Annotated in this window: 61 protein-coding genes and 1 pseudogene (1 of these 62 cut by a window edge); 17 read left to right on the top strand and 45 right to left on the bottom strand. The window is 54.0% G+C overall.

Features of this window, described 5'->3' with window-relative positions; all coding sequences use genetic code 11:
• Positions 1-894, bottom strand: partial view of a pilus assembly protein PilM gene (locus LRR79_RS02010; RefSeq protein ID WP_231758760.1) — the 5' portion only. 183 nt of this gene lie to the left of the window's left edge; 894 of the gene's 1,077 nt are visible here — the first part of the coding sequence; its start codon is at positions 892-894; its stop codon lies off the left edge, out of view.
• Between the two features lie 155 nt (positions 895-1,049).
• On the opposite strand from LRR79_RS02010, the gene LRR79_RS02015 reads away from it, so the two are divergent.
• The gene (locus tag LRR79_RS02015; RefSeq protein ID WP_231758761.1) at positions 1,050-3,740 is read left to right on the top strand and encodes a penicillin-binding protein 1A; all 2,691 of its coding nucleotides are present in this window, start codon (positions 1,050-1,052) and stop codon (positions 3,738-3,740) included.
• Positions 3,741-3,835: 95 nt separating this feature from the next.
• Here the strand turns inward: LRR79_RS02015 and LRR79_RS02020 are convergent, their stop codons facing one another.
• From LRR79_RS02020 to pilG, 6 genes are all read right to left on the bottom strand, one after another.
• Positions 3,836-4,327: a chemotaxis protein CheW gene (locus tag LRR79_RS02020; RefSeq protein WP_231758762.1), complete on the bottom strand. Its 492-nt coding sequence runs from the start codon at positions 4,325-4,327 to the stop codon at positions 3,836-3,838.
• 55 nt (positions 4,328-4,382) lie between these two features.
• The gene (locus tag LRR79_RS02025) at positions 4,383-10,856 is read right to left on the bottom strand and encodes a hybrid sensor histidine kinase/response regulator (protein ID WP_231758763.1); all 6,474 of its coding nucleotides are present in this window, start codon (positions 10,854-10,856) and stop codon (positions 4,383-4,385) included.
• A gap of 161 nt (positions 10,857-11,017) precedes the next feature.
• A complete protein-coding gene (locus LRR79_RS02030) occupies positions 11,018-13,195 on the bottom strand; it encodes a methyl-accepting chemotaxis protein (protein WP_269455094.1) in 2,178 nt (725 codons plus the stop codon).
• Positions 13,196-13,467: 272 nt separating this feature from the next.
• Positions 13,468-14,010, bottom strand: a complete 543-nt coding sequence (locus LRR79_RS02035; protein ID WP_231758764.1) for a chemotaxis protein CheW — start codon at positions 14,008-14,010, stop codon at positions 13,468-13,470.
• A gap of 18 nt (positions 14,011-14,028) precedes the next feature.
• Positions 14,029-14,391, bottom strand: a complete 363-nt coding sequence (pilH, locus tag LRR79_RS02040) for a twitching motility response regulator PilH (RefSeq protein ID WP_043320499.1) — start codon at positions 14,389-14,391, stop codon at positions 14,029-14,031.
• A 249-nt stretch (positions 14,392-14,640) separates the two neighbouring features.
• Complete coding sequence (gene pilG / locus LRR79_RS02045; protein WP_010132439.1) at positions 14,641-15,036, bottom strand: twitching motility response regulator PilG; 396 nt, start codon at positions 15,034-15,036, stop codon at positions 14,641-14,643.
• 392 nt (positions 15,037-15,428) lie between these two features.
• Between pilG and gshB the strand changes: the two genes are divergently transcribed.
• The 8 genes from gshB to LRR79_RS02085 all read left to right on the top strand — a co-directional run bounded on the left by gshB (position 15,429) and on the right by LRR79_RS02085 (position 23,351).
• The gene (gshB, locus tag LRR79_RS02050) at positions 15,429-16,385 is read left to right on the top strand and encodes a glutathione synthase (RefSeq protein WP_231758765.1); all 957 of its coding nucleotides are present in this window, start codon (positions 15,429-15,431) and stop codon (positions 16,383-16,385) included.
• A gap of 108 nt (positions 16,386-16,493) precedes the next feature.
• Positions 16,494-17,435 carry an energy transducer TonB gene (locus tag LRR79_RS02055; protein WP_231758766.1) on the top strand — a complete coding sequence of 314 codons (942 nt, stop codon included), beginning with the start codon at positions 16,494-16,496 and terminating at the stop codon, positions 17,433-17,435.
• A gap of 19 nt (positions 17,436-17,454) precedes the next feature.
• Positions 17,455-18,048: a YqgE/AlgH family protein gene (locus tag LRR79_RS02060; RefSeq protein WP_231758767.1), complete on the top strand. Its 594-nt coding sequence runs from the start codon at positions 17,455-17,457 to the stop codon at positions 18,046-18,048.
• A 9-nt stretch (positions 18,049-18,057) separates the two neighbouring features.
• A complete protein-coding gene (ruvX, locus tag LRR79_RS02065; protein ID WP_231758768.1) occupies positions 18,058-18,480 on the top strand; it encodes a Holliday junction resolvase RuvX in 423 nt (140 codons plus the stop codon).
• Between the two features lie 77 nt (positions 18,481-18,557).
• On the top strand, positions 18,558-19,511 hold the full coding sequence (gene hemC / locus LRR79_RS02070; RefSeq protein WP_231758769.1) for a hydroxymethylbilane synthase: 954 nt from the start codon (positions 18,558-18,560) through the stop codon (positions 19,509-19,511).
• Positions 19,512-19,544: 33 nt separating this feature from the next.
• Complete coding sequence (locus LRR79_RS02075; protein WP_231758770.1) at positions 19,545-20,366, top strand: uroporphyrinogen-III synthase; 822 nt, start codon at positions 19,545-19,547, stop codon at positions 20,364-20,366.
• Between the two features lie 172 nt (positions 20,367-20,538).
• A complete protein-coding gene (locus LRR79_RS02080) occupies positions 20,539-22,101 on the top strand; it encodes a uroporphyrinogen-III C-methyltransferase (RefSeq protein ID WP_231758771.1) in 1,563 nt (520 codons plus the stop codon).
• Positions 22,098-23,351 carry a heme biosynthesis HemY N-terminal domain-containing protein gene (locus LRR79_RS02085; protein WP_231758772.1) on the top strand — a complete coding sequence of 418 codons (1,254 nt, stop codon included), beginning with the start codon at positions 22,098-22,100 and terminating at the stop codon, positions 23,349-23,351. The genes LRR79_RS02080 and LRR79_RS02085 overlap by 4 nt, the downstream gene beginning before the upstream one ends.
• 82 nt (positions 23,352-23,433) lie before the next feature.
• Here LRR79_RS02085 and LRR79_RS02090 read toward each other — a convergent pair whose 3' ends face one another.
• The 4 genes from LRR79_RS02090 to LRR79_RS02105 form a co-directional block, all read right to left on the bottom strand.
• A complete protein-coding gene (locus LRR79_RS02090; RefSeq protein WP_231758773.1) occupies positions 23,434-23,610 on the bottom strand; it encodes a PLDc N-terminal domain-containing protein in 177 nt (58 codons plus the stop codon).
• Between the two features lie 197 nt (positions 23,611-23,807).
• Positions 23,808-24,131 carry a hypothetical protein gene (locus tag LRR79_RS02095; protein WP_231758774.1) on the bottom strand — a complete coding sequence of 108 codons (324 nt, stop codon included), beginning with the start codon at positions 24,129-24,131 and terminating at the stop codon, positions 23,808-23,810.
• Positions 24,132-24,377: 246 nt separating this feature from the next.
• Positions 24,378-24,677 carry a type II toxin-antitoxin system RelE/ParE family toxin gene (locus tag LRR79_RS02100; RefSeq protein ID WP_231758775.1) on the bottom strand — a complete coding sequence of 100 codons (300 nt, stop codon included), beginning with the start codon at positions 24,675-24,677 and terminating at the stop codon, positions 24,378-24,380.
• Positions 24,674-24,940: a CopG family ribbon-helix-helix protein gene (locus tag LRR79_RS02105; protein ID WP_166214682.1), complete on the bottom strand. Its 267-nt coding sequence runs from the start codon at positions 24,938-24,940 to the stop codon at positions 24,674-24,676. Before LRR79_RS02105 ends, LRR79_RS02100 begins: the two co-directional genes overlap by 4 nt.
• Positions 24,941-25,048: 108 nt before the next feature.
• Between LRR79_RS02105 and LRR79_RS02110 the strand changes: the two are divergent.
• Positions 25,049-25,855, top strand: a pseudogene (locus tag LRR79_RS02110) (IS91 family transposase); the annotation flags it as partial.
• Between the two features lie 268 nt (positions 25,856-26,123).
• Here LRR79_RS02110 and LRR79_RS02115 read toward each other — a convergent pair.
• The 3 genes from LRR79_RS02115 to LRR79_RS02125 form a co-directional block, all read right to left on the bottom strand.
• Positions 26,124-26,585 carry an SRPBCC family protein gene (locus LRR79_RS02115; RefSeq protein WP_231758777.1) on the bottom strand — a complete coding sequence of 154 codons (462 nt, stop codon included), beginning with the start codon at positions 26,583-26,585 and terminating at the stop codon, positions 26,124-26,126.
• Positions 26,586-26,931: 346 nt separating this feature from the next.
• Positions 26,932-27,243, bottom strand: a complete 312-nt coding sequence (locus tag LRR79_RS02120) for a hypothetical protein (RefSeq protein ID WP_231758778.1) — start codon at positions 27,241-27,243, stop codon at positions 26,932-26,934.
• Positions 27,244-27,433: 190 nt separating this feature from the next.
• Positions 27,434-28,990, bottom strand: a complete 1,557-nt coding sequence (locus tag LRR79_RS02125) for an IS1182 family transposase (protein WP_456085663.1) — start codon at positions 28,988-28,990, stop codon at positions 27,434-27,436.
• A 287-nt stretch (positions 28,991-29,277) separates the two neighbouring features.
• On the opposite strand from LRR79_RS02125, the gene LRR79_RS02130 reads away from it, so the two are divergent.
• The gene (locus tag LRR79_RS02130) at positions 29,278-30,240 is read left to right on the top strand and encodes an IS30 family transposase (RefSeq protein ID WP_231758780.1); all 963 of its coding nucleotides are present in this window, start codon (positions 29,278-29,280) and stop codon (positions 30,238-30,240) included.
• Between the two features lie 183 nt (positions 30,241-30,423).
• On the opposite strand, the gene LRR79_RS02135 is transcribed toward LRR79_RS02130, so the two are convergent.
• Together LRR79_RS02135 and LRR79_RS02140 are read right to left on the bottom strand one after the other, a co-directional pair.
• Entirely contained in the window at positions 30,424-30,750 is a 327-nt protein-coding gene (locus LRR79_RS02135) for a hypothetical protein (RefSeq protein ID WP_231758781.1), read from the bottom strand.
• A gap of 115 nt (positions 30,751-30,865) precedes the next feature.
• The gene (locus tag LRR79_RS02140; RefSeq protein ID WP_231758782.1) at positions 30,866-31,339 is read right to left on the bottom strand and encodes a DUF6998 domain-containing protein; all 474 of its coding nucleotides are present in this window, start codon (positions 31,337-31,339) and stop codon (positions 30,866-30,868) included.
• A gap of 357 nt (positions 31,340-31,696) precedes the next feature.
• Between LRR79_RS02140 and LRR79_RS02145 the strand changes: the two genes are divergently transcribed.
• On the top strand, positions 31,697-32,659 hold the full coding sequence (locus LRR79_RS02145) for an IS110 family RNA-guided transposase (RefSeq protein WP_231758783.1): 963 nt from the start codon (positions 31,697-31,699) through the stop codon (positions 32,657-32,659).
• A gap of 472 nt (positions 32,660-33,131) precedes the next feature.
• On the opposite strand, the gene LRR79_RS02150 is transcribed toward LRR79_RS02145, so the two are convergent.
• The 7 genes from LRR79_RS02150 to LRR79_RS02180 form a co-directional block, all read right to left on the bottom strand.
• On the bottom strand, positions 33,132-33,572 hold the full coding sequence (locus LRR79_RS02150) for a hypothetical protein (RefSeq protein ID WP_231758784.1): 441 nt from the start codon (positions 33,570-33,572) through the stop codon (positions 33,132-33,134).
• 12 nt (positions 33,573-33,584) lie between these two features.
• Entirely contained in the window at positions 33,585-33,965 is a 381-nt protein-coding gene (locus LRR79_RS02155; RefSeq protein WP_231758785.1) for a hypothetical protein, read from the bottom strand.
• Positions 33,966-34,120: 155 nt separating this feature from the next.
• Positions 34,121-34,282, bottom strand: coding sequence for a hypothetical protein (locus LRR79_RS02160; protein ID WP_231758786.1), 162 nt, complete (start codon positions 34,280-34,282; stop codon positions 34,121-34,123).
• Complete coding sequence (locus LRR79_RS02165) at positions 34,279-34,812, bottom strand: hypothetical protein (RefSeq protein ID WP_231758787.1); 534 nt, start codon at positions 34,810-34,812, stop codon at positions 34,279-34,281. Before LRR79_RS02165 ends, LRR79_RS02160 begins: the two co-directional genes overlap by 4 nt.
• Before the next feature lie 154 nt (positions 34,813-34,966).
• Positions 34,967-35,290, bottom strand: a complete 324-nt coding sequence (locus LRR79_RS02170; protein WP_231758788.1) for a hypothetical protein — start codon at positions 35,288-35,290, stop codon at positions 34,967-34,969.
• Between the two features lie 144 nt (positions 35,291-35,434).
• On the bottom strand, positions 35,435-35,815 hold the full coding sequence (locus tag LRR79_RS02175; RefSeq protein ID WP_231758789.1) for a hypothetical protein: 381 nt from the start codon (positions 35,813-35,815) through the stop codon (positions 35,435-35,437).
• A 122-nt stretch (positions 35,816-35,937) separates the two neighbouring features.
• Entirely contained in the window at positions 35,938-36,270 is a 333-nt protein-coding gene (locus LRR79_RS02180; RefSeq protein WP_231758790.1) for a hypothetical protein, read from the bottom strand.
• A 358-nt stretch (positions 36,271-36,628) separates the two neighbouring features.
• Here LRR79_RS02180 and LRR79_RS02185 point away from each other — a divergent pair, with 358 nt between their 5' ends.
• The gene (locus LRR79_RS02185) at positions 36,629-37,591 is read left to right on the top strand and encodes an IS110 family RNA-guided transposase (RefSeq protein ID WP_231758791.1); all 963 of its coding nucleotides are present in this window, start codon (positions 36,629-36,631) and stop codon (positions 37,589-37,591) included.
• A 15-nt stretch (positions 37,592-37,606) separates the two neighbouring features.
• On the opposite strand, the gene LRR79_RS02190 is transcribed toward LRR79_RS02185, so the two are convergent.
• The 6 genes from LRR79_RS02190 to LRR79_RS02215 form a co-directional block, all read right to left on the bottom strand.
• Positions 37,607-37,951 carry a hypothetical protein gene (locus tag LRR79_RS02190; protein WP_231758792.1) on the bottom strand — a complete coding sequence of 115 codons (345 nt, stop codon included), beginning with the start codon at positions 37,949-37,951 and terminating at the stop codon, positions 37,607-37,609.
• Between the two features lie 79 nt (positions 37,952-38,030).
• Positions 38,031-38,360 (bottom strand): hypothetical protein, encoded by a 330-nt coding sequence (locus LRR79_RS02195; protein WP_231758793.1) that lies wholly within the window; start codon positions 38,358-38,360, stop codon positions 38,031-38,033.
• Positions 38,361-38,880: 520 nt separating this feature from the next.
• Complete coding sequence (locus tag LRR79_RS02200) at positions 38,881-39,129, bottom strand: hypothetical protein (RefSeq protein WP_231758794.1); 249 nt, start codon at positions 39,127-39,129, stop codon at positions 38,881-38,883.
• A gap of 49 nt (positions 39,130-39,178) precedes the next feature.
• Positions 39,179-40,036, bottom strand: coding sequence for an IS3 family transposase (locus LRR79_RS02205; protein WP_231758795.1), 858 nt, complete (start codon positions 40,034-40,036; stop codon positions 39,179-39,181).
• Positions 40,033-40,341, bottom strand: a complete 309-nt coding sequence (locus LRR79_RS02210) for a transposase (protein ID WP_231758796.1) — start codon at positions 40,339-40,341, stop codon at positions 40,033-40,035. Before LRR79_RS02210 ends, LRR79_RS02205 begins: the two co-directional genes overlap by 4 nt.
• 188 nt (positions 40,342-40,529) lie before the next feature.
• Entirely contained in the window at positions 40,530-41,033 is a 504-nt protein-coding gene (locus tag LRR79_RS02215; RefSeq protein ID WP_231758797.1) for a hypothetical protein, read from the bottom strand.
• Between the two features lie 204 nt (positions 41,034-41,237).
• Here LRR79_RS02215 and LRR79_RS02220 point away from each other — a divergent pair, with 204 nt between their 5' ends.
• Complete coding sequence (locus LRR79_RS02220) at positions 41,238-41,483, top strand: type II toxin-antitoxin system CcdA family antitoxin (RefSeq protein WP_231757947.1); 246 nt, start codon at positions 41,238-41,240, stop codon at positions 41,481-41,483.
• Entirely contained in the window at positions 41,483-41,800 is a 318-nt protein-coding gene (locus LRR79_RS02225) for a CcdB family protein (RefSeq protein ID WP_231757948.1), read from the top strand. The genes LRR79_RS02220 and LRR79_RS02225 overlap by 1 nt, the downstream gene beginning before the upstream one ends.
• A gap of 132 nt (positions 41,801-41,932) precedes the next feature.
• On the opposite strand, the gene LRR79_RS02230 is transcribed toward LRR79_RS02225, so the two are convergent.
• Both LRR79_RS02230 and LRR79_RS02235 read right to left on the bottom strand, forming a co-directional pair.
• Entirely contained in the window at positions 41,933-42,244 is a 312-nt protein-coding gene (locus tag LRR79_RS02230; protein WP_231758798.1) for a hypothetical protein, read from the bottom strand.
• 145 nt (positions 42,245-42,389) lie between these two features.
• Positions 42,390-42,713 (bottom strand): hypothetical protein, encoded by a 324-nt coding sequence (locus LRR79_RS02235; RefSeq protein WP_231758799.1) that lies wholly within the window; start codon positions 42,711-42,713, stop codon positions 42,390-42,392.
• Positions 42,714-42,941: 228 nt separating this feature from the next.
• On the opposite strand from LRR79_RS02235, the gene LRR79_RS02240 reads away from it, so the two are divergent.
• Entirely contained in the window at positions 42,942-43,904 is a 963-nt protein-coding gene (locus LRR79_RS02240; RefSeq protein ID WP_231758800.1) for an IS30 family transposase, read from the top strand.
• 28 nt (positions 43,905-43,932) lie between these two features.
• Here LRR79_RS02240 and LRR79_RS17350 read toward each other — a convergent pair whose 3' ends face one another.
• From LRR79_RS17350 to LRR79_RS02260, 5 genes are all read right to left on the bottom strand, one after another.
• Positions 43,933-44,190, bottom strand: a complete 258-nt coding sequence (locus tag LRR79_RS17350) for a DUF2442 domain-containing protein (protein ID WP_043319731.1) — start codon at positions 44,188-44,190, stop codon at positions 43,933-43,935.
• Positions 44,171-44,488 (bottom strand): DUF4160 domain-containing protein, encoded by a 318-nt coding sequence (locus LRR79_RS02245; RefSeq protein ID WP_043319732.1) that lies wholly within the window; start codon positions 44,486-44,488, stop codon positions 44,171-44,173. The genes LRR79_RS17350 and LRR79_RS02245 overlap by 20 nt, the downstream gene beginning before the upstream one ends.
• 100 nt (positions 44,489-44,588) lie before the next feature.
• On the bottom strand, positions 44,589-44,969 hold the full coding sequence (locus LRR79_RS02250; RefSeq protein ID WP_231758801.1) for a hypothetical protein: 381 nt from the start codon (positions 44,967-44,969) through the stop codon (positions 44,589-44,591).
• 150 nt (positions 44,970-45,119) lie between these two features.
• Positions 45,120-45,560, bottom strand: a complete 441-nt coding sequence (locus tag LRR79_RS02255) for a GNAT family N-acetyltransferase (protein WP_231758802.1) — start codon at positions 45,558-45,560, stop codon at positions 45,120-45,122.
• Positions 45,561-45,726: 166 nt separating this feature from the next.
• Positions 45,727-45,978, bottom strand: coding sequence for a hypothetical protein (locus LRR79_RS02260; RefSeq protein ID WP_231758803.1), 252 nt, complete (start codon positions 45,976-45,978; stop codon positions 45,727-45,729).
• Positions 45,979-46,337: 359 nt separating this feature from the next.
• On the opposite strand from LRR79_RS02260, the gene LRR79_RS02265 reads away from it, so the two are divergent.
• Entirely contained in the window at positions 46,338-47,300 is a 963-nt protein-coding gene (locus tag LRR79_RS02265) for an IS110 family RNA-guided transposase (protein WP_231758783.1), read from the top strand.
• A 438-nt stretch (positions 47,301-47,738) separates the two neighbouring features.
• On the opposite strand, the gene LRR79_RS02270 is transcribed toward LRR79_RS02265, so the two are convergent.
• The 9 genes from LRR79_RS02270 to rho all read right to left on the bottom strand — a co-directional run bounded on the left by LRR79_RS02270 (position 47,739) and on the right by rho (position 55,735).
• The gene (locus tag LRR79_RS02270) at positions 47,739-48,131 is read right to left on the bottom strand and encodes a hypothetical protein (RefSeq protein ID WP_231758804.1); all 393 of its coding nucleotides are present in this window, start codon (positions 48,129-48,131) and stop codon (positions 47,739-47,741) included.
• Positions 48,132-48,660: 529 nt separating this feature from the next.
• On the bottom strand, positions 48,661-49,212 hold the full coding sequence (locus LRR79_RS02275; RefSeq protein WP_231758805.1) for an NMCC_0638 family (lipo)protein: 552 nt from the start codon (positions 49,210-49,212) through the stop codon (positions 48,661-48,663).
• 120 nt (positions 49,213-49,332) lie between these two features.
• A complete protein-coding gene (locus LRR79_RS17355; RefSeq protein ID WP_407665214.1) occupies positions 49,333-49,698 on the bottom strand; it encodes a DUF2750 domain-containing protein in 366 nt (121 codons plus the stop codon).
• A 693-nt stretch (positions 49,699-50,391) separates the two neighbouring features.
• Complete coding sequence (locus LRR79_RS02280) at positions 50,392-50,823, bottom strand: hypothetical protein (RefSeq protein ID WP_231758806.1); 432 nt, start codon at positions 50,821-50,823, stop codon at positions 50,392-50,394.
• Between the two features lie 516 nt (positions 50,824-51,339).
• A complete protein-coding gene (locus LRR79_RS02285; protein ID WP_231758807.1) occupies positions 51,340-51,717 on the bottom strand; it encodes a hypothetical protein in 378 nt (125 codons plus the stop codon).
• Between the two features lie 148 nt (positions 51,718-51,865).
• Positions 51,866-52,267, bottom strand: a complete 402-nt coding sequence (locus tag LRR79_RS02290) for a hypothetical protein (RefSeq protein WP_231758808.1) — start codon at positions 52,265-52,267, stop codon at positions 51,866-51,868.
• Between the two features lie 25 nt (positions 52,268-52,292).
• The gene (ubiD, locus tag LRR79_RS02295; RefSeq protein ID WP_231758809.1) at positions 52,293-53,756 is read right to left on the bottom strand and encodes a 4-hydroxy-3-polyprenylbenzoate decarboxylase; all 1,464 of its coding nucleotides are present in this window, start codon (positions 53,754-53,756) and stop codon (positions 52,293-52,295) included.
• Between the two features lie 153 nt (positions 53,757-53,909).
• Positions 53,910-54,179: an RNA recognition motif domain-containing protein gene (locus LRR79_RS02300; RefSeq protein WP_010133764.1), complete on the bottom strand. Its 270-nt coding sequence runs from the start codon at positions 54,177-54,179 to the stop codon at positions 53,910-53,912.
• Positions 54,180-54,475: 296 nt separating this feature from the next.
• Positions 54,476-55,735, bottom strand: coding sequence for a transcription termination factor Rho (gene rho / locus LRR79_RS02305; protein ID WP_231758810.1), 1,260 nt, complete (start codon positions 55,733-55,735; stop codon positions 54,476-54,478).
• Between the last annotated feature and the right edge of the window lie 62 nt (positions 55,736-55,797).

Raw genomic sequence — 55,797 nt, forward strand, 5'->3', positions numbered from 1 at the left:
GCCGCCCAACAGGATGTAGTCCACATCGCTGTATGAGGTTGAGGAATAGAAGAATTGCAGTGAGCGGGTCACCTGCTGAACCACTGCGTCGCGGAACGGCTCGAGCACTTCCGGATAGTAATCGTCCGGCAGGCCACTGCCGCCCTGACGTTTGGCCAGGGTGGCCTCTTCGGCGGACAGGCCGTAGCGACGCTGAATCTCGTCGGTAAGCTGGCGGCCACCAAACAGCTGTTCGCGGGTATACACGGTGCGCCCGTCCACCATCACGGAAAGCGCACTCATGGTGGCGCCGATATCGATCACCGCCACCACCAGCTGCTCCTGCGCAGGGAACTGGTTATCCAGCAGGGTGTAGGCGCGCTCAATGGCGTAGGCTTCGACATCCACCACACCGGGCTGCAGATCCGCCTCGGTCAGCGCCGAAATACGCTGCTCCACGTTCTCACTGCGGCAGGCTGCCAACAACACTTCAACCTGCCCCTCACCCTTCTCGGACGGCCCCTGTACTTCAAAGTCCAGGTTCACCTCGTCCAGTGGGTAGGGGATATATTGATCCGCCTCCAGCGCGATCTGAGCCTCCAGCGCGTCGTCGTTCAAGTCCGCCGGCATATCCAGGGTCTTGGTGATGACCGCAGAACCGGACACCGCCACCGCAGCCTGGCGCAGACGGGTCTTGGACCGGCGCACCACCTTGCGGATGGCTTCGGCAATCGCCCCCACATCATTGATATTTTTATCCACCACCGCATTGGGTGGCAGAGGCTCGGTTGCATAGCTTTCCACCCGGTATTTGTCGCCACTGCGACTCAGTTCGAGCAACTTGACCGAGGTGGAGCTAATATCGAGCCCAAGCATGGCTTTCGGGCCCTTGTTGAGAAAAGGGAGCATCCCCATTTTTCTTATCTTTTCCGTGGGTTATGGAAGATTGATGGTATAGCACTTTAAATTACCGTCGCAACCGCCTTTTGCATAGGTATCAGTGCACATTATTCGTATAATTGTCGAACAGTGCCGATAAATTTGATCAAAACGTATACAGAAGCAACTCAATGACCGAAAAAGCCCGCAACCGCCTGCTGTCCCTGCTGTGGCTGGCTCTGGCCGGCGCCGCCGCCGGTGCCATGGCGTTTTCCAGCATCTACCTGTACCTGAAGCCGGGCCTGCCCTCGGTCGAGAGTCTGCGCGATATCCGCCTGCAGACCCCTCTGCGCATCTACTCCCGGGACATGAAACTGATCGGCGAATTCGGCGAGAAGCGCCGCAGCCCCATCACCATCGAACAGACCCCGGATATGTTCATCAAGGCCATTCTGGCCGCCGAGGACGATGGCTTCTACTCCCACAGCGGGGTTTCCATCAAGGGCCTGATGCGCGCCGCGCGCCAGCTGGTGGCCAGTGGTTCCATCCAGTCCGGCGGCAGTACCCTGACCATGCAGGTGGCGCGAAACTTCTTTTTGAGCCGCGAACAGCGCTTTATCCGCAAATTCAACGAAATTCTGCTGTCCCTGCAGATTGAGCAGGAACTCAGCAAAGACGAAATTCTCGCCCTGTACATCAACAAAATCTTCCTCGGCAACCGCGCTTACGGATTCCAGGCCGCGGCCCACGTCTACTACGGGAAGGACATCAACGAACTGAACCTGGCACAGTGGGCGATGATGGCGGGTCTGCCCAAAGCACCCTCCACCTACAACCCCATTGCCAACCCGTCCCGCGCCCTGGTGCGTCGCAACTGGATTCTGAAACGCATGCTGGACCTGGGTCACATCAGCCAGGACGAGTACAAGAACTCCATCACCGCACCGGTCACCGCTCGCTACCACGGCCGGGACCTCGACCTGAGTGCCCCCTACGTGGCCGAAATGGCACGTAAGGAGGCGGTCGACCTGTTTGGCGATGCGGCTTACACCGATGGTTACCAGGTCATCACCACCGTGGACAGCAAGCTGCAGGACGCCGCGCGCAAGGCCCTGCAACACGGACTGGAAACCTATGACGGCCGCCACGGCTACCGCGGGCCGGAACAGCGCCTGGATATCGAACTGCTGGCCGACAACGATCAGCTGGTAGATCTGCTGCAGGAGATCCCGGTACTGGGCGGGCTGCAACCCGCGGTGGTCACTGCCGTAAACCCCCAGAGCCTCAGAGTACAGCTGCGCGACCGCCGGGTCGTTGAGATCCCCTGGGAGAACGGGCTCAGCAGTATTCGCCCCTATATCTCTGAAAACGCCCGCGGCGCGCGCCTGAAATCCGCCGACGAAATGTTCGCCCCCGGCGACGTGGTGCGCCTGCGTCGGGTTCTGATCAGCGCCGAAGAAGTGGCGGAAGAGCAAAAAGCGGCCCGTGAAGCCGAGCTGGCATCCGCGGCCGAGCAACTGGCCAACACCGAAGTCACCGAGGACCCCTTCTCGACTCCCGAGGGCCTCGACGAAGAAGAAGCCCTGGAACAGCCTCAGGCGCGGGAAGAGTGGCATCTCGCCCAGGTGCCGGAAGCCCAGGGCGCACTGGTGTCCCTGGAGCCAGAAGACGGCGCCATTCGCGCGCTGGTCGGCGGCTACGATTTCCGCCAGAGCCATTTCAATCGGGTTACCCAGGCCGCGCGACAGCCGGGCTCCAGCTTTAAACCGTTTATCTACTCCGCAGCACTGGAGAATGGCTATACCGCCGCCAGTATCATCAACGACGCACCGATCATATTTGAGCAGACCAATCTGGAAGACGTGTGGCGCCCGGAGAACGACGGCGGCACCTTCCTCGGCCCGACACGCCTGCGCAAGGCGCTGTATATGTCCCGCAATATGGTCTCTATCCGCCTGTTGCAATCTTTGGGCCTGGATCGCGCACTGACCTTCGCCGAAGGCTTTGGTTTCGAGCGCGCAAAACTGGCCCGCAACCTGTCCATCGCCCTCGGCAGCTCCGCCCTGACCCCGCTGGAGATGGTGCGCGGATACGCCGCCTTCGCCAATGGCGGATTCCGGGTGGAGCCGTATCTGCTGGATCAGGTGCTGGACGTGCACGGCGATACCGTCTATCAGGCACTGCCCCTCACCGTATGCCGGGACTGTCCGGCAGTGGGCGAAGACCGCGGCCCCGAGCCGGAGCCCATCGACCTGCAGTCGGTACAGCACGAAGCCGTCGCCAATGCCCACGAGGAGGAACCCCTGGAGCTGCGCACTCTGCCGGTAGCTCCCCTCAGCGCCGACGAACAGGCCCGTCCGCGGGCACCCCGCGCCATGTCCGCAGAAACCGCGTTTATCATGGACTCCATGCTGAAAGACGTGGTCAAGCGCGGTACCGGGCGCAAGGCGCTGGCCATGGGCCGCGGGGATATTGCCGGTAAAACCGGTACCACCAATGGCCCTCGGGACTCCTGGTTCTCCGGCTACAGCCCCCACCTGGCCACCAGCGCCTGGGTGGGCTTTGACGCCAACACCCCCCTCGGCCGCAACGAGTACGGCGGTACCGCCGCGTTGCCGATCTGGATCGATTTTATGACCGTCGCCCTGGACGGCCTGCCGGAGCGCCATCTGCCGCAACCGGACGGCATCGTCACCATGCGGATCAACCCGCGTACCGGACTGCGCACCTCCCGGGGCGGTATCTTCGAAATTTTCCGCGCCGACCGGGTACCCGGCCGGGAGACCTACAGCAACTACCCTTCGATCTATTCCGATGGCCCGGATACACCGGATACCAGCAACGAGCAGGCGAAGGAATCCCTGCCGGAAGAGCTGTTCTGAAACCCCTCCCGCACGGAACATCCAACAAAAAGGCCGCCCTTGGGGGCGGCCTTTTTATTTTCCCGGGCAGGTTTGCCCCGTGGCGGCAACAGACCTCAGCGCGCGCTGCGGTACGCCAGACAGGCCTCTTCGATAGTTCCCAGATCCGGGATAACCGCCGCTTCCCCGGACAGGGCTACGTGCATCAGCTCTCCCATGGCGCACTCTCCTTCACGCCCGGCGAGCTCCTCCGGAGTCACACGCACCAGTCTCGGCGTTCCTTGTAGTACCACGGCAAAAAAGGGCAGGTCGCCGTCCGGGCTACCACTGCTCAGCACCGCAATCCGGCAGTTACTGCGCAGGGTAGGCATGGCATTACCACGCATCACCTCAAATGAAACCAGTGGCAGGCGCAGCTCGCGCCAGTGCAGCTCACCCATATACCAGTCCGGCGCGTCGAAGGCCGAAACCGGGCTCTGCAGTGCGATGATTTCCGACAATGTATCCACCGGCACCAGCATCTGGCCATCGGCCAGTGGCAGCAGCAGGCTGCTGACCTCCTGGGGCATTTCAGTGGTAGGCAGGGCTTCTATGCCATTTCCGCTCATGCTGTTTGCTCTCCGCCGCCCGCTGGCGTGCCAATTTTTCTGTTACCCATAGCCATCACGCATCCGTCTCTGCGAGGGTAAAGTCGTGAATGGCCTCCAGCAGCACTTCTTCCTGGTAGGGCTTGCCGAGGTAGTGGTTCACCCCGAGCGACAGCGCGTGATCGCGGTGCTTTTTACCGGTACGGGAGGTGATCATGATGATCGGAATATCCCGCAGGCGGCTACTGGAGCGAATGTTGCGCGCCACCTCGAAACCGTCCATACGCGGCATTTCGATATCCAGCAACATCACATCGGGAATCACATCCTGCAGCTGGATAATCGCGTCCTGGCCATCTTTGGCGGTGATCACGCGGAAACCCTCCCGCTCCAGGAAGCGTGTGGTTACCTTGCGCACCGTTACCGAGTCGTCCACCACCATGACCAGCTTCTGGGTTTCGGGCTCTTCGCGAGCGCTGACTTCGGGGATTTCCTCCAGCATCGGCGTTTCCGGGCGTGCCAGCAGTGCGGAGTGTTTGCGCAGCAGTGCGTGCGCATCGAGGATCACGACCACGGTACCATCACCGGTTACGGTCGCCCCGGATACCCCCTGTACGGTGGCAAACTGCGGCCCGAGACTCTTCACGACGATTTCGCGGCTACCCAAGATGGCATCCACCTGCAGCGCCATGGCGGTATTGTCAGACCGTACCAGCAGTACCGGCATCTGCATATCTTCCACCGCCAGTCGCGGCTTGGCCGAAGACTGCAGCAGGCTGCCGAAATAGTTCACCTGGTAGGGTTCGCCGGCGTACTCAAAGCGCGCGTCCGGAGATCGGTAATAGTGCTCCAGCTCAAACGGGCTGAGACGCACAATACCCTCGATGGTATTCAACGGCAGGGCGAACAGGTCGTCCCCCACTCGTACCATCAGAGCGCGGTTTACCGATACGGTAAATGGCAGGCGCACCACAAACTCGGTACCCGCGCCAGCCTGGGAGTCGATGGTCACGGAGCCACCGATCTGCTTGATTTCGGCAGAGACCACGTCCATCCCTACACCACGGCCGGAAATCTGGGTGACCTGATCGGCGGTACTGAAACCGGCCTGCAGAATAAACTGCATGATCTCGCTGTTGGACAGCTCTGCATCCGGGCGCATCAGGCCACTTTCAATGGCCTTTTCCCGCACCCGCATCAGGTTGATACCCGCACCATCATCACTGATGGTGAGCACCACCTCACTACCTTCCCGCGCCACGGCCACGGCAATACGGCCGCGCTCGGGCTTGCCGGCATCGAGACGCTCCTGCGGGGATTCAATACCGTGGTCCACCGCGTTGCGCAGCATATGCTCTAGCGGCGCCACCATCCGTTCCAGCATCGAGCGGTCCAGTTCGCCCTCCACGTTGGAGAACACCAGATCCACCTGCTTGCCCAGTTCGGCACTGACCTGACGCACGATGCGGCGAAGCCGCGGCACCAGCCGTGAGAAGGGGACCATGCGCGAACGCATCAGGCCTTCCTGCAGTTCCGTGTTTACCCGAGACTGTTGCAGCAACAGCGTTTCGGTATCCCGGGCTTTGTTCCCCAGCGTCTGACGCAGTTCCAACAGGTCCGACGTGGACTCCAGCAGAGAACGCGACAATTGCTGGAAGGACGAGTAGCGGTCCATTTCCAGCGGGTCAAAGTCCACGTCCTGCTCTGCCAGCTGTTCCTGACGGAATTGAATCTGGGCTTCGGTTTCTTTGTCGAGGCGGCGCAACTGCTCATTGAGGCGTGACAGCGTCGAGTCCATCTCGTCCAGCGCCAGGCCAAATTCGCTGACCTGCTCTTCCAGTCGACCGCGGGAAATGGACGTCTCACCGGCCAGGTTTACCAGCTCTTCCAGCAGCTCCGACGCGACCCGCACCATTTCCTGAGGCTGGTTGCGAGGCTGACCACCGTCGCGCTCGCCGACATCTTTCGACTTGCGCACAAAAGGCAGGACATTGCTGTTGTCGGCCGCGGGAATGACTTCTGCGGGCGTCTTCGGCTCCGGTTCGCTCGGTACCGGCAGCTGGTCTTCGAGGCTCGCCTGCGCGACTTCCTCGACCACCGGTGTGTCGACCACCGCCTCTTCTGTCGCTGGCGCTGGCTCGACCTGCGCGCCTGTTGCACTCTGTGCATCGGCCCACTGTGTCTCCAGCAGCGCACAGAAGGCCGGCAGTTCATCGCCACCCATCCAGGCACGCACAGTTTCCACACCTGCCGCCAGATGGTCGTAAATCCCGTGGGCATCGGCAAAGAAGGACGATGACGGCGAACTTCCGCTCTGCATGTTTTCGATGTCGGTTTCGAAGCGGTGCGCCACTTCACCCAACCCCATCAATGCGGCCATTCGCGCACCACCCTTGAAGGTGTGCAGTACACGTTTCAGTGCCTCTGGCATAGCGCGATCGTCTGGCGCCTGCTCCCAGTTCTGGATCAGTTCTTCCAGCTCATCGATCAGGTCCACGGCTTCTTCGAGGAACACCTCGACCACATCCGGGTCGATATCCGCAAGCAGCGCACGTTGTGCTTCAGTGATCCCATCGCCGGACGGCGCTGACGGGGCAGCGGCAACTTCAGTGGCATCCGGCACAGCGGGATCGAGCGTGGGCGCTTCAAGCGGTGGCGTAACGGCGGCGGCTTCGGGCTCCGGCTCGCTGATCGGCTGATCCGTGGAAAGCGCCGCGGGCTCAGTGACTGAGGTAGCGGCGGACAGCTCGGCCTCCAGCCACTCGACAGTCAGCTCTGGCTCTTGCTCGACATCGCCGGCTTCAGCGACAGACCCGGTCAGCGCGGTGTCGTCCGCGTCGGTCGCAGGGGCACGGCCTTCCGCAGCACCCACAGGGATATCCGCTTCCGGCGCACGTTCATCTGCCGCGGTTTCCTCGGCGACCAGATCGTCGAAACCAAGATCCGCCAATACGCTGTCTTCCGCGGCGGCATCTGGCGTATCGGCAACCGGTTCCGCGGAGACGGTTTCTACATCGGCAAAACTGAATTCACTGCTGTCGATACCGTATTCCGACAGATCGATATCTTCTTCATCGACGCTGTCATCGCCCTGAGCCAGGGTACGCAGTGCCTCGCCCACAGCGTCACTGACCTGAGGCAGGTCGGTGGATGCGGCCACCGCGTCCACCAGATCCAGCAGCTCATTGTGGCCCTGTTCCAGCGCTGCCCACAATGCGGGCTCTTCTTCCAGATGGCCTTCGATCACCTGGCGATAGACCGCCAGCAACAGCTGCGACAGCTCCTGCAGTGTCGGTAACTGGGCCTGACCTGCGGCCTGCTGCAGCACATCCAGCTCTTCCGCAACCGGCTGCAAAATCGTTTTGTCCCCAGGGTGCGCGCGCCACTGATTGAGCATTTCATCCGCGTCCAACAGCACCTTCATGCCGTCGGCCATGATCACTGCCAGCAGCTGCGGATCGACCGCTTTTGGCTCATTGGCCTCTCGTTCGCGAATCAGATGGCCGACGGCGCGCTCCTGCAGTTCGGCAACCCGTGCCAGGAACTGATCACTGCGCTCAACACTCAGAGGCTCATTGCGATAAATCTGTTGCAGCACGCCGTGTACATAACTGGCGCCATCGGCAATCAGGTCGTAAATATCACTGTCGATGGCGACCTGGTAGGTGCGCAGCTCTTTGGCGAAACGCTCCAGCGGCGCCATCAGCTCGGCGACCTGGGTGACTTCCGCCATATGCGCGGAGCCCTTCAGGGTATGCAGGGCGCGGTGCAGGGGATCGGAGGGCACACCGTACAGGGGGGCTAACCGGTCCATCTCCTGGAGAAATTCGGCCACAGTGGCGAGGTGGGTTTCCGCTTCCTGCGCGAAAATTTCCCACCGCTGTGCGTTATCGTCCGCGTCTGCCAGGCTGTCTTCGCTGGTATTGTCGGTCGCGGCCACTGTCTCTGCAGGCGCAGTCTGCGCCAGCGCGTCTGGCACCTCACCCTGAGAAAGCTGTTTGGCCCAGCCTTCCAGCTCCGCTGTGCGCGCGGGATCCGGGTCGCCGGTACGGGTGCGGAAACCCTCGATCATGGATGGCAGCTTGGCGAGTACCTGTTCAATCAGCAGTACATGGGCGCGCACCGGGGAAACGGTTTCGTCCAGTACCCGGTTGAGCATGTTTTCCACCGCCCAGGCGAGCTCTCCAACCTCCAGTGCTTCGACCATACGGCCAGAGCCCTTCAGGGTGTGGAAACCGCGGCGGAATTCCACCAGGGCATCGCGGTCGGCAAAGTTGGAAGCCCACTGCGGGAAGTAGTGATGAATGGTTTCCAGAACCTCACCGGCTTCTTCGAGGAAAATCTCTACGATTTCGTCGTCGATGATGCTGGTATCGTCGTCCTCTTCCAGCACAGCCGGGGTGACCGGCGCGGTGGCGGGCACCTCTTCGGCCACAGGCGCGACGTCTTTCGGCGCCGCTTCAGTTACGCTGTCCGTTGCACCGGCTGCCTCTTCGGCGAACCAGCTTTCTTCGATAAGGGTCGTCTCTTCCGCCGGTGCTTCTGCCGAGGGCTGATCGACGAGATCCGCATCGGAGACCGCCGGTGCCAGATCCACGGAATCATCGACAGTGGGTTGAGCATCGTCGGTCAGCGCATCGGACGCCGCCACGGGCGCGGGGCCTGCGTTCTCTTCCTCGAGATCCAGGGTAAATTCAAAACTGTCCAGCGCGCGCTGTTCTTCACTGACCTCACCGGCTTCACTGGTCTCTTCGGCTTCGGCGGGCTCGCTTTGCTCGAACAGTTCAATGCCGTCGATGGCGCCAGTGGTATCAAATTCGCTGGCATCGGAGGCTTCACCCTCCGGTACCGGCGTCTCCAGCGCACCCTGGCCGTTGGCTACCGCATAGCCCAGCGTGGCGACACTTTCTTCCGCCAGAGCGAGCAGCATATCGGCATCTTCAATACCGTCGGCGCGGCGCTCCAGGTAGTATTCAACACTGGTGACTGCATCAGCGAGCGTGTCCAGCAGTTTCCAGTCCGGCTGATCGCCGGCGTTGATCAGGCGCTCTTCAATATAGTTGCGGCAGGCGCCGACAATCTCACCGGCGCGCTGGTAGCCCACCATATCCAGGCCGCCACAGACTTCCTGCAAACGCTTGGGCACCTGTGCCAGATGACCTGCGTCCCAATGGCTGGCGATATATTCGACGACCGCTTCTTTTACGGTTTCGAGCCCGATGCGCGCTTCACGCAGGACCTGCTCGGTGGCCTCGCCCATCAGTGGCGATTCGCTGTCCACCTTGCGGTCGCGTTCGGCGGCGGCAGCAAGTCCGGAATCCAGCTGTACCAGCTCGGCCGCGGCCTGCATCAGCAGGTCGTCGGGGGCCTCACTGCGGGAGGCATCACGGAGATATTCGTAAATACTGCGCGCACGGGTGCGCTGGTTTTCCAGACCCAGTACGCCCAGGGTGTCAGCGATACGCTTGGCCACCACAGCCGTGTCAGACAGGGGTGCCCGCTCATTGGTGCTGATGCTCGGATCAAGCGCCTCACGCACACTGGCGAGCTCTTCCCGCAGTGCGGTGACGGCGGTACCCATGGCCTCCGGCCCCATGGCCAGGGCGTCTTCGGTATCGGGACGCGGCGTACCCGGTACCGCCTGATCCAGGGCATATTTCTGGTACAGCGCGGTGGTGCGCGGTCCATTGGGGCCGCACAGGTAGACATAGAACAGCAGATTGCGGACCAGGTCGCGGTCCGGACGCGCATCCAGAACCCGCGCACCCTGCCCGGCGAGCAGGCGGAATTCCACATCAATGCGACGCAGCAACTGGCGCAGTGCCGGCAGTACGTTTACGCGATGATCGGCGATACCTTCAAGCAGTCCCTGCAGGATCTCCCACAGATGCTGACGCTGACTGCCGCTGTACAGCAGCGCCATTTTTTCGCTGACCTTGTTCAGGTAGGCGAGGCTTTCGCCACTGTTCACGTCGCGAATCAACGAGGCCGCGGCCACGTGATACATCTTGCGCAGCTTCGCAACCAGCTCCTGCAACTTGGCACTGTTAGCAAGCAGCGGCTGGCGATTGCCGGTGGCGTGCTCCAGCGCAGACAGGTCCGGCGCAAACAGGGCGCCCTCTGTAATGAGTCGCTCGCGGCGCACCGCGCGCAGGTCGTTCAACAGGGGGAGTAACAGCACCGCGTTGTCGCGGCGCTGGAAGGCGATCTTTTCGAGATAGAGAGGGAGCTCGAGCAAGGCGCGCATGAGAAACTCACGCGTTTCATCGCTGTTTTCCACTTCGCCACTGGCGAGGGCGTGCACCAGCTGCTCCATCTCTTCAGCGAGCATGGCCGCACCGGTCAACTCTGCCATATGCAGACTGCCGTGCACCTGGTGAATCAGGTTGAGACAGTTCTTCAGCAGGTTGTCCGCATCATTACCTGCGGCATCCGACGAGGACGAATCCGAGGCAAAAGTTTCCAACTGCTGGCGCGCCTGGGCCAACGTTTCGTTGATTTCACCAATCAGCCAGTCCAGGGCCACAAAGCTGGGATTGTCGTGACGCACGCCAAGTCCTCAGTAATTCAGTTTGCCGGCCCACGAGCCGCGACCGCGCTGACCGCCGCCGGTGGGCTGCTTTTCATCCCCACCACGCACCCACCGGTAAACCACTCACCGGCAGGCGTTGGGAATGCCCGCTATTTGTCGTTATGAATATCTGCGGTAAATCAGGCCATTGCCCGCTCTTCGCGCTCTTCTCCGGACAGTGCGGCCAGGCTGTCTTCTTCAGCCGCCACACCTTCCGCGGTTTCGTCTTCCAGCATCGGGAACTCTTCCGACAGGTCTGCCAGATCACCATCGTACAGTTCGCTTTCCGCTTCCACATCGTCTTCCTGCGGCAGCTTGAAGCCGGCAACGGAATCGCGCAGAGCGGAAGCGGTCTGTGCCAGGTTACCAATGGACTGAGCGGTAGCCTGGGTACCGGCGGAAGTCTGCGAGGTAATTTCCTGAATCACGTTCATCGTGTTGGAGATGTGACCCGCGGACGACGCCTGCTGACGCGCCGCGTTGGAGATGTTCTGAATCAAGGATGCCAGGTTGGTGGATACCGTTTCGATCTCCTCCAGGGCAACACCCGCGTCCTGGGCCAGGCGGGCACCGCGCACCACCTCGGTGGTGGTGGATTCCATCGAGACAACCGCTTCGTTGGTGTCCGACTGAATCGCTTTTACCAGGCCTTCAATCTGCTTGGTTGCCGCTGCGGAACGTTCTGCGAGGCGCTGTACCTCGTCCGCAACCACCGCGAAGCCCCGACCCGCGTCACCGGCCATAGAGGCCTGAATCGCCGCGTTAAGTGCCAGAATGTTGGTCTGGTCGGCAATGTCGTTAATCAGGCTTACGATGTCACCAATTTCCTGGGAAGACTCACCCAGTCGTTTGATTCGCTTGGAGGTGTCCTGAATCTGCTCGCGGATGGTGTCCATGCCCTTGATGGTGTTCTGTACCACCTTGGCACCGTTACTCGCGATCTGTACCGAGCGTTCTGCTACCTGCGCCGATTCGGCGGCGTTCGCAGATACCTGGTCAATGGTCACGGCCATTTCGTTCACCGCAGCAGATGCCCCGGCAATTTCCTGGGCCTGGTGCTCGGAGGCCTCAGCCAAGTGCAGGGCGGTCTGCTGGGTTTCCTGAGACAGGGAGGATACTTCCTGTGCCGCGCCGTTGATTCGGGATACCAGCACCCGCAGCTGGTCAATGGTGTAGTTGATGGAGTCCGCAATCGCACCGGTAAACGCCTCGGTTACTGTTGCGGAGGTGGTCAAGTCACCGTCTGCGAGGTCGGCCAGTTCGTCCAGCAGCTGCATAATCGCCTGCTGGTTGCGCTCGTTGGTTTCGGTCTCTTCCCGCAGGTTACGGCGGGTACCGGAGAAGGCGGTGACCATCATGCCGAAGATCAGCAGCACGAAGATACCGGCCACAATGGCGATGGTCTGGTTGTTCGGCTGGCGCTCACTGGACAAGCCGCTGATGCGATCGTTCAGGGTCGACAGGGCTTCCAGCAGCTGCGGAGAGGAAGCGGAGATGCCGTCTGCCGCCTGACGGGTAGCAAACAGTGCCGGTGTCGCTTCGAAGATCTCGCGGACCGAGGAGCTTACGAACTCGAACAGCTCGGTAATCTCTTCCAATGACTCGCGGGCCTCGGTATCGGTTACGCGGGAAATCCCCATCACCACGTCACCGCCTTTCATACCTTCAACCACCTTACCGAACAGGCTGGCATCGGTGTTGAACTGGTCCGCTGCGGCTTCCGCGTCTTCCCCGCCCTGCAGCATCTTATCGATGTTCCGGCCGATCCGCTCCGCGCGCCACACCTGCAGCTGGGCCTGCTCCACCTGGTTCGCCGGGGCGTTATTGGAGAGCAGGATTTCCACGATGTTGTTGTGCTCTGCCTGCAGTTCCGGCAGCGAGTCATTCAGGGTACTCGCCACGTCGTTCAGGAAGATAATGGAATCTTTGTTGCCGAGAATGGTGTCCGCCTGCTCGCGCATCTGGCGCCAGATCTGGCCGTAAGCCGCCAGCTCCTGCTCCAGCGCTTTCTTACTGCCCGGGTCCATGCCCTGCAGTTCGTTCCAGGTAGCGGCCATCTGGTTCACAACCTGTTCCAGATCGGCGAACGCCTGCTCGTCACCGGCGGTGGCCGCCGGTGCGTAAGACACCACCTGATAGGACAGTGCGCGCAGTTCCGCGACATCTTCCAGGTACTGCTGATCCCGGTCAGCATGGCTCTGCACCAAATAGATGCTGACAATCAGCCCCGCCAGTGTGGCGAGTACCAAGAAACCCATAAACAGCGCGGCAGGGTTACTGCGCAACGCGGAAAATGAACTCTGGGAGCCTGTTTTCATAATTTACTCCTGGCGGACCTGTCCCTCAGGCCAATTCTTGTTATCACCACTTGTTGAGGCCCTGCGGCCTCAGATCCCCGTCTGCCCACTGGGTGGGCACCCCCAAACCGGCAACTGCCGACTACGGTTGCGCCCGGTATCCGCGCAGACCCCAGGGGCAGACGTATTACCGGACTTAGGTTTGACGCACAAAACGCGCCGCACCTCATTGGCCCACCGGAGCGGGCCGGCGCGGGCTGAGGAGCCCGCACCTGAACGCAGAATGCCGCAACTCAGTGAGCCGCGGCATCCGCAAATTGAAAATCGTGCATCAATGCCTGCAGATCAAACACCAGCCAGCGATCTTTCTGCAGTACAAACTGCCCTCCAACCATCGGCGCGAAGGGCTCCGACAAATCCGTCGGCGGCATCTGGCCATACTCCAGCGCCAAGTGCTGCATCCCGTGCAGCTCATCGACGATCAGGCCGGCATAGATTTTTTCGTGTTCCAGCACCAGCACCCGGCGGCGCTGGCGCGGGCTGACCAGGTGCCCGCCAAAAAACGCCGCCAGATCAAACAGCGGCAGCAGGCGTCCACGCACGTTGGCCACGCCACGTACCCAGGGCTGACAGCCGGGAACAAAGGTGTACTGAGGCACCTCCAGCAATTCCACCACGTCTTCCATGGCGGCCACAAAGCGGTGTCCCAGCAGAGAGAATCCGATGCCCGTCCAGTAAGGTTTGACTTCCTGACGGGCAGGCAGCCCCTGAGCCTGCGCTTTGGCGCGCCTGGCTATATCGACGAGAGCGAGATAAGGGGTAAGTGTCGGTTGCACAGAGACTCAACGTCGGCCTCAGGCCAACACCTCCTCGATGGTACCCAGCAGCTTGCCTTCATCGACCGGCTTGGTCAGATAGGCCCGCGCGCCCTGGCGCATGCCCCACACCCGGTCAGTATCCTGATCCTTGGTGGTGACGATTACAATGGGAATGCCCGCGGTCTGGTCACCCTTGCTCAGCTGACGCGTTGCCTGGAAGCCATTCAGCCCCGGCATCACAATGTCCATCAGAATGACATCCGGGCGCTGCTCGCGCGCCACATCGACGCCGTTCTCGCCATTGGTGGCAGTAATCACGGCGTGACCATTCTTCTCCAGAATGGTGGTCAGCTTATGGGTTTCGGTTGGTGAATCATCGACGATTAGCACTCTGGCCATCTTGTCCCCCGAGATAGTGTTGTCCACTCCGGCCATCGCAGTGTTGCCGGGTGAATGTTTTCGGCACCGATCGCCCCTCACTGGGAAGCGCGACCTTACGCTTTGTTATTAAGTTGCTGTAGCTGTCGATGTCTGGCGACGACTTGCGCGCCACCGGGAAAATGACCGGTGCACACCGTCAGCTACGCAGGACGCCATAGTCTACGCCATTTCTGCCACGGGTTTCACGCCCGGATTGAGAACTTCTTCTCAGGCGGCGTGATGCGGCTTGGCGTGAGCGGAAATAGCCCCCAGCAACTCACTCTTGCTGAATGGCTTGGTCAGGTACTGATCGCAGCCAACCACGCGCCCCTTGGCCTTGTCGAACAGACCGTCTTTACTGGACAGCATGACCACAGGCGTGCTGCGGAACTCGCTGTTGTTCTTGATCAGTGCACAGGTCTGATAGCCGTCGAGACGCGGCATCATGATGTCCACAAAAATGATATCCGGACGCGAATCGGCAATTTTTGCCAGGGCGTCGAATCCATCGGTGGCAGTCACCACCGCGCAACCCGCCTTCTGCAACAGCGTTTCTGCGGTGCGACGAATGGTTTTACTGTCGTCAATCACCATTACGGTGAGACTTTCCCAGTTGAGCTCCATAGTGTGTGTTCCCAAATCCCCTTTTACTTATTTTCAGGCCTACCGGCAAAATGCGCCGAGCCTGTCTGTGCAACCTCTTTACGGGGTCCGATCGTCGCTGCGGATAGCCACCTGGGGCGGGTTTAGAGCCATCTCACAAACCCGGTGACCGGCGGGCGCAGATCAGATGCAAACTTGTATCACAGATACCAGAGTGAATCTAGCGACGCACAGGCTGCGCCGCATCCAACGATCATTTTGTGAGCGATGCCGCACTTTATTGGACAGGTGTTTTCAATCGGCACCTTGCGAACCCGGTCCCACCCTCTTACCTTACCCACTTTGCGCAGATCCACGGATCCGCGTCCCCACCCGGCAGCGACCCGATCAACGTTCAGATTTACGGAATTCCTATGAGCCAGACTCTCGGCGTGGTCATGGACCCCATCGCCAATATCAGCTTCAAAAAAGACACCACCCTGGCGCTGCTACTGGCCGCCCAGCGCGCCGGCTTCAAGCTGCAGTACTTTTTGCAGAGCGATCTTTATCTGGACGGCGGCACACCCATGGGTAACGGCGCCCCCCTGGAGGTCTTCGACGACCCCCAACGCTGGTACACGATGGGCGAGCGCACAGCGGTAAACCTGGGCGACCTCGATGTGCTGTTAATGCGTGTCGATCCCCCTTTCGACAATGAGTACATCTACTCCACCTACATCCTCGAAGCCGCGGAGCGGGCCGGCACGCTGGTGGCCAACAAGCCCCAGTCCCTGCGCGACTGCAATGAAAAAATCTTTGCCACCCATTTTGCCGACTGTATCCCGCCACTGATTGTCAGCCGGGACATGCAGCAACTGCGCGCTTTCCACGGGGAGCACAAGAATGTCATCTTCAAGCCCCTCGATGGCATGGGTGGCGCCGGGATCTTTCATGTAAAACCGGATGGCGGAAATGTTGGCGCCATTCTGGAAACCCTTACCGACAACGGCAAACGTCAGATCATGGGCCAGCGCTATATTCCCGAGATCAAAGACGGCGACAAGCGCATCCTGATGGTGGACGGCGAGCCGGTACCCTACTGCCTGGCACGCATTCCCCAGGGCGGCGAAACCCGTGGCAACCTGGCCGCGGGAGGCCGCGGCGAAGCCCGCCCCCTGAGCGCACGGGATCTGGAGATTACCCGCCGCGTCGGCCCCACCCTGAAAGAAAAAGGACTGCTGTTTGTGGGGCTGGATGTCATCGGCGACTACCTCACCGAAGTGAACGTCACCAGCCCCACCTGTGTGCGCGAGATCGATGCCGCCTATGGCACCAACATTGGTGACCTGCTGATGCACGCGATCACAGACCGATTGGCAAAAAAGGGATAAACTGACGCCTCAACATGTTGCTGTGGCTCCAGACAGCCTGGAGCCCGCCGGCAAAAACCGACCGACAGACACCGCAGTACAACAAGCCGTATCACAACAATAAGCACAATGAACGCAGCCGCCAGCCAAACACAGAGCCCTTCACCGGCACCCGCGTCATTCCCCGGCAGCCAGCCCGCCACGGGAGACCGGTTCACTTTTGCCCTGTTTCTGGCCTGCGCACTGCACGCGCTGCTCATTTTCGGCGTCGCCTTCACCGCACCGGAAGCCAAAGAGGCGCCGCCCACGCTTGAGGTGACCCTCGCCCAGCACAAATCGGTGGAGGCTCCGGAGGATGCGGATTACCTGGCCCAGCACAACCAGCAGGCCAGTGGCACCGCGGAGACCCCCAAAGAACTCTCCACCGACCGCCAGGCGGAAATCGCCGACACCAGCATTCGCCAGGTCAACCCTCTGCCCCAACAGCAGGCCGCGCGCCCGGCAGACCAGTTGCGCCAGCTGATCACCACTGTCGGAGACAGCCCCACCCAGGCTCCGGAGCTACCGGCGGAAGACAAACGCTCGGAAGAGAAGCGCGGCGACGCCCCCACCGATCTGCCACCCAGCAACCCAGAGATCGCCAGCCTGCAGGCGCGTCTCGACAAGATTCGTCAGACCATCGCCCAGCGCCCGCGAGTGCGCCGGCTGACCTCCGTTGCCACCAAGGCTTCTGCCGATGCCGCCTATCTGCACGACTGGCGCCAGAAGGTGGAGGCGGTCGGTAACGACAACTTTCCCGAGGAGGCCCTGGCGCGACAGATTACCGGCGACCTGCGCATGATGGTGCGCCTGCTACCCACCGGCGCCGTGGAGGAGGTGGTCATTCTGGAATCCTCCGGCGAGCGCATCCTCGACGATGCGGCCCAGCAGATTGTGCGCCTCGCCGCGCCGTTTGCACCCTTCCCGGCGGAGATCCGCCAGCAGGCCGACCGCCTGGAAATCATCCGCACCTGGCGTTTTGAAATGACCGGGTTTTCTACCGCCGCCGGTAAATCTCCCGGTCGCGGCTGACAGGTCCTAAACTACAGCCATGCAAGCAAACAACCCCTCCCAAATCGATAGCGACCTGACTCACAACAGCCTGCGCGGGCAACTGCTGATTGCCATGCCGGGCATGCAGGACCCGCGCTTTGTACACGCGGTCACCTTTATCTGCGAGCACAGCGCCGACGGCACCATGGGGGTAGTGATCAACGCCCCCAGCAAGGTGACCTGGAAGGAAGTCTTTTCCCAGCTGGATCTGGAAGACGCCAGCCTGCGCGGCGAAGAACCGGTGCTGATCGGCGGCCCTGTGGCCCAGGAACAGGGCTTCGTACTCCACGGCCGCGGGATGCAGTTCGCCTCCACCGCCGAGGTCTCTGACCACATCAGTCTCACCGCCTCCAAAGACATCATCGAATCCCTCGCCGCCGGGCGCGGCCCCGACGACGTACTGCTGGCCCTCGGCTATGCCGGGTGGGGTCCGGGGCAACTGGAGGAGGAGATTGCCGAAAACGCGTGGCTGACCCTGCCGGCGGAACCGGAAATCCTGTTTGCCACCCCCTGGGAACACCGCTGGCAGTCCGCCGCTGCCCGCCACGGTATCGATTTATCCGGGATGGGCTCCCAATCCGGTCACGCCTGAGCCACCATCATGAAGCCCATCTCCGCCCTCGCCTTCGACTTTGGCACCTCATCCATCGGGCTCGCCTACGGCCAGAGCCTTACCGGCAGCGCCCGCGAGCTGGAGCCGCTGCCGGCAAAAGACGGCAAGCCGGACTGGGACCGGGTCCAGCGCATTGTCAGTGAATGGCAACCCGGCGTGCTCGTGGTGGGGCTGCCGCTCAATATGGACGGCAGCGAAAGCGATTTCGCGGTCCGTGCACGCAAGTTCGGCCAGCGTTTGCACGGGCGTCTCGGCCTGCCGGTGGCATATGCTGACGAGCGCCTCAGTACCCGCGCCGCCAAAGACGAAGCCCGGGAGCGCGGGCACCGGGGCGACTACGCCAGCCAGCCGGTGGACTCCATCGCCGCGCGTATCTTTCTCGAGGACTGGCTGCGCAGGCATACCGGCTGATCCCGTGGGCGACGGTCGCTAAATCCCAGGGCAAACTGGTAGACTTGCGCGAAATTCCAGCTGGTCCCGATTCTCGCATGTCCCAAACTGCCACTAGCGCCACCGCGCCGATCTCCACCATCCGCATCGCCACCCGCGAGAGTGCACTCGCTCTATGGCAGGCCAACTTCGTCAAGCAGCAACTCGAACGGCACCACCCGAGCCTCACCGTAGAACTACTGCCGCTCACCAGTCGCGGCGACCAGCTGCTGGATATCCCCCTGAACAAGGTCGGCGGCAAGGGCCTGTTCGTAAAAGAACTGGAGAAGGCCATGCTGGAGGAGCGCGCGGACATCGCCGTGCACTCCATGAAAGACGTCCCCATGGAATTCCCGGAAGGGCTGCACCTGCCGGTAATCTGCGAACGGGAAGACCCCCGGGATGCCTTCGTCAGTAATCACCACGCCTCGATCGAAGCCCTGCCACAGGGTGCGGTTGTGGGCACCTCGAGCCTGCGCCGCCAGTGCCAGTTACTCGCGATCCGCCCGGACCTGCAAGTGAAGTTCCTGCGCGGCAACGTCAATACCCGACTGGCCAAAATGGACGCCGGTGAGTACGACGCCATCATCCTCGCCGCCGCCGGTCTGCTGCGCCTGGAAATGCGCGAGCGCATCGCCGACTTTATCGAACCCGAAGTCCTGCTGCCGGCAGGGGGCCAGGGCGCAGTCGGCATCGAGTGCCGCCGCGATCCCGCGCTGGAAGCGCTGCTCGCCCCACTTCACCACACCGACACCAGCCATCGTCTGGTGGCCGAGCGCGCGATGGTAAAACGCCTGAATGGTGGCTGTCAGGTGCCCATCGGCTGTTACGCCATCTTCAGCGATGCGGCGAAAACCCAACTGCACCTGCGCGGACTGGTGGGAAGCCCGGATGGCGAAACCATGCTGAGCGCCGAGATACACGGCGGCATCGAAGACGCGGAGGCCATGGGGATCGCCCTGGCCGAACAGCTCCTGCAAGCGGGCGCCGACAGGATTCTCGCGGAAATCTGATCCAGCGAAGGACCTTCGGATTCGGGTACTGCCATGCACCACTCAGCCATGCACGACTCAAAAACTGCCGCACTGCGCGGCCGGCGTATCCTCATTACCCGGCCGCCCCACCAGAGCGCCGCCTGGCAACAGCGGCTCGAAGCCGAAGGCGCACTGGTGGACAGCATTCCCCTGCTGGAGATTGCGCCGGTACAGGATGCGGCAGCCAGGCAGGCGATCAAGAACCTGATCATGGACTTCGACCAGTTCGACCACGCCATCTTTGTGTCCCAGAACGCAGTGCACGGGGCCTTCGACTGGCTGGATGACTACTGGCCGCAACTGCCACTGGGCCCCCGCTACTACGCCGTGGGGGCGGCCACGGCCCGCGCCATACGCCAGCGCGGCGCCGAGCCCGAAGCCTGCGCCGGCGACACCATGGACTCCGAGGCCCTGCTCTCCCTGCCAACCCTGCAGAATCCCGCAGGCGAACGCGTAATCATCTTCCGCGGTCAGGGGGGGCGGCCACTGATGGGCAAAACCCTCACTGAACGCGGCGCGCGCCTCGACTACTGCGAACTGTATCAACGGCTGTTGCCAACCCCGGCGCAGGAACAGTTGCGCCAGTACCGCCACATTCCCGATGCCACCACCCTGCACAGCGGCGAAACCCTGGAGAATTTCCACCGCCTTCTGGGCAATCTCGACGCCGAGCAGCGCCGGGCACTGTTGACACAACCGGTCATCCTCCCGAGCCAGCGTGTGGCCGATCGCGCCCGCGCGCTCGGATTCACCAATGCAGTTGCCGCAACCAATGCCGGGGACACCGCCATGCTCGCCGCACTGCAAGACGCACTATCCGCCGACGATTGCTGAATTTCCGCCTACATCAGTAAAAAATTTTATTTCCGCGCCAGACTTCGTATAAAGAGCGGCTGCAGTCGCTATAATTTGGCGACAAATTTTCTATCGGTAGCCACCCCCGCGATCGACCTGACTACCGCTAGTGGTCCATGCCCCAACGCACTCACCCTGAGCAAGCGAGCCCATGAGCGATAAAAAAGCCCCAGCTTCCGCCAACCCAGACGGCAAAAAAAACAGCGATGAAAAAGATGTGCCGATGGTGACCGAAAAAGCGGAACCCAAAAGCAACTTTGCCAAGGCCGCGCAAGGTCGTCCGGGCGACAAGGGTAAAACCAGCACCTCCGGCACCAAGCCCACCTCCGCCCGCAAAGGCACCGCCAAAAAAGGACACGGTTGGATGTGGTTCTGGCTGCTGCTGATCACCCTGGTCGCACTCGCAGTTGCCGCCTGGTACTTCATTCCGGCGGTGCGCTCGCAGGTCAATGCCCATCTGCAGGAACTGCCGCTGATCGGTCAGCATTTTTCTGCCGGCGGCGCACTCGGGAGCCAGTCCCGTGGCAGTGCGGGAGGCGCGCCTGCGACACCCACGGACAGCAGCGGCAGCCAGCTCCCGGCACAGGCCGATCGCGGCAGTGTTGGCAACACCGCCAGCAGCGGCAATATCGGCTCTGAAAATGCAGCCACTGACGCAACCACCCCCGGTACCTCAGATACCGACAACACAAACGACTCCCGGTCGCCCATCCCGCAAGCAGAGCAGCCCAGACTCCAACCGGAAGCCTCGCAACCGCGCCAGCCTGCGGCCACCTCCCCGGTGCCGCCACAGCACCAGAACCTGGAGCAGATCAACCACCTGCGAGAGCAGTTGGCCACCCAAAGCCAGACCGTGGAACAGCTCAACCAGACCATCGCACAACTGCAGCAACAGATCGCCGGGCTGCAACGCAATGTCACCGCCCAGGGCAACCGCCTGAGCCAACTGGGTAACGCCAGCCGTGAAGACTGGCAACTGGCCGAGGCCGATTACCTGCTGCGCCTGGCCAACCAGCGCCTGATGCTGGAACAGGACAGTCGCGCCGCACTGGGCCTGCTGCAGGAGGTCGATAAAATCATTCGCAACGTGGATATGCCGGATCTCTACGGGGTACGCCAGCAGATCGCCCGCGACATCACCGCCCTCAAGCTGGCGGAAACCGTAGACCGCGAGGGCCTCTACCTGCGCCTGCGTGCGCTGGAAGAACAGATGGTAAAACTCAATATCCAGCCACAGTTCGATCTCGCCAAGCGGGATGCTGCCGTGGCACAAAGCCAGGCCGACAACGGGGAGGTTGGCGAAGCACACTTCCGTTCCAGCTGGCAGAATTTTGTCAATTTCATCAAAGGCTCGGTACGTATCCGCGACGGTGAAGTGGACCCCATCCTGCTGTCACCGCAAAGTGAAACCCGCTTCCGCCAGAGCCTGCGGCTGAATATGGAGCAGGCGGAACTCGCCGTGCTCCGCGCAGACGACACCGTCTACAAGGATGCTATCAACCATGCCCGCCAGCTGCTGTTGGATTACGGGGTGGAAAATCAGCAGCGTCAGGTGATCCTGCGGGAGCTGGATGCACTCGGCCAGGAAAACATAAAAACCGAGCTGCCAGACCTCAGCGCATCGCAAAGTGCGCTGCGCAACTTTATCGACAAAATGCACAAGGTGTCGTCCGGACAACCTGGCAACGGTGACAATGGAGGTAGCAACTGGTGAAGCGCTTCCTCTTTTTCACGCTGGTCTTACTGCTCGGCGGCGCGCTACTGGCGGAAGCCATGCGTTCCTACCCCGGCTACCTGCTGTTAACCGTTGGCGGCGACACCGGCAAACGTATCGAAATGAACCTGTGGGTTGCGGTGGGCGGACTGGCGCTCACCATACTCGCGCTGTTCCTGTTTATCTGGCTGCTGCGCAGTCTCGCCCGCGCCATTGGCGGCAGCGTCAGCCGCATCCGGTTTGGCCGCAGCCGCATGGCGCGCCGGCGCCTGACCAACGGCCTGGTGGAATACATGGAGGGCAACTGGGCGCGCGCCCGTCGTCTGCTGCTAAAAAGCGCCGCGCGCTCCGACGCCCCCATCATCAACTACCTGGCCGCCGCACGCAGCGCCTTCGAGCTCGGCTACCGCGACGAAGCCAACGAACTGCTGGCCAAAGCCGAAGCCACCGGCGACGACACCCAACTGGCCGTAGCCATCAGCCAGGCGCGCATGCAGCTGCTGGATAAGCACTACGAACAGTGCATCGCGAGCCTGCAGCGGGCCATGCAGGAAGAACCCAACCACCCGGCGCTATTGCAGTTACTGCGCCAGGCTTACTACCACATCGGTGAATGGCACGGCCTGCGCGAACTACTACCACGCCTGGAGAAGCACGGCACCATGCCCGAGTCCCAGCTGCAACAACTGGAGCTCGAGGTCTATCAGAACCTGATGCGAGAAGCGGCAAACCGCAAGGACAAGGAAAAACTGCGCGAGACCTGGCAAAGCCTGAGTGGACGCTGGCAGCGCAATATTGAACTGCGCAACCTGTATGGAGAAATGCTGCATCAGATTGGCGACGACGTGGAAGCAGAAAAACATCTGCGCTGGATACTGAATCGCGAGTGGCGCGCCGATACCGTGCGCCTGTACGGCCACCTCACCGGTGCCGATGCCAGCCAGCAACTTTCCGTCGCCGACGGCTGGCAAAAGGAGTATGGAGAAAACGCCGACCTCTTGACCTGCCTTGGCCGACTCTGTCTGCGCAACGAAATCTGGGGCAAAGCGCGACAGCACTTTGAAAAGAGCCTGCTGCTGCGCTCAGACCCGGTCACCTCTGCGGAACTGGCACGCCTGTTATTTGCCCTGGGGGAAAAAGAACAGGCCGCCAGACTCTACGAACAGGGCCTGATGCAGGCCGTCTCATCACTGCCGCAATTACCGCTCCCCGGACAGCACAGTAGCGCATTAGCCACACGCACCTCCTGAATCAGGGGCACTCCCGGGGGCTTTTCGGCGGGGCCCCCGAGGGACCGCAACCATGAACTAGGTACAGAGCGGGCGGCAGGTGTCAGCCTGCCTTACCCCCGGGGCCGATAAGAAACCAGGCGATCAAGCCGATTACCGGCAGAAGCACCACAACAAGCACCCACACCAGTTTTTTCAGACCGCTGGCAGAACTCTGCAGAATTTTGATGATCGCGTAGATATCAGCAATCAGAATAATAAGCCCTAAGATACCTTCCATTTCAGAATCCTCCCGAACGAAGTGTTAAAGATGGCAGTACCGCCACCACGGCAGAATCCAGAGTATAGAATCGTACCCGCGCACTCACGCCCTTATCCGAGCAAACTGGAGAAAGTTGACGAAAGACCGCAAACTGGGCGGCAGAATCCTCCATCAAGGCGCTGACTACCGCAATCCCACTACCAGAGCCACTTCGCCTACATTCGGCTCTCTTGTTTCGACTCCACGGCAACCACCGTATTGTTCTCGACAGTAACAATCACAAGAGACATGCCCCCAAGTGAGCTGGGGAGACGATAGGTGAGGATTTCCCGCTTGATTGGTGTGCCGCCATTTCCCTCGTCCACCGCGATCGTTTCGACCTCGGAATAAAGCGGCGCACCGGCAAGGTAAATGACCTCTTGCTTACTCTTTCCTTCCTGAATGAGCTTTCCATTTGGAAGCCGAAAAGAGCCACTGGCATTGGTCGCAAACGCCGCCACCAGCAACATGATAAATACCGTGAACTTGAGCTTACCCATTAGAGACACTCCTCTTACAAAAGATCATTCAATGTGGCAGTAGTACGAATATCCAGGTGGGGGAAAACGGTTCCCTCTATTACCCCTCGCTTTCTCATACAGGGCCTGTGGCCATGCGGTTGATTGAATTGTGGCAGCGTAGAGACTGCCGCATCAACAAGCGACAGGATAGCGGTTCCAGAGAGAGGTTCTAGCTACAAAACACCAGCAGAAGCTACTGTGGAAGATAATCATCATTAACGCGGTTCAAACTTGATACGAGGAGCCACGACCCACCTCCTTGGTATGCCAGAGCCTCAATATGTAAATGGTATCTACAGCAACCAAATAGCGGACCACGTAATTTCCGATGTACAGATCTCGAATTTTATCTGGGTCAGGCGCACGAGAAACTGGAATACCGATTTGGGGAAAGTCTTCAAGTTTCTTGATGCCCTCCAAAAGCTCGCCGGCTATACGCTGCGCTGCAATTGGGTTTTTCTCAGCAATAAACTCTCTGAGGCGGGTAAGATCAGCAATAGACTCCGGTGAATACTGCAAAATCATGGTTTAGGTGGGGCCTTTTCATTTGGGCCGCCCCAGCTCTGCAGCCAGGATTCTACCTCTTGGGCACTAACCGCCTTACCGGACTTGATAGAATCAAGAGCCTCCAAGGTATCTGACCAAAGAGTCTCTTCCATTTCTTGGCGCGCAATAAACTCCCTAATTGCTTGATTAATAAGGTAATTTTTACTTCTATCAAGCTTCTTTGAGAGGTTTTCAAGCGGGATTTCGACCTCATTATTGAGGCGGATACTGGTTAAGCTCATGACACACCCTCCGATGTATTCACATGTATTACATAATAGTACTGCGAACCATTAGGCCATGGAAGCTCATAACACCCAAAGCAGCGGCGCGCGTTAGCGCGTCCAGCCCGCAGGGCCAAGCTGTTGCCGGTGGAGTACTTCATGGTGACTTTTACCCTCCCGGCGGAGCTTCGCACACTGGCCTGGCGCCATCAAAAAACCGTCTATGACCTGTTGATGACCACTGCCGCCGGGGTTCTCAAAACCTTCGCACTCAACGACGATCAGCTCAGCGGCGAGATCGGCATGACCAGCGTACTCCACAGCCATAGCCGACGTCTGGATTATCACCCGCACTGCCATGTCGTGATTCCCGGCGGTGCGGTGAACCGAAGTAGACGGCAGTGGAAGAAGGTAAAGGGTAAATACCTGTTCAACGGCCAAACACTTGCCAAAGTCTTCCGTGCACGGATGCTCCAGGCCCTGCAAGAGGCTGGACTGCCAGTGCCCAACACGCCAATAAAGTGGATCGTTCAGTGCCAATCCGTCGGCAGGGGACAACCCGCTCTGGAGTATTTATCAAAATACCTTTATCGCGGTGTGATCAGCGAGAAACAAATTCTCAGTGATCGAAACGGCGAAGTAACCTTCCGGTATATCGAAAGCAAAAGCGGCAGCCCCAAAACGCGAACATTACCTGGCGCCGACTTCTTGTGGGTGGTACTGCAGCATGTACTCCCCAAGGGCTTTCGGCGCGTACGCGATTACGGATTTCTGCACGGCAATGCCAAACGATTGCTGCAGCTCGTGCAAGTGACATTGAAAGTGGTCATCGACTCATTCAAGGCAAAGGAAAAGCCTGTATTGCATTGCCCGATATGCAAGGCGCCACTGCAGTTTGTTCAGGCCTTCAGGCCTGGCTGGCTATCCGGATAGCCCGTCAGGATCGTATTAAACACCGGAAGTCATAAGCAAGGAGAAAAGCATCCTATGAGCAACTGATGTCGATCACATTGGCTGCAGAAAAAGGCCAAGGCTCCCGCTCGCCTTCAAAAAATTAATAACACAGCTTGTGCGAAACACCCACCACGCCAGAAAAATATATTTGCTTATATAAAGAACTTTCCGGAAAGCCCGGGCTTGTCCAACAACTGGATGAGATCGCGGCTGCGCGCGATCTATCCTTATTCGTTATGCGTATAATTCATGCTGGGCATCCCTTTGGAAATTGGTCTCGAACCAAGTTAAGTTCGACACCATGCTCGAGCCACGCTTTCAGGCCAGCAAGAACCATTGTATAACCACCCTTAGCATCAATCGCTTGAGGTAATACCTTGTCGCAACTTCCTGGAAATCCCCAGTTGGATATTTTGACTAATGTGGCGTCATTCCCGATAGGCTCGAAGAGCCATTCAACGGTGGTCGGATCTGAATCCCACTCAACCAATATGCGATGGTTTTCTTCTAGCTCTTTGACCGTGAGAGAATCACCAACGCCAAACATTTCCCAATCCCAGCGTATTTTCTTGCCAAGCTCGAGACAACCACTGCTTTTCGTGAACCAGAACTTTGTTGTGATCTCCGGGTTTACAAATGCTTCAAAACATTCAGCTATAGGGCGCCGGATAAGCATCTGAGATGCTACTACTGAATTACTAATTTCCATTTAACACCTCCATAGATCGAGCGTGGAATTTACTGAACGCATAACGAGGCTGTAGAAAAACTCCGGCCTTTACTTACTGCTCATATTTCACCCAGAAAATCGCGTCTCTTCGTGAATTCTGGATCTACTTTACATGGCGAAAAGCATTTCAGGGCACTCTCCGCACGAAAAATTTATCTACTAGAGAGAGGCTCGAGTTTTTCTACAGCCTGAACGCCGCCAGCAGGGGCAGCTTACCTTGTGCGCGTTTTGCGCAAAAATGGGAGCACAGCGACCCGCGCAAAAGGTGCACAAGGTAAGCTGTCCCGCGGAGGGCCGAAGGCCCGGAGCATCTTGCCTGGCTTTGTTAACTGCTGAATGCAATGTAAGCCACCAGACTGACTATACCGATGAAAAGAAGCGAGTAAATTACATACACCACCGCGAACGTGGCCCGCCAACCCTTGCCATCCTGTTTTTGACAGCCCTTGCCGTACGCGACTAAGGGGCCTGCTACCGCGGCATAGTACCCCAGAGCCAAGAGGAAGCTCTTACCCAGTAAGCGAAATGTTTCATCTTCAGCGGTTAACGTGTTTAGGAAAAGCATGGCTATCGCCATACTTAACACGAAGTAAGATACGCCGCCGACAACATGATCTTTGATAATACTTATTTTCATTATTTATCCACACTATGCCGACTAACTGCAGTTAACGAGCCTGTAGAAAAACGACTCTCACAATCGCTCTCTCTTGGCTGCTTTCAATTGACATTTCTTGATCACAATTCAATCACACATCTTTAACATAATCACGCTTGTGTGTATTTTTCGCATATTTCGGCGACACAAGTGTGGATAACCCTGCTAATCAGTGGATAGCGCCGTAATTCATCAACTTCTCGATGTTGTGCACCAGACAAAACATCTGCCATTGCCCCTGCACCTTGCGTTTGCCACGCAACGAGAAGCGATTTAATCGCTTGTTGGTACCGATATTGCCAAAGACCGGCTCCACCACCGACATGCGATGACTGTAAATCGTTTTCCCTTCCAGGCTATCGATCCGCTTCTTCATCCAGTCCATTGCGGTTTTTCCATTGGTCCAGGTAAAGGACACCTGTCGGCCGTGGCCGTCTCGGGTATCGGCCGAAGCCGGGTTACGCATGCACTGGTGTTTAATTGGGCAGTGGCGACAATCCGTCAGCCGACCTTCAAAGAAGAGCTTTCGCTTTCCTGCACTGACGTGCTCTTCTCGATAGAGCAACATTTCATTGCCAGCGGGGCAGATACAGGTCTTGCTTCTTTTATTAAGCTTGAACTCGCTCGCAGGAATCACCTGCTTAACGCCCTTTACGGTATCTCGATGACGCTTGCCATGTTTCTCTTTTTGCTTAGCAAACGCCTTGTCGCGGGAGCGGAACTGGTTATCGGGGATGTAAGCGTTGATACCTTCGCCTCTCAGCAACGCATTATTGTCCTCACTGGAAAACCCGGTATCCGCGGTGACAATCACCTGCTCCGCAAGAATGTCCTCGGCGATGCCGGCATTCCGATAGCGCGTATTAATGCCATCGAGAATTGGCTTTAATGTGTGGGTTTCCTGCCCCTCACCAAAGGCCTGCGCCTCGACAATAATCTGGTGTTTCTTGTCCACCGCCGCGACACCGTTGTACCCCTGGATGGTACCTTTGCTGGTGGTCATCTTGGCCGACTCGTTGTCGGTGATGTTACTTTTGACTTCTTTCGGCTTCTTACCCTGCCCCATCCTTGGGGCTTGCGTCTTTAGGAAGTTGTCAATCTTTTCAAAGTGCTTCTCCAAGGTTTTATTCGCCTGCTCCAGACGCTGCTTCCGCTCCCGTTCGGCGGGCTTCCTTCCATCCAGCTTCTTATGTTCCGATAGACAATGACGGATCTTCTTGCGGATCTTTGCCTGCTTTTCCTCGAGCTCTTTAAAAGTTCCAGAGTGTGACTTGCTGGCATTCGACGACATCTTGCAGCCATCAATGGCAAAGAGTTCATTACCCAAAAGACCTTCCTGGTCGCAAACCATCAGCACCTGCTCGAAGACAGACTGTATGGCATCGGGATAACTACTCACAAAGCTGGCAATACTGGTGAAGTGCGGCACGCTGTCACAGGACAGAGCTTTGAACAGTATATTATGCTCACACTGCCATTGGATCTCCCGGCTGGACGTGATGCCTTTGGAGTAAGCGAACAGGATAATCTTCAAGAGAATAGCCGGATCATATGCAGACCGACCACCACCTTCATTCTTATACTTGTCGTAGAAAGCGGAAAGATTGATACGGTTGTCGATCAGGTGATGCAGCGTGTACTCGAAGGTATTCGGCTGCAATTGATCTTCGAAATTGATTACAACCATTGTGTCCTGGCTGTAATTATAGGGCTTGAAGTTAGGCATGACGGGATCTCGAAACCGGGCCCGCAGATTTTATCAAAATCCACTAGGTTTTAAGAGTTTTTCTACAGCCTGAACGCCCAGCGCAGGCGCAGCCAACGCGGAGCGCGTTTTGTGTTAATGTTTGAGCGACAGCGAGTAACATAAAAGGCGCGTAGTGTTGGATGTCGCTCTGCCGCTGATTGTTAAGGCTCCCGGATTCATATACTAACCGCGACACATTACCTAAAACTGGAGGTGATCTGCGATACTAGGGGCATTTTACTCCCGCCAAGAAGTGAATTGCACCAATGAAGTATCAACAGATCACCAGAGAAGAAAGATACACGATTGCGGCCTATCGTGCACAAGGTCTTTCCGTCAGCCATATTGCCGAGTTGACTGGACGCCACAGGAGTACTCTCTATAGGGAGTTCCAACGTAACAGCTGCCACCGAACAGATGGCGGTTATAGACCGAGCAAGGCCGACAGTCGTACTCGAGGGCGACGTAGACGATCACGTCGTAATAGGCACTACTCTGAACGCCACTTTAAACTTGTGCGAGCGTTACTTCGGAAAAAGTACAGCCCAGAGCAAATAGTCGGTTATATACGCAGACATAAATTGATGGAACGCCGGTTAAGCCACGAAACTATCTACCAGTATATCTGGAGAAATAAGAAGAATGGCGGCAATTTATGGACGCATTTACGCCAAGCCTCAAAGCAGCGTCGAAAGCGCTACAAAGCCTATGACAGCAGGGGGCGACTTGCGGATAAACGGCACATCACAGACCGACCTAAAAGTGTTGAGGGCAGGCGTTACAAGGGCCATTGGGAAATTGACACTGTTCACGGCCGGGGCAGCAACCACTGCATTGTTACATTGCTGGAGCGTAAAACGGGGTTTGTCATGATTGGAAAGCTCAAAAATAAATCAACCTATGAGCTGAACAAAAAAACTGTACGGTTAATTAACCGTGATCCGAGAAACATTAAAACTATAACCGCTGACAATGGTACTGAATTCCACCAATATAAGAAGATTGAAGACTGCTGTGCAGTAAAATTCTATTTTGCCACCCCGTACCACTCCTGGGAGCGAGGAAGCAATGAGCATGTCAATGGATTAATCAGACAATACCTTCCGAAGAATCAAAGCATGGAAGACATTACGCAGCAGCAATGTGACGCTATTGCAATGAAATTAAATAGCCGCCCCAGAAAACGGTTCGGCTACAAAACCCCAGAAGAGATGTACTATGGAAGATAACAGGTATTGTCGCGGTTCAAACTTGATACTAGGGCGGTCGGCACTGCGCGCTCTCCATAAATTGCCGAACTTCTTCTAGAGCCATATCAGAGCAGCTCTCGAAGATGACGTAAGGTATGAGAAGACTCAAGAGTACAAAGTTTTGGACACGAGGATCATCAGCATCATCTAGATCAGCTTTATTCAAATACTCCAATTCAGCCCTAGATAGCTTGGAAACATATAGGTTCTGCAACCCAGATTTATACTGATCCCAGCTAATTTTTTTGGACATTCTTCAATCTCCCGCGTAACTGACAGCGGAAGATCTTTATTGCAATATTTCCAAGAAGATGCATTCAGCCTATCAGAAAGCTCAAAACCATATTCAGAAGCGATCTCTGCATAACCATTTTTACCCAGCCTCGACGCAGTTTCTTCACTTAATGACATGGCTAAACGCGAGTCTGTCACTACGCATCCGGAAGTGAACATAGCAATTAGAATGACGATTACTACTAAAATTTTCATACTGCTCTAACGCCGCGCTCAGCAGCGGCTTGCTTTGTGCGCTTTTTGCGCGAAAATGGGAGCGCAGCGACCGCGCAAAAAGTGCGCAAAGCAAGCCGTCGGCTGCAGCACTTTGTTAGCTGGACAATGCCTGCTTGATACACCGAACCCTAGGATCTGTGAGGATTGGGCCTTTCAAGATTAGTATGTGGGCATTTACATGCTCTCGATACGATGCATACTCTCCGACAACTTCATGAGGAATTATAAGAGCCTCAATGACATTGAATTCTTCATCATAAATTACAGCCGCGAGCTCATCAAAATCTCTTTCTTTATACTTTCGAATTGCGCTCAACTGACGTGACTTATTCTTAGGCGTTACCCGACGCCCTTTTATCTGAATTTTTACGCCACTTTTTGAAATTCCGTCATAGCCGGCTTTTGAATTGGCCTCAAGCTCCAGGTCAAGCGCGTTGGCAACCAACCACTCAGTGTAATCACCTAATGGATTATTCTGCGTGCGAACAACTTCTCTTCTCTGAAGCTCTTTAGTTACCGAAGCCTGCAGCTTCAATAATTCTTTTATTTTTAGATCTTCGAGGTTCATTTTTACTTCTTATCAGCTAACGCCGCCGGCAGGGGCAGCTTACCTTGTGCGCGTTTTGCGCGAAAATGGGAGCGCAGCGACCCGCGCAAAACGTGCGCAAGGTAAGCTGTCCCGCGGAGGGCCGCAGGCCCGGAGCAAATTGCCCGGCCTTGTATGGTCAAATTCCCCAAATATTCGATAAAGTGAGGCCCGTAACTTGCCTCCACAAGTTACCGGTGTGGCAGCTCGATGCCTGGCAGGAGCAGGTTCTACCTAGCCCGTTAACAAGCGTGTAGCGCCACACCGACCCTATGTATAACCCGAACAGTCGAATGGGCCTCATGAGCCCGAATGTAGCAAGGATGGGATGATCTCACAATGCGCGAAATAGCTACAAAAGGGGTAAACGTCGGTGCAGATATTGGGAAGGCTTTTCTTGATATCTACATCCACGAGCGAGACCGGTATTGGCAAATTGATAACACCAAAACCGCGATCAATAAATGGATCAAGGCGATACGCCGGTTCAAGGTCGAAAGGGTCGTGCTAGAAGCGACCGGCCGGTATGAACGCCTGTTTTATGAGCAACTCGTTGAAGTTGGCATTCCTGTCGTAATTGTGAATCCGTTAAAGGTGCGACGCTACGCGGGAGCCGCAGGGGTTCTCGCCAAGACAGACAAGGTTGACGCGAAGCTCATCGCAGAGTTTGGTGCAGTGATGCAGCCTAAGGTTATGCCTCCAGAATCAAAAATACAGCGTCAAATCAAAGACTTACTGGTTAGACGGCGGCAGCTTATGACCATGCGCACGATGGAGAAAAACAGAGGAAAGATAATGCCCAAGTGCCTTCAAGCTGATTACCGCCGCCATATTAAATTCCTGGAAAAGGAAATCGAGAGAGTCGACGAAAAGCTCGATAAAGCAATCAAAGCCGAGGAGCTTTGGCGCTCCAAGCGCGAACAGCTCGAATCGGTTCCTGGGGTAGGTAAATTACTGGCGACTACGCTAATAGCGGAACTGCCGGAGCTGGGTAACCTGAGCCCCAAGGAGATCGCAGCGCTCGTCGGCGTAGCACCATTCAACAGAGATAGCGGGTCTCTCAGGGGGAAGCGTCGAATAAGAGGTGGCAGAGCACCTGTTCGAACGATTCTCTATATGGCCACCCTTTCATCGACGATTCACAATCCGATGATCCGAGAGTTTTATAAGCGGCTCGTGAACCAGGGCAAACATAAAAAAGTCGCCCTGACGGCCTGCATGCGAAAGATGATCGTGATACTAAATGCCATGGTGAGAGACGGTACTTACTGGGGAGAAAGCGACCTCAAGTTGGCAGCTTGACATCACAGTCGCTTGTTAATGTTTGATGACCTGAAAGCAATTTAATACTGAACAATGCCACCAAACCCAACGCCCCGAAAAACTAACATACTGCGAGTGGCACGATTGGCTGTACCATGCCACGCTTTCCCTGGAGCGGCTTACACGCCCAAAAGGAAAACCCCTCTGAACTCCTTCCGCCGCCAGCGCTAACCTTAACGAAGGGAAGCCACTGAAGCCTCTAAAAATCAACCGTCAATCCCTGCTAGCGATACCGTTTCTACAACGCTAGAGGTCGCCGAATCGCTCATCAAGTAAGCTGAACTTTTTAGGCGGCGGCGTGATGAACCTGAACATTAACGCCCACGGCAGGGGCGGCTTACCTTATGTGCGTTTTGCGCGAAAATGGGAGCGGAGCGACCCGCGCAAGACGTGCATAAGGTAAGCCGTCCCGCGGAGGCCCGAAGGGCCGTAGCTTCACTGCCCGTGATTGTTAGGTTTGCTCCGACAGCCGCGAAATTGGACCTCGTAAATAGAGCCAATAAGCCACCACAAGTGCAATAGCGGCCAAATAGAAGTAGCCAGACATAAATGAGAGCACAAAATATACAATGGCTCCAATTAATGCAGGACTCTTTCCGTGGGCATAGAAGGAGACCCAAAATACAAATATCACTGCAAGGAAAGAGATAAACCCAACCACCATAAATACAATGCTGAGTGCTACCGAATCCCCCTGGATCGGGACGAATTCAAAAACTGGCAGAATCAGCAGTGCGAGAATCAACCAGTATAAACTTATATTTTTTACCACATTCATACAAAAACCTAACGCCGTGCGCAGCGGCGGCTTACTTTGTGGATTTTTTGCGCGAAAATAGGAGCGTAGCGACTGCGCAAAAAATGCGCAGAGTAAGACGTCGGTCTGCCGCACCTTGTTAGTAGCTTACTCGGTGTTGCTTTTCAGGAACTCTGAGAACTCAGACGTAGAGCACTCATAGAACAAGCGTAGTATACATTCAACTTCTTCTGAATTTTTATCTAGAAAAACACCAAACGTATTAACTTTGAAAAATGGCCCCCAAAAGCGTCTACGCTTTGATGTAGCCGCTGATACACACCACGCTCCCTCATCAAATTTTGAAATAGACAATGAGGCCTCATCAATTTCTCCAGATTGAAAGATCAGTAGCTTTTCAGAAGACTCCACTTTTGTGTTGCCCCAGCGGAATCTCTTAAAGAGAGTAACGGCCTCTTCCAACGTTGGTTTGGCAGGAATACTTTGATCCATCTCTTCATCGTAATATCCGCAATACACCGAATTCATTCTTTCTTCCTTGAAAACATGCACATGACACGAACCAGCTACTAACGCCGCGCTCAGCCGCGGACAATTTTGGGCGCTTTATGCGCGATAATGGGAGCGCAGCGACCGCGCATAAAGTGCACAAAGTTGGCCGTCGGCTGCAGCGCCTTGTTAACTTATTCTTGCTCGTCGCTCCGATCCACCAGATTATCTGGGGAACCAAAGGTATCTCTTTTGCTCAACTCTTCTTCGATATCTTTAGGACGAGGCTTAAAGAGATCTTCAGATGATTTCTTTAATTCCTCTTCAATTTTCTTTAATTCATCACTATTTTTCATAGATTTTTCACCAAATAATGCGGAACGCCTTGTTTCCCCGGGCGTAGGGAAAAACCACCGTGAGATGAATAGTATTTCACCAATTTTTCGTTTAGTGGATCCATGATTCTAATTTGAGATGCGCCGATCAGGCGCGCATAAGCTTCATACGCCAACAACGAAACAGGAAACATATCATTTGCGAACAAAACATGTTTATTAAAACGCTCAATAAAATCCAAACGTACAGCAGTGCCCCTGTAGGTCGGCCGGCCGAGCGTCATTGAGCATAAAGTACTTCCATGCCAAACCGAGAGATCAAATGCCTTCGGATAGAAAATTTTGTAGCGGCTCGAAAAATTCCAATCCCAGTTCACTGAACGCTCTTGAGCAAAATCAATCGACTTAAAAGCAGCGAGTGCCTTGTGATCTATTGCCTCCAAGGCAATCTTTCCGAGCAAATGTCTTGGTAAGTTTCTGGATGCCATTTCTCTCGCTTGAGAGCCCAACTTCTCGTACTTATTGATTGTTTCTATATGCGAAACCTGCATTTCAATTCCTTTTGTCGATTTTACTTCCGTATAAGTTAACGCCCAGCGCAGGCGCAGCCAGCGCGGAGCGCCTTTTGTGTTAATGTTTGAGCGATAGCGAGTAACACAAAAGGTGCGTAGCGTTGGCTGTCGCTCTGCCGCTGATTGTTATGAATTATTTCTTGCTCAGAAGGTCAATTACCTGACCTGAGCCAGATGCCCCACTTTGTACCTCTTTAACTTTGTTCAGTAAATGAGGAGACACATTCCATTTTTGGCCGCCGTCCGTAATAACCGTTACCGTTTTTTTATTGTACTTCACTAGCGTTCCGATTTGCCGGCCGCGACCTGGAGGCTCGAAGCTAACCTTCTCACCCGGATTGAATTGCATCATCTCTTTATGAGTGTGCATAGATTCGAGAAATTTCAGCCGCTCAACGATTCTTTGATTTAGAGCGATTAACTCATCTTCCGACAAACTGTCTATATCTATATTCATTGCTCTACTCGATACCGAGATTCATAACGCCCACGGCAGGGGCGGCTTACCTTATGCGCGTTTTACGCGAAAATGGGAGCGTAGCGACCCGCGTGAAACGTGCATAAGGTAAGCCGTCCCGCGGAGGCCCGGAGGGCCGTAGCATTACTGCCCGTGTTTGTTAGGCAGTTGTACCTCGGTGTACATTTCTTGGAGCTCAGTAGGAATTTCACCATAAATCTTTGCCCGCCGAAACGCCTCACTTGCACCAAGATAATCCCCTTCTTTGAAAAGCCTTTCAGCATCCTCTAAGTGCTGCTTATAACGCTCTTCTCTCAAGCCAGCACTCTCACCTCCTTTCACCAGCATACCGATCCCAGTAAAAAGAAAGAGGACCAGTAGCCCGCCAATTATGAATGCTGGATTTGCGAAAAATATTGTTGCGAAAACACTCGCGACGAACAGATAAAAACCAATTTTGGCGATTTTATTATTTCCGCTATCGTTGCCACCACCAAATTTTCCGCCATATCTCTTTATCTGCATGCTGGTTTGCCTAACGCCCAGCGCAGGCGCAGCCAGCGCGGAGCGCATTTTGTGTTAATGTTTGAGCGACAGCGAGTAACACAAAAGGCGCGTAGCGTTGGCTGTCGCTCTGCCGCTGCTTGTTAAGCAAATGATTGCACAAGGGCTAAGGTCAACCCTGAAAGCATTATTGCAAGGCCCAAAATAAGCCCATATTTTACTCGACGTGCCTTTGTAAGAGCCTTCTCGCCTTCCTCTAAAACCTCAGATTCATCTGAATCTAAGAATTTTCTCGAAAGAATCCAACTATACAGCGAAAGAGTATTTCCTAGATCTGAGAACGAATAGCCTGAAGGCGAACCCAATTTTTCCCATATTTCAGGTTCCGATTTTTTCAATGCGTCCGCCAAACTCGGAAATCGAATTTGTAGAACGCTAACAACGAACACCAGGCATCCGAAAATAGTAACGACCATGTTCGACTCTCCATTGCTTAACGCCGCCGGCAGGGGCAGCTTACCTTGTGCGCGTTTTGTGCAAAAATGGGAGCGCAGCGACCTGCGCAAAACGTGCACAAGGTAAGCTGTCCCGCGGAGGGCCGTAGGCCCGGAGCAAACTGCCCGGCCTTGTATGGTCAAATTCCCCAAATATTCGATAAAGTGAGGCCCGTAACTTGCCTCCACAAGTTACCGGTGTGGCAGCTCGATGCCTGGCAGGAGCAGGTTCTACCTAGCCCGTTAACAAGCGTGTAGCGCCACACCGACCCTATGTATAACCCGAACAGTCGAATGGGCCTCATGAGCCCGAATGTAGCAAGGATGGGATGATCTCACAATGCGCGAAATAGCTACAAAAGGGGTAAACGTCGGTGCAGATACTGGGAAGGCTTTTCTTGATATCTACATCCACGAGCGAGACCGGTATTGGCAAATTGATAACACCAAAACCGCGATCAATAAATGGATCAAGGCGATACGCCGGTTCAAGGTCGAAAGGGTCGTGCTAGAAGCGACCGGCCGGTATGAACGCCTGTTTTATGAGCAACTCGTTGAAGTTGGCATTCCTGCCGTAATTGTGAATCCGTTAAAGGTGCGACGCTACGCGGGAGCCGCAGGGGTTCTCGCCAAGACAGACAAGGTTGACGCGAAGCTCATCGCAGAGTTTGGTGCAGTGATGCAGCCTAAGGTTATGCCTCCAGAATCAAAAATACAGCGTCAAATCAAAGACTTACTGGTTAGACGGCGGCAGCTTATGACCATGCGCACGATGGAGAAAAACAGAGGAAAGATAATGCCCAAGTGCCTTCAAGCTGATTACCGCCGCCATATTAAATTCCTGGAAAAGGAAATCGAGAGAGTCGACGAAAAGCTCGATAAAGCAATCAAAGCCGAGGAGCTTTGGCGCTCCAAGCGCGAACAGCTCGAATCGGTTCCTGGGGTAGGTAAATTACTGGCGACTACGCTAATAGCGGAACTGCCGGAGCTGGGTAACCTGAGCCCCAAGGAGATCGCAGCGCTCGTCGGCGTAGCACCATTCAACAGAGATAGCGGGTCTCTCAGGGGGAAGCGTCGAATAAGAGGTGGCAGAGCACCTATTCGAACGATTCTCTATATGGCCACCCTTTCATCGACGATTCACAATCCGATGATCCGAGAGTTTTATAAGCGGCTCGTGAACCAGGGTAAACATAAAAAAGTCGCCCTGACGGCCTGCATGCGAAAGATGATCGTGATACTAAATGCCATGGTGAGAGACGGTACTTACTGGGGAGAAAGCGACCTCAAGTTGGCAGCTTGACATCACAGTCGCTTGTTATGGCCTAGGCTCCACGCCCATGAATGCCATGATGAATAACGCGGCCGCAAAAAACTGTGTGAACTTCCTATAACGTGCAAATTTATTAAGCTCGCCATCATTTAGCCCCCTCCATTTTTTGCTTGACATAAATTCAGTGTATTTCGTAAGAGATTTATTTGGGCTTAAATCGCGCACGATCGATTTTTCAGAAACCGGATATTTTGTGAACACCCCAGGCTCACCAAGTTGACTATATAGCGAGGGATGGCAATTTTTCAGGCGCTCTAAAAATTTTGCATGGAAATAAAATCCAGATGCAATCATTAATAAGCCTATTGCCCAGAAAACGAAAAAGTTCAAATTACCTCACATGCCATAACGCCCGCAACAAACGCGAGCGTAGCGAGTCGAGGCCGATAGGCCGGTTTGGTTGCGTTTGTTAGGCATACTTATCGCTACCTTCCCAAGAAGCTTGAACCGAATAGCCGTGAAAGTGAAGGATGATTCCTTCCCCCATTTCTGATCCATTGCTAAATGTTTGCTCACTGTTTTCGAAATCTATATCGCCACTGTAGTCGCATGGCCCGAAGGAATAGCCACTGGAATTAAGTTCATCTACCAGCGCACCCACTCGCTCGGTTAAAAAGCGCGCCAAATGCTCCCGACCATGAATCTTTTCACGTTCAAAGTCTTTTCGGAGTTTATGATTTAACTCTTCTTGAATTTTGAGCATTTCAGAATAATGCTCATTACTGGCAATATCTCTCATTCTTTCCCTGTGTGCCTAACGAATTAGATATGCGTCGCCGTTAATAAAATTGGCGGCGCCTTTGCGCAAGCAAAGGTGGTGACAATTTTTAGGCGACGCATCATCGGGTTGTTATGAGTCGCTCGTGGCACGATGTCTGAATTCTCTAAATAACCTGTTTGAGCTTCAGTCTATCATGCTACGGAGGAAGGAGCTGCCAGAGCTAGATTCGCGGCCTTGCTTCGATGCATCTGCGGCGCCGCATCAACTTCGTTATGCGAGCGACGCTGAAGCTTCGAAGCCTACACGAAAGACGAATCGTTGACTACGGATTTTCCCGCCAATACTGTATTTTTATACAGCACCCTATAGCACCCAGTTTTTGTTTATTTTTGGCTCGCACAAACTAGAGCGAGCGAGCTCATAACGCCCAAATAAGGGGCCGGAACGTAGTTGGTTATTTTGTGCTATTAAAGCACAAAATAAGCGACGCAGTGGAGGTCCCAGCCGCATAGCGGCGAACTTGATTTGTTTGTTATGTTTATTTGGCACTTCGTAACCTAGCCAGCAATTGACTAACCGTAAGAACAAGATCGCGGTCCGCCTCTGTATTACAGAACACACCCGCATCGTCTTCCACTACGGCTTCACCTAACACAAAATTAACTTTGAAATTGAATAGGTTGCTAACCATCTCTCCGTGCTGTCTTCTTTCTTCATTTTCAAGAAAGGTTATTAGACTAGCTATATGGTCTTTTTCTTCAATTAAGTAATGATCAAGAATATCCATTCGTTAATCGTCGTAAACTGGTCTTACCGACGAAAAGTAGACACCCTAACTATGCGCATTTGCGCTCAAAATCCGCCGGACTGACATGACCAATAGCGGAGTGCCTACGTACTCGGTTATAGAACACTTCGATGTACTCGAAGATTCCGCTCTTTGCGTCCTCGATACTCTCGTACTGCTCTGCGTATATTAGCTCGACTTTCAGTCGACTAAAAAACGATTCCATCGCCGCATTATCCCAGCAGTTTCCCTTTCTGCTCATACTGGGTCTGCAATCGTTCTTTTCGATAAAGTAACGATAATCTCGTGCGCGATATTGCACACCTCGATCTGAGTGGATAACCAGACCTGGCCGAATCTCTCGACGCTGAAAAGCCATCTTCAGCGCGTCAGTTACCAGCTGTTCAGTCATGCTCGTATCCAGGGCCCACCCTACAATCGCCCTCGAATAAAGATCCATCACCGTGGCCAGGTATAGCCAGCGATCACGCACCCAGATATACGTGATGTCGGTGGTCCACTTCTCGTTCGGCTTCTCGGCGACAAACTGGCGACTTAGCAGATTCTCAGCCACGTTGCTCATAGCCTCTGCAGGCGGGCTATACTTGAAGCCCTTCCCATTACGGGCCCGTATCCCTCTCGAACGCATGATTTTCGCCACAAAATTGACGCTACACTTAATACCCGCTGCATTGAGCTCATCAGCGATCCTGGGAGCTCCGTAGCGGGCTTTAAACGCTGCATAGGTTTCAATAACTTGGGCTTCCAGTCGCTCTCGACGGCAAGCTGAAGCGCATTTCGGACGCTTTTCCCATTTATAGTATCCAGCCGTGGATACTTTCATCAGACGGCACATCATCGTCAGCGGAAAATCTTCCCGGCACTGCTCGATCAGTGCGTACTTCACTCTTGGTTTTTCGCGAAGTACGCCGTCGCCTTTTTTAGAAACTCGACCTCCTTCCGGAGCGTTTCATTCTCGCGCCTTAGTTTCCGTACTGACTCACTCTCTTTTCTGGAATAATCTACTCCGTCCAGTGAGTTGAATTGTTTATCAGAGAGGCGATGGAGCTGGCGCCGCCAGTTATAGATCTGACCCGGGTGAATCCCCAGCTCACGCGCGACCTCAGCGGCCGTTACGCCCTCTTGATCGCTACGACGAACCGCCTCTCGACGGAACTCTTCCGTATATGCTGCAACCTTCTTCTTACCCATGGTACACCTCCGTGTTAGGCCGAAACCTAACTATACAGGGTGTCCACTTTCTATGGGTAACACTGAAACATAACGCCGCAATCAGCCGCGGCTTACTTTGTGTGCTTTTTGCACGAAAACGGGAGCGTAGCGACCGTGCAAAAAGCGCACAAGGTAAGACGTCGGCTGCATTGCTTTGTTAACCGCCTTCATTGGGACGATGGTGCGATTTTTAGGTATTTCGACATTGGTAACCTCGCCCACTCATATTCATGCTCAATGTAACCAATAGAAAACAAAGTAACTATCAATAAAAAAGAAGCCAAAACTCGAAAGAAAAACAGGCGAAACTTACTTGACCAATCGTGCCTCGCCTCTAATTTTAGCTCTCTCTTTTTTAACTCAACCTTTCTTGTCTCTTCTGCGTTGAAATTTTCAAATGAATCAAAATATCGGGAAAATTTTATAAGGCAGTTCTCAACTTCTTCCTTGAGGCTCCAGAGCTCTTCTTTACTTTGCGAATTCAAAACTGTATTTTTAATATCTTCGAGAAAAGCTCTATCAATTTTTCCAAGTTCTTCCTCAAAATCTTCCCTACGCTCTTGCCTAGTTCGGTTATCTTGCTTTCTTAAATGTGGGAAGTCCAAACTCTTATCACTGAATGTTTTCAGTGCGTTTGGAATTCCGGAAAACGCTTCGAAGTTATTACTCATATCAATTTCCGCTCATTTCGCGGTTAACGCCCAGCGCAGGCGCAGCCAGCGCGGAGCGCATTTTGTGTTAATGTTTGAGCGCCAGCGAGTAACACAAAAGGTGCGTAGCGTTGGCTGTCGCTCTGCCGCTGATTGTTAAATGCATTTGCCACGAAAGGGCTATGCGCATAAACTATGCACATGACCAATGCGAGGACTGTGACCATGAAGTCAATTTATGACCATTCAGCGGCCAAGAAACCTACAAACCTTAGCCTAAACAAAGACTTACTCACTAAGGCAAAGCAGCTAAATATCAACCTTTCCGCAACGCTTGAGAAGGCTTTGGCTGTCGAGGTCAGTAAACGACAGGCTGAAGAATGGCTAAAAGCCAATCATAAAGGCCTTGAAGCCTGCAATGAGTTCGTGGAAAAGAACGGCCTTTTCTCTGACGCATTCAGGGATTTCTAGTGAGCCAGTTTACCCTCTACGAAAACACAGATAAAACCACCAGAAAGGCCTATCCATATTTTTTGGATGTGCAAACTGACCTAATCTCTGTACTGAACTCCAGAATCGTGATTCCGGTAATTCCCGCTCAGAATCTGGAGAGAGAAGCGCCAGATCGTTTGTGCCCAATTTTTCAAATTGATAGCAACGAGTACGCACTACTTACACATCAGCTAACCAGTGCTCCGGCATCAATTTTGAAGCGCCCCGTCGAAAACCTAGAAACCTTTCGCGATGAAATTATAAACGCCATAGATTTTCTGATTACTGGCATTTAACGCCCGCAACAGGGGCGACCAATGCTGTGTACGTTTTGTGCGAAAATGGGAGCGCAGCGACCCGCACAAAATGTGCACAGTGTTGGGCGTCCCGCGAAGGCCCGAAGGGCCGGAGCATTCTGCTTGCGTTTGTTAAGTGGCATTGGCACAGGACTCTAATGCAGCCTTGATGACTGCTGTATGCCAGGCCATGCCAGCAATATGCTCACAACCTCCAACAGCCGCATTTCCTAAGTCGCTAGTTTCGCAGTATTGATAAACTCGAATTTGATAGTCATCAAGGTATTTATCGAAGCACTGCTTCTTTGAGCCAGCTAACTCATTGACTCGCTCCTGGATAATGGCATTTTCCTGAACCGAATACTCCCCGAAAGGTATTCTCGGATCTTCCGCTCCAAAAGCGGGGAACACGAAAACCATAAGGGCCAGCGGAGTTTTTCTCATTATGGTCACTTAACGCCCGCAACAGGGGCGACCAATGCTATGCACATTTTGTGCGAAACTGGGAGCGCAGCGACGCGCACAAAATGCGCATAGCGTTGGGCGTCCCGCGGAGGCCCGAAGGGCCGGAGCATCCTGCTTGCGTTTGTTAAGCATTTGCTTCTGCGATCCAGCTAGTGAACCACTCTACCGGAAGCCTGACAGACTCAAAGTTTATTACTTGAAGCTCCTCATGTGAGTACGTATTGACTAAATAGAGGTCCCATTGGGTCTCTACATCAGCCAAAATCGGCATGATGATTTCAATTTCATTTGGAGCATCAATATCACAATACTCATTCCAGAAATTCTCGCACCACTCAACAATCTGCTTATGCGAATACGGAGAACCATCTGGATTGGCACCATATTTCAGCAGAGAAAGAAAATTCTCTTTGTTGAACGGCAGATTTATAGGTGTACTACGTTCCATGCTTCGGATGCTTAACGCCCAGCGCAGGCGCAGCCAGCGCGGAGCGCATTTTGTGTTAATGTTTGAGCGCCAGCGAGTAACACAAAAGGTGCGTAGCGTTGGCTGTCGCTCTGCCGCTGATTGTTATGCACCCCGGATTCATATACTAACCGCGACACATTACCTAAAACTGGAGGTGATCTGCGATACTAGGGGCATTTTACTCCCGCCAAGAAGTGAATTGCACCAATGAAGTATCAACAGATCACCAGAGAAGAAAGATACACGATTGCGGCCTATCGTGCACAAGGTCTTTCCGTCAGCCATATTGCCGAGTTGACTGGACGCCACAGGAGTACTCTCTATAGGGAGTTCCAACGTAACAGCTGCCACCGAACAGATGGCGGTTATAGACCGAGCAAGGCCGACAGTCGTACTCGAGGGCGACGTAGACGATCACGTCGTAATAGGCACTACTCTGAACGCCACTTTAAACTTGTGCGAGCGTTACTTCGGAAAAAGTACAGCCCAGAGCAAATAGTCGGTTATATACGCAGACATAAATTGATGAAACACCGGTTAAGCCACGAAACTATCTACCAGTATATCTGGAGAAATAAGAAGAATGGCGGCAATTTATGGACGCATTTACGCCAAGCCTCAAAGCAGCGTCGAAAGCGCTACAAAGCCTATGACAGCAGGGGGCGACTTGCGGATAAACGGCACATCACAGACCGACCTAAAAGTGTTGAGGGCAGGCGTTACAAGGGCCATTGGGAAATTGACACTGTTCACGGCCGGGGCAGCAACCACTGCATTGTTACATTGCTGGAGCGTAAAACGGGGTTTGTCATGATTGGAAAGCTCAAAAATAAATCAACCTATGAGCTGAACAAAAAAACTGTACGGTTAATTAACCGTGATCCGAGAAATATTAAAACTATAACCGCTGACAATGGTACTGAATTCCACCAATATAAGAAGATTGAAGACTGCTGTGCAGTAAAATTCTATTTTGCCACCCCGTACCACTCCTGGGAGCGAGGAAGCAATGAGCATGTCAATGGATTAATCAGACAATATCTTCCGAAGAATCAAAGCATGGAAGACATTACGCAGCAGCAATGTGACGCTATTGCAATGAAATTAAATAGCCGCCCCAGAAAACGGTTCGGCTACAAAACCCCAGAAGAGATGTACTATGGAAGATAACAGTTATTGTCGCGGTTCAAACTTGATACTAGGCACTTCGGAGTATTTTGTTAGCGTAGAGATCCTCTACAGGGAAAATCATTGTGTAATCATCCCAATTTAGGTTCCCATCCACTATCTCATACTCAAGAAACTTTCTTTCAGACTTATACTGTTCATAGTCTGGATGACCCACAGAAAATATGAATGGTGCAAAATCTACGATCTGCTTGTGGCCATCATTGAAAGTTATTTCAAGAATGTGAGATTTTAGGTGACGGACAGACTCAACCAAAATTTCTGACATTTTTAACTCTCTGCGTGATTACTTTAGGAGCAATAGGCTGCTTTCTCACGAAGTATGAAACCCACTTCTCAACGATTTCATCAGCATATACGTTGACAAATTCTTCAAACTCTTTTCTCTTCTTAGGATCTAAACCCTGCCCTTTATCCTTGATGATAATCTTGCTGATTTTTCCGTGGAAGAAATGAATTTCTGCCTTACTTTCTTTTCCTTCATATTTTGCATGGACGTGAATAGGCTCATGCTCATTGCTATAGAAGAAAAGAGTAATTCCGAGGTATTGATATAGTTTTGGCATCACATTCTCCTTGTGAAGTTTCTACTTGATTGCATAACGCCGCAAGCAAAGGCGAGCTATAGCGAGTCCAGCGCCGAAGGCGCGATTTTGGCTTGCTTTGTTATGCATTTTTATGCTCCAAGTTATTTATTACTTTCTCGTACAGCTCTACCAGGTAAGTTATTGGTAATGAGGTCAGAAATACAACACCACCCTCAATATCGAAACTAATTCTGGCTTGGCCTCCAACCAATTTTATTCTTGCAGAACAGTCATCCGTTGTGGGCCCAAGATTAAGAAAGAATGCATCTTCATTGATCCGACGATTCCTTAATTCTTCAAGCTCGTTCTTCATAGAACATATAAACTGAGGCACATATGCCATTCGATCAACTGGTGTGAGAGAAACGTCTTTATAGAATATTCCCACATCCCTTAACTGCTCATGATCGTTAGTTCCCATTACAAAATGTAAACTGTCTTTTTGACCAATTACTTTCATACGTTTAGTGATGCATAACGCCCGCAACAGGGGCGACCAATGCTATGCACGTTTTGTGCGAAACTGGGAGCGCAGCGACCCGCACAAAACGTGCATAGCGTTGGGCGTCCCGCGGAGGCCCGAAGGGCCGGAGCATCCTGCTTGCGTTTGTTAAGTGTTGTACGTGTAGAAGTGCCACGTGCTCTTGCCGGTGTCGATTGAATCATAGAGTTTTTGAGCCACCTCATTATCTGGAGATGTCACCCATTGCAGCCTTGCCGCACCGTTTTCTTTTGCGAAATCTCGACAATGCTCAATGAGCTTCCGGCCAATACCATTACCTCGACTACCTGGCGACGTATACAGATCATTCAATATAGCGATCTTTGACGTTATTGTTGAGGTATACGTGAAATATACGGTAGCAAAACTAACCACTTTTTCTTCTTCGCGAAATAGAAACTGGCGGCCAAGCTCTGAAGATCCAGTGAATCTTGAAAAGAACTTAAAATTCTTTTCATCACAAACGCCCTGAACTTTATAGAACTCCTGATATGCCCGTATAAGCGGCAAAACTTCTTCCAAATTTTCTTCTGAAACTTGCTCAATCACGTTAATTCCTTGTGACACTTAACGCCCACGGCAGGGGCGGATTACCTTATGCGCGTTTTGCGCGATAATGGGAGCGAAGCGACCGCGCAAAACGTGTATAAGGTAAGCCGTCCCGCGGAGGCCCGAAGGGCCGGAGCTTCATTGCCCGTGTTTGTTAAGTGGGGGGCTAGCACCCGCCATCGCCGCCACCTCCACCGTCTCCCCCACCACCATTACCGCCGCCATCACCCCCGAAATACCCTCCGCTACTGGTACGTTGGTTGACACCAAATTTAACAATAAACCAGAGAATGCTAGATATGAGAAAGCCAGTAAAGATGATTGGTGCAAACACTGAATTGAATGAATAATTAGAGGACAGATCTATAAAGTGCCACGAACCTAAAAGGCCCGCCAGATTGAATAAAAATGACTTCATAGGTACTCCTTTACTCACTTAACGCCGCCGGCAGGGGCAGCTTACCTTGTGCGCGTTTTGCGCGAAAATGGGAGCGCAGCGACCCGCGTAAAACGTGCGCAAGGTAAGCTGTCCCGCGGAGGGCCGCAGGCCCAGAGCAAATTGCCCGGCCTTGTATGGTCAAATTCCCCAAATATTCGATAAAGTGAGGCCCGTAACTTGCCTCCACAAGTTACCGGTGTGGCAGCTCGATGCCTGGCAGGAGCAGGTTCTACCTAGCCCGTTAACAAGCGTGTAGCGCCACACCGACCCTATGTATAACCCGAACAGTCGAATGGGCCTCATGAGCCCGAATGTAGCAAGGATGGGATGATCTCACAATGCGCGAAATAGCTACAAAAGGGGTAAACGTCGGTGCAGATATTGGGAAGGCTTTTCTTGATATCTACATCCACGAGCGAGACCGGTATTGGCAAATTGATAACACCAAAACCGCGATCAATAAATGGATCAAGGCGATACGCCGGTTCAAGGTCGAAAGGGTCGTGCTAGAAGCGACCGGCCGGTATGAACGCCTGTTTTATGAGCAACTCGTTGAAGTTGGCATTCCTGTCGTAATTGTGAATCCGTTAAAGGTGCGACGCTACGCGGGAGCCGCAGGGGTTCTCGCCAAGACAGACAAGGTTGACGCGAAGCTCATCGCAGAGTTTGGTGCAGTGATGCAGCCTAAGGTTATGCCTCCAGAATCAAAAATACAGCGTCAAATCAAAGACTTACTGGTTAGACGGCGGCAGCTTATGACCATGCGCACGATGGAGAAAAACAGAGGAAAGATAATGCCCAAGTGCCTTCAAGCTGATTACCGCCGCCATATTAAATTCCTGGAAAAGGAAATCGAGAGAGTCGACGAAAAGCTCGATAAAGCAATCAAAGCCGAGGAGCTTTGGCGCTCCAAGCGCGAACAGCTCGAATCGGTTCCTGGGGTAGGTAAATTACTGGCGACTACGCTAATAGCGGAACTGCCGGAGCTGGGTAACCTAAGCCCCAAGGAGATCGCAGCGCTCGTCGGCGTAGCACCTTTCAACAGAGATAGTGGGTCTCTCAGGGGGAAGCGTCGAATAAGAGGTGGCAGAGCACCTGTTCGAACGATTCTCTATATGGCCACCCTTTCATCGACGATTCACAATCCGATGATCCGAGAGTTTTATAAGCGGCTCGTGAACCAGGGCAAACATAAAAAAGTCGCCCTGACGGCCTGCATGCGAAAGATGATCGTGATACTAAATGCCATGGTGAGAGACGGTACTTACTGGGGAGAAAGCGACCTCAAGTTGGCAGCTTGACATCACAGTCGCTTGTTAATGTTTGATGACCTGAAAGCAATTTAATACTGAACAATGCCACCAAACCCAACGCCCCGAAAAACTAACATACTGCGAGTGGCACGATTGGCTGTACCATGCCACGCTTTCCCTGGAGCGGCTTACACGCCCAAAAGGAAAACCCCTCTGAACTCCTTCCGCCGCCAGCGCTAACCTTAACGAAGGGAAGCCACTGAAGCCTCTAAAAATCAACCGTCAATCCCTGCTAGCGATACCGTTTCTACAACGCTAGAGGTCGCCGAATCGCTCATCAAGTAAGCTGAACTTTTTAGGCGGCGGCGTGATGAACCTGAACATTAACGCCGCTATAAATTGCGGCTTTGGAGTTGGTTGTTTTGTGGTAGCGTAGCGTAAAACCACAAAACAAGCGACGGAAAAGCCGTCAATTTGATAGCTTTGTTAACTGCTGAGCTTGGATGCACTTTTAACCTCCAAAATGAATGAATTTGCGGTTATGAACCACTCGTACCACGGTACGGTTTGTTTAAAACCATCGAAAGAAAACACACCATCTATGAAATGTGCATGCATGATTTCATCCAATGGAAACTCCGGCTCAGGGTGCTCCTTTGCCGCCTTATCATCATCCCAATACGTAGCTCTTTCTGCGGTTACTCCGAAAATTTCTAGTATTGCTTCGTCAACTCTCCAGTCTTGACCATCAGAACCTGGATGCTCTTTAGAAATAAAAGCACCTTTTATCTCTAAAATCACAGATTCAGATTGACGCTCTATCTTTTCAATTGATGCGTCATGAAATCCTAGCTTGTCAAAATCGGTACTCAATTTCATAGGCAGTTAACGAATTAGATATGCGTCGCCGTTAATAAAATTGGCGGCGCCTTTGCGCAAGCAAAGGTGGTGACAATTTTTAGGCGACGCATCATCGGGTTGTTATGAGTCGCTCGTGGCACGATGTCTGAATTCTCTAAATAACCTGTTTGAGCTTCAGTCTATCATGCTACGGAGGAAGGAGCTGCCAGAGCTAGATTCGCGGCCTTGCTTCGATGCATCTGCGGCGCCGCATCAACTTCGTTATGCGAGCGACGCTGAAGCTTCGAAGCCTACACGAAAGACGAATCGTTGACTACGGATTTTCCCGCCAATACTGTATTTTTATACAGCACCCTATAGCACCCAGTTTTTGTTTATTTTTGGCTCGCACAAACTAGAGCGAGCGAGCTCATAACGCCGAGTTCAGGGGCAGGCTGCAATATGTGCCTTTTGCGCGACAATGGGAGCGCAGCGACCAGCACAAAAGGTGCACAGCGTTGGGCGTCCCGCGGAGGGCCGAAGGCCCGGAGCGAACTGCAGCGCCTTGTTAGGCTTGCGATGTATCATAAGACATTATTGCTACAAGTTTAGAGCCCGGCTGGGTAGAAAGAGTTATTACCCACTGCTCCATTAATTGGTTTCCGCGAAATATTTTGTATGAAGTGGTTTCCAATGGACCAGATTTAGAAACGCTTTCTTTTTTATAACTGAAGCCTGAGCCTTCAGGCGGCAACCATGCCTCCATACTGGCCATAAGTTTCTCTGGGTTACCTTGATGAATAAAAACCGAACACAGCCCCCTATCTTGAACAGCAATAGCGAAATTGCCATGCTCATTTTTGGAAACCCAAGCCTTTCCCTTGTAGCCTTGCAGATATTGGTTAGCCCGCTCACTTTTAACTTCGTTAAAGCCCATTTCTTTGGCTTGGCTTTCTGCTTGAGCTGGCTGTGCACGAGCCACGACACAAGCACCCATATAAAGTTGAATTGGATACGACTTACGAAGAGCCAGTGATTCAGAGCTATCCTGAGACGCTTGCGATACGCAAGAGATAATAGCGATTAATAGAGCCGCAAAATATTTCATCATCTCTCTCATGTTTTAGAGCCTAACGCCGCGCTCAGCCGCGGCTAACTTTGTGCGCTTTATGCGCGATAATGGGAGCGTAGCGACCGCGCATAAAGTGCACAAAGTTAGACGTCGGCCTGCAGCGCATTGTTAACTGTCTGACTCTATTAGTCGTTGGGCCAGCTCGACGGGCTCCACCTCCAAACCGAAAAGATGCGCATCCCAATTCGGGCCGACCAAGTGGCCATCAGTATGCATCCCTCTAAGCCAATTATCGATAAAACTATCCAACCCAATCAAAGATGGTACGGAATCACTCCAAACCTCTTTGCAATGCCTTTTTGCGTAGGACTTATCTGACCAAAATACGTAGACGAGCGTTTCTTCAAACTCATTTGACTCGCTAGTAGCCCAAGTGCCATCTGGGTGTTTAATACCCCATACTTCACCTGACTCTATAACTCTCCGAACAAATCTTTCGTAATTTTCTATTGTCGTAGCTGAATCTTGGAACATAGTTTAATTCATGAGTGACAGTTAACGCCGCCAACAGGGGCGCCCAACGTTGTGCGCCTTTTGCGCAATAATGGGAGCGACAGCGACCGCGCAAAAGGTGCACAGCGTTGGGCGTCCCGCGGAGGGCCAAAGGCCCGGAGCAAACTGCTTGGCCTTGTTATGAGCCGGGGCAACCGAGTGGCTCTCTACTATACCTTTCAAACCCAACTTTGCTCGCCAACTTAAACTCTTGATTTGATATCGATATTAATTGCTGAGTTTTATCTGATCCATCTGGCCACACTAAACTAAGCGTATCTCCTGAAATACTCCATTTTCCACCAGGGCCGGGCTTCTCAACCTCCAGCGAACACGGCACAATTGCAATACAAAAGTTTTCACTCTCTTGGAAGTTAAGTTTAATGTAACCGCTTTTCCCCATATTAAAATACCAAACTCCAAGTATTAGCTCCGACTTAGAGGGTACTGGCACAACGCTGTATTGACTAGTGCAGCCAGTCAGAATTACGACAAGAAAAACTATCACATACTTGATCAAACTTTCGATCTCAGGCTCATAACGCCCACGGCAGGGGCGGCTTACCTTGCGCACGTTTTGCGCGAAAATGGGAGCGAAGCGACCCGCGCTAAACGTGCGCAAGGTAAGCTGTCCCGCGGAGGCCCGAAGGGCCGGAGCTTTACTGCCCGTGCTTGTTATGAGCACTCGATGGCAGCGGACTCGCTGTATGATTGGAACTCGTAATTTAGGAATGAAACGGATCCTTTGTGTTTACAAGAACCAGAAAAATACTCAAATCTTATGGTGATAGCTGTATCTGCGATAGTGCTATCTTGCTCTATATGCGAAGTTGTCAACCATAGAGAGCTAGGTGAAATCAAAGGAAATTCTTCTAGAACATGACTCGGAATTTCAACTTTAACTCCTGACACCTCGATCTTTTCAATCTCCACTGTTGTCTTGTGACTGTAATCTCTAGAGACACTTATTTTAAGTCCAAGCTGAACTTCAGCCAGAGAGTATGGCAACAACCGTTTATAGGTAATCTCTTGCCAATGGTGAAAATCTTCTTGGGATGCAGAAGCAGTACCACTTAGAACTGCTAAAAATAATACGATTATTCTCATTCTTGGCTCTCAAGCTCATAACGAATTAGATATGCGTCGCCGTTAATAAAATTGGCGGCGCCTTTGCGCAAGCAAAGGTGGTGACAATTTTTAGGCGACGCATCATCGGGTTGTTATGAGTCGCTCGTGGCACGATGTCTGAATTCTCTAAATAACCTGTTTGAGCTTCAGTCTATCATGCTACGGAGGAAGGAGCTGCCAGAGCTAGATTCGCGGCCTTGCTTCGATGCATCTGCGGCGCCGCATCAACTTCGTTATGCGAGCGACGCTGAAGCTTCGAAGCCTACACGAAAGACGAATCGTTGACTACGGATTTTCCCGCCAATACTGTATTTTTATACAGCACCCTATAGCACCCAGTTTTTGTTTATTTTTGGCTCGCACAAACTAGAGCGAGCGAGCTCATAACGCCCAGCGCAGGCGCAGCCAGCGCGGAGCGCATTTTGTGTTAATGTTTGAGCGACAGCGAGTAACACAAAAGGTGCGTAGCGTTGGCTGTCGCTCTGCCGCTGTTTGTTAGGCATTTCTTGCCTTAATAGTTGTTGCAATGCTAAGAACTAAAAAAGATAACGACCACAAGAAATATGCAAGGAAATCTGATGGCTTATCGATTGTAAGCTTTGCAGATACTAAAATTGAAAAAAATGCGGCCACCATCAGAGTAATATTTTTTATTTCAAAATTGCTTTTTATCTTTCCGAATGAAAATGCGCACCACAAAAATACTAGGTTATAAAATGGAGATGCTACAAAAAGCAAAAACAGGGCTCCACTAATGCTCGCAAGCTCACTCAACTCCATAGAGGTTATTATGCCTGCCGAAAAAATTGCGGTCATCGACGCCATAACTAAACCAAAGAACCAAATACCATCAAATGGGTAAGTTAAAGACAAGACGTAAAGCCCTATAGCCGATATGTACAATGTTCGAACCATTACGTATGCCTAACAGTTATATCGTGATGATGCCTATATATAGGCACAATATCCATATATAGGAATAAGTGTTCATATTTGGCTACTTATTCCTATATGTGGCCACCTAAATTTCAATGCTAAAATCAACATCTTGGCATTCATTCACTAACCCTTCCTTGATTCTGTGCCCTAGCCCCAACCCTATCGCGACGCCTCTCGTGGTTATCCAGGATCGTGTGCCAGGGCTGTACCTGGCACCGGCAGATTTCAGCAGTTGCTGATATTCACACTCTCTTGCAAATACTTTTACCGCGACCGCATCGGCCCGCCTTCTTGCACTGCGGCTTCTTTCGCTGCTTCCCGGACTCGCTTTCGGGCGCTCATCTACAATCAGCTCAACGGTGGTATATATTTTTGACCCGCAGTCGGATTGCCGATAACGAACAGCGCAAAGTCTTTCCCCGTAGCGTCGTTGATACGCCTTGGAGCCTTTGTCGCCAGGCTTGATTGTCTTGGTAACTTCCATTTGCCCTCCATGGCATGAATGTTTATCAAATCCCGAGCTTGTCCCAGATTTCATCGATCTGCTGTGTCACTTCCGGGTCTTTTACGATCGGGCGCCCCCACTCTCTGGTTGTCTCACCTTCCCATTTGTTGGTCGCATCAAAGCCAATTTTCGAGCCGAGGCCGGAGACCGGAGAGGCGAAATCCAGGTAGTCGATCGGGGTATTCTCCACCATTACCGTATCGCGTGCGGGGTCCATTCTGGTGGTCATGGCCCAGATTACATCTTTCCAATCCCGGGCGTTTACGTCGTCGTCGGTGACGATGACAAATTTGGTGTACATGAACTGTCGCAGAAATGACCAGACCCCCATCATCACCCGTTTGGCGTGGCCGGCGTACTGCTTTTTCATTGTGACAACGGCGAGCCTGTAGGAGCAGCCCTCCGGGGGAAGATAGAAATCGACAATCTCCGGGAATTGCTTGCGCAGTATTGGTACGAAGACCTCATTTAATGCTTCCCCCAGTACGGCGGGTTCATCCGGCGGACGGCCGGTGTAGGTACTGTGATAGATGGGATCTTTGCGGTGGGTGATCTTTTCCACGGTAAAAACCGGGAAGCGATCGACTTCATTGTAATAGCCGGTGTGGTCGCCGTAGGGGCCTTCGTCGGCCATATCGTCCGGGTAGATGTAGCCTTCGAGCACATATTCGGCACTGGCCGGTACCTGCAGGTTACTGAGCCTGGCGTCTGCTACTTCGGTCTTACTGCCGCGCAGGAGTCCGGCAAAGGCGTATTCCGAGAGGGTATCCGGCACCGGGGTGACCGCCCCGAGGATGGTCGCAGGGTCCGCACCCAACGCGACGGCGACCGGGAACGGCTCGCCCGGATACTGCTGCTGCCATTCGCGGAAGTCCAGGGCGCCCCCGCGGTGAGAGAGCCAACGCATGATCAGGCGGTTTTTGCCGATCAGCTGCATGCGGTAGATACCGAGGTTCTGGCGTTTCTTTTCCGGTCCGCGGGTGATCACCAGAGGCCAGGTAACCAGAGGCGCGGCATCCCCGGGCCAACAGGTCTGTATCGGCAGTCTGGTGAGATCAATATCGGCGGTGTCGATTTCAAATTGTTGCGAGTCGGCCTTGCTCACCACCTTGGGCCCCATGTACATGACCTGCTTGAAGATGGGGAGCTTTTGCCAGGCGTCTTTGAAGCCTTCCGGCGGTTGCGGCTCTTTCAGGAACGCGAGCAGCTCGCCCACCTGACGCAGCTCATTGACCGACTCTTTACCCATCCCGAGGGCGACGCGCTCGGGTGTGCCGAACAGGTTGGCGAGGACCGGGGTGTCGTAACCGGTGGGGTTTTCAAACAGCAGAGCGGGACCGCCGGCACGCAATACGCGATCGGCAATTTCGGTCATTTCCAGCACGGGGCTGACAGGGTGTTTGATTCGCTTGAGAAGGCCGCGCTTTTCCAGTAACTGGATAAAGTCGCGCAGGTCTTTGTATTTCATGTTTTACCGGTCGATGACTGTAGGCAACGGCCAGTGTAAAACAGACAGAGAAAAAAATAACGCCGCGCTGGTATCAGGCGCCGTAGAAAGCGGAGGGAGGTGGGGAACAACCCGCAGCGGTTGAGCTGCGGGCTGCCGAACTTCTAAGAGATCTTAGAAGCGGGGGCGACGCGGACGGTCTTCGCGCGGCTTGGCTTCGTTAACACGGATGTTACGGCCAGACAGCGGCTGATCATTCATTTCTTCGATAGCCTTACGCGCTTCGTCGTCGTTCGGCATTTCTACGAAACCAAAACCTTTAGAACGGCCAGTTTCCCGGTCAGTGATTACAGTAGCCCGGGAGATTTCACCGAACGCACCAAATGCTTCGTGCAGTTCGTCAGAGGTTACGCCGTAGGCCAGATTTCCGATATAGATATTCACAAAAAAGTCTCACTAGAGTCAGTGGGCTGTCGAGCAATACACAAATGGCAACCAGCTCCACCGAGTTCACCATTTGAGATTGATCCAGAGTCGCTCGACTTCCCAGCCGCGCGGGATCAATTCGGTCAGTGTTGAAATACTGTTCAACACTTTATTGTTGGCCTTTATATGCCTATCGCAATGCCTTTTCAACTGAATTCGGCGTAATTTCACGCCTGTTTTATCGCATTGCAAAAATTGTCCATTCCATGCAAAAAAGGCCTGCATATTGCGCAGGCCTTTACTCTGTATCGGAATTATTTCCGTTTCATGGACAAGAAGAATTCGTCGTTGGTTTTGAAGTCTTTGAGCTTGTCGATCAGGAATTCGGTGGCGGCGAGATCTTCCATATCGTGCAGCAGCTTGCGCAGGATCCACACCCGCTGCAGCTCCCCTTCCGGCATTAGCAGCTCTTCGCGGCGGGTACCGGAACGACGCACGTTGATTGCGGGGTATACACGTTTTTCAGCGATCTTGCGGTCCAGCTGCAGCTCCATGTTACCGGTGCCCTTGAACTCTTCGAAGATCACTTCGTCCATTTTGGAGCCCGTATCCACCAGGGCGGTAGCGATGATAGACAGGCTGCCGCCTTCTTCAATGTTACGCGCTGCACCAAAGAAGCGCTTGGGCCGCTCCAGGGCGTGGGCATCCACACCACCGGTAAGCACTTTACCGGAGCTCGGCACGGTGGTGTTGTACGCGCGTGCCAGGCGGGTAATGGAGTCCAGCAGGATCACCACGTCTTTCTTGTGTTCGACCAGGCGCTTGGCCTTTTCGATCACCATTTCGGCGACCTGTACGTGGCGCGCCGGCGGCTCGTCAAAGGTGGACGCAACCACTTCACCACGCACGGAGCGCTGCATCTCGGTAACCTCTTCCGGGCGCTCGTCGATCAGCAGTACGATCAGATGACACTCGGGGTTGTTGCGGGTAATGGCCTGGGCCATGTTCTGCAACATGATGGTCTTACCGGCCTTGGGCGGTGCGACGATCAGCCCGCGCTGACCTTTGCCGATGGGGGCTACCAGGTCGATGATGCGGCCGATGAGGTCTTCGGAGGAGCCGTTACCACATTCGAGACCGAGGCGGTCGTTGGGGAACAGCGGGGTGAGGTTTTCGAAAAGAATCTTGTTGCGGGCGTTTTCCGGCTTGTCGAAGTTGATCTCGCTGACTTTCAGCAGGGCAAAGTAGCGTTCACCTTCTTTGGGGGGGCGAATCTTGCCGGAAATGGAGTCGCCGGTACGCAGGTTAAAGCGTCGAATCTGGCTGGGGGATACGTAGATATCATCGGGGCCGGCCAGATAGGAGGAGTCCGCAGACCGCAGGAAACCAAAGCCATCCTGAAGGATTTCCAATACACCTTCGCCATAGATGTCTTCGCCGCTTTTGGCGTGGCGCTTCAGGATATTGAATATGATGTCCTGTTTGCGCGAGCGGGCGACATTCTCGAGTCCCGCGCCCTTGGCAATTTCGATCAGTTCTTCAATGGGTTTGGTTTTTAATTCAGAAAGGTTCATACCAATTGCTTTATTACGGTTTCTTCTGTCGGTTGGCGCGGACGCGCCGGACGTTTCTGCGG

Source organism: Microbulbifer elongatus, assembly GCF_021165935.1.
GTDB classification, from domain to species: domain Bacteria; phylum Pseudomonadota; class Gammaproteobacteria; order Pseudomonadales; family Cellvibrionaceae; genus Microbulbifer; species Microbulbifer elongatus.

What these genes read in the sequence shown, in the direction of transcription:
- LRR79_RS02215 (WP_231758797.1), bottom strand. Translation starts at nt 41,033, where the DNA reads ATGAGTAATAACTTCGAAGCGTTTTCCGGAATTCCAAACGCACTGAAA.
- LRR79_RS02170 (WP_231758788.1), bottom strand. Translation starts at nt 35,290, where the DNA reads ATGAATATAGATATAGACAGTTTGTCGGAAGATGAGTTAATCGCTCTA.
- LRR79_RS17350 (WP_043319731.1), bottom strand. Translation starts at nt 44,190, where the DNA reads ATGTCAGAAATTTTGGTTGAGTCTGTCCGTCACCTAAAATCTCACATT.
- LRR79_RS02140 (WP_231758782.1), bottom strand. Translation starts at nt 31,339, where the DNA reads ATGAACCTCGAAGATCTAAAAATAAAAGAATTATTGAAGCTGCAGGCT.
- LRR79_RS02265 (WP_231758783.1), top strand. Translation starts at nt 46,338, where the DNA reads ATGCGCGAAATAGCTACAAAAGGGGTAAACGTCGGTGCAGATATTGGG.
- LRR79_RS02230 (WP_231758798.1), bottom strand. Translation starts at nt 42,244, where the DNA reads ATGAGAAAAACTCCGCTGGCCCTTATGGTTTTCGTGTTCCCCGCTTTT.
- LRR79_RS02145 (WP_231758783.1), top strand. Translation starts at nt 31,697, where the DNA reads ATGCGCGAAATAGCTACAAAAGGGGTAAACGTCGGTGCAGATATTGGG.
- LRR79_RS02240 (WP_231758800.1), top strand. Translation starts at nt 42,942, where the DNA reads ATGAAGTATCAACAGATCACCAGAGAAGAAAGATACACGATTGCGGCC.
- LRR79_RS17355 (WP_407665214.1), bottom strand. Translation starts at nt 49,698, where the DNA reads ATGTTCCAAGATTCAGCTACGACAATAGAAAATTACGAAAGATTTGTT.
- LRR79_RS02055 (WP_231758766.1), top strand. Translation starts at nt 16,494, where the DNA reads ATGAACGCAGCCGCCAGCCAAACACAGAGCCCTTCACCGGCACCCGCG.
- ruvX (WP_231758768.1), top strand. Translation starts at nt 18,058, where the DNA reads ATGAAGCCCATCTCCGCCCTCGCCTTCGACTTTGGCACCTCATCCATC.
- LRR79_RS02130 (WP_231758780.1), top strand. Translation starts at nt 29,278, where the DNA reads ATGAAGTATCAACAGATCACCAGAGAAGAAAGATACACGATTGCGGCC.
- LRR79_RS02020 (WP_231758762.1), bottom strand. Translation starts at nt 4,327, where the DNA reads ATGAGCGGAAATGGCATAGAAGCCCTGCCTACCACTGAAATGCCCCAG.
- LRR79_RS02030 (WP_269455094.1), bottom strand. Translation starts at nt 13,195, where the DNA reads ATGAAAACAGGCTCCCAGAGTTCATTTTCCGCGTTGCGCAGTAACCCT.
- LRR79_RS02290 (WP_231758808.1), bottom strand. Translation starts at nt 52,267, where the DNA reads ATGGAAGTTACCAAGACAATCAAGCCTGGCGACAAAGGCTCCAAGGCG.
- LRR79_RS02095 (WP_231758774.1), bottom strand. Translation starts at nt 24,131, where the DNA reads ATGGGTAAGCTCAAGTTCACGGTATTTATCATGTTGCTGGTGGCGGCG.
- LRR79_RS02120 (WP_231758778.1), bottom strand. Translation starts at nt 27,243, where the DNA reads ATGAAAATAAGTATTATCAAAGATCATGTTGTCGGCGGCGTATCTTAC.
- LRR79_RS02080 (WP_231758771.1), top strand. Translation starts at nt 20,539, where the DNA reads ATGAGCGATAAAAAAGCCCCAGCTTCCGCCAACCCAGACGGCAAAAAA.
- LRR79_RS02180 (WP_231758790.1), bottom strand. Translation starts at nt 36,270, where the DNA reads ATGGTCGTTACTATTTTCGGATGCCTGGTGTTCGTTGTTAGCGTTCTA.
- LRR79_RS02210 (WP_231758796.1), bottom strand. Translation starts at nt 40,341, where the DNA reads ATGGGTAAGAAGAAGGTTGCAGCATATACGGAAGAGTTCCGTCGAGAG.
- rho (WP_231758810.1), bottom strand. Translation starts at nt 55,735, where the DNA reads ATGAACCTTTCTGAATTAAAAACCAAACCCATTGAAGAACTGATCGAA.
- LRR79_RS02250 (WP_231758801.1), bottom strand. Translation starts at nt 44,969, where the DNA reads ATGAAAGTAATTGGTCAAAAAGACAGTTTACATTTTGTAATGGGAACT.
- pilH (WP_043320499.1), bottom strand. Translation starts at nt 14,391, where the DNA reads ATGGCCAGAGTGCTAATCGTCGATGATTCACCAACCGAAACCCATAAG.
- LRR79_RS02275 (WP_231758805.1), bottom strand. Translation starts at nt 49,212, where the DNA reads ATGAGAGAGATGATGAAATATTTTGCGGCTCTATTAATCGCTATTATC.
- LRR79_RS02015 (WP_231758761.1), top strand. Translation starts at nt 1,050, where the DNA reads ATGACCGAAAAAGCCCGCAACCGCCTGCTGTCCCTGCTGTGGCTGGCT.
- LRR79_RS02115 (WP_231758777.1), bottom strand. Translation starts at nt 26,585, where the DNA reads ATGGAAATTAGTAATTCAGTAGTAGCATCTCAGATGCTTATCCGGCGC.
- LRR79_RS02160 (WP_231758786.1), bottom strand. Translation starts at nt 34,282, where the DNA reads ATGAAAAATAGTGATGAATTAAAGAAAATTGAAGAGGAATTAAAGAAA.
- LRR79_RS02135 (WP_231758781.1), bottom strand. Translation starts at nt 30,750, where the DNA reads ATGAAAATTTTAGTAGTAATCGTCATTCTAATTGCTATGTTCACTTCC.
- hemC (WP_231758769.1), top strand. Translation starts at nt 18,558, where the DNA reads ATGTCCCAAACTGCCACTAGCGCCACCGCGCCGATCTCCACCATCCGC.
- LRR79_RS02175 (WP_231758789.1), bottom strand. Translation starts at nt 35,815, where the DNA reads ATGCAGATAAAGAGATATGGCGGAAAATTTGGTGGTGGCAACGATAGC.
- LRR79_RS02200 (WP_231758794.1), bottom strand. Translation starts at nt 39,129, where the DNA reads ATGGATATTCTTGATCATTACTTAATTGAAGAAAAAGACCATATAGCT.
- LRR79_RS02060 (WP_231758767.1), top strand. Translation starts at nt 17,455, where the DNA reads ATGCAAGCAAACAACCCCTCCCAAATCGATAGCGACCTGACTCACAAC.
- gshB (WP_231758765.1), top strand. Translation starts at nt 15,429, where the DNA reads ATGAGCCAGACTCTCGGCGTGGTCATGGACCCCATCGCCAATATCAGC.
- LRR79_RS02165 (WP_231758787.1), bottom strand. Translation starts at nt 34,812, where the DNA reads ATGCAGGTTTCGCATATAGAAACAATCAATAAGTACGAGAAGTTGGGC.
- LRR79_RS02075 (WP_231758770.1), top strand. Translation starts at nt 19,545, where the DNA reads ATGCACCACTCAGCCATGCACGACTCAAAAACTGCCGCACTGCGCGGC.
- ubiD (WP_231758809.1), bottom strand. Translation starts at nt 53,756, where the DNA reads ATGAAATACAAAGACCTGCGCGACTTTATCCAGTTACTGGAAAAGCGC.
- LRR79_RS02245 (WP_043319732.1), bottom strand. Translation starts at nt 44,488, where the DNA reads ATGCCAAAACTATATCAATACCTCGGAATTACTCTTTTCTTCTATAGC.
- LRR79_RS02220 (WP_231757947.1), top strand. Translation starts at nt 41,238, where the DNA reads ATGAAGTCAATTTATGACCATTCAGCGGCCAAGAAACCTACAAACCTT.
- LRR79_RS02100 (WP_231758775.1), bottom strand. Translation starts at nt 24,677, where the DNA reads ATGATTTTGCAGTATTCACCGGAGTCTATTGCTGATCTTACCCGCCTC.
- LRR79_RS02090 (WP_231758773.1), bottom strand. Translation starts at nt 23,610, where the DNA reads ATGGAAGGTATCTTAGGGCTTATTATTCTGATTGCTGATATCTACGCG.
- LRR79_RS02155 (WP_231758785.1), bottom strand. Translation starts at nt 33,965, where the DNA reads ATGAATTCGGTGTATTGCGGATATTACGATGAAGAGATGGATCAAAGT.
- pilG (WP_010132439.1), bottom strand. Translation starts at nt 15,036, where the DNA reads ATGGAGCTCAACTGGGAAAGTCTCACCGTAATGGTGATTGACGACAGT.
- LRR79_RS02280 (WP_231758806.1), bottom strand. Translation starts at nt 50,823, where the DNA reads ATGAGAATAATCGTATTATTTTTAGCAGTTCTAAGTGGTACTGCTTCT.
- LRR79_RS02105 (WP_166214682.1), bottom strand. Translation starts at nt 24,940, where the DNA reads ATGAGCTTAACCAGTATCCGCCTCAATAATGAGGTCGAAATCCCGCTT.
- LRR79_RS02125 (WP_456085663.1), bottom strand. Translation starts at nt 28,990, where the DNA reads ATGCCTAACTTCAAGCCCTATAATTACAGCCAGGACACAATGGTTGTA.
- LRR79_RS02235 (WP_231758799.1), bottom strand. Translation starts at nt 42,713, where the DNA reads ATGGAACGTAGTACACCTATAAATCTGCCGTTCAACAAAGAGAATTTT.
- LRR79_RS02270 (WP_231758804.1), bottom strand. Translation starts at nt 48,131, where the DNA reads ATGAAATTGAGTACCGATTTTGACAAGCTAGGATTTCATGACGCATCA.
- LRR79_RS02185 (WP_231758791.1), top strand. Translation starts at nt 36,629, where the DNA reads ATGCGCGAAATAGCTACAAAAGGGGTAAACGTCGGTGCAGATACTGGG.
- LRR79_RS02195 (WP_231758793.1), bottom strand. Translation starts at nt 38,360, where the DNA reads ATGAGAGATATTGCCAGTAATGAGCATTATTCTGAAATGCTCAAAATT.
- LRR79_RS02260 (WP_231758803.1), bottom strand. Translation starts at nt 45,978, where the DNA reads ATGAAGTCATTTTTATTCAATCTGGCGGGCCTTTTAGGTTCGTGGCAC.